This window comes from Thalassoglobus sp. JC818 (genome assembly GCF_040717535.1).
Taxonomy (GTDB): domain Bacteria; phylum Planctomycetota; class Planctomycetia; order Planctomycetales; family Planctomycetaceae; genus Thalassoglobus.
Window position 1 is genome coordinate 473,700 of sequence record NZ_JBFEFI010000003.1, and the last position, 57,671, is coordinate 531,370.

General features: G+C 52.7%; 44 protein-coding genes and 1 tRNA gene (2 of these 45 cut by a window edge). 26 read left to right on the forward strand and 19 right to left on the reverse strand.

Translation table 11 applies throughout. The features are described from left to right. A protein-coding gene (locus AB1L42_RS09725) for a hypothetical protein (protein ID WP_367053860.1) crosses the window boundary here: on the forward strand, positions 1–310 show its 3' portion. The gene continues 161 nt to the left of window position 1, outside the view; only the last 310 of its 471 coding nucleotides appear in the window; its start codon lies beyond the left edge, outside the window; it ends in the stop codon at positions 308–310. Positions 311–386: 76 nt separating this feature from the next. Here AB1L42_RS09725 and AB1L42_RS09730 read toward each other — a convergent pair whose 3' ends face one another. After that, the gene (locus tag AB1L42_RS09730; RefSeq protein WP_367053863.1) at positions 387–1,178 is read right to left on the reverse strand and encodes a phosphoadenylyl-sulfate reductase; all 792 of its coding nucleotides are present in this window, start codon (positions 1,176–1,178) and stop codon (positions 387–389) included. 353 nt (positions 1,179–1,531) lie between these two features. Here AB1L42_RS09730 and AB1L42_RS09735 point away from each other — a divergent pair, with 353 nt between their 5' ends. Both AB1L42_RS09735 and AB1L42_RS09740 read left to right on the forward strand, forming a co-directional pair. Next, positions 1,532–2,410, forward strand: coding sequence for a ThuA domain-containing protein (locus AB1L42_RS09735; RefSeq protein WP_367053866.1), 879 nt, complete (start codon positions 1,532–1,534; stop codon positions 2,408–2,410). Positions 2,411–2,626: 216 nt separating this feature from the next. Continuing rightward, positions 2,627–3,694, forward strand: coding sequence for an Mrp/NBP35 family ATP-binding protein (locus AB1L42_RS09740; RefSeq protein ID WP_367053869.1), 1,068 nt, complete (start codon positions 2,627–2,629; stop codon positions 3,692–3,694). A 143-nt stretch (positions 3,695–3,837) separates the two neighbouring features. Here AB1L42_RS09740 and AB1L42_RS09745 read toward each other — a convergent pair whose 3' ends face one another. After that, a complete protein-coding gene (locus AB1L42_RS09745) occupies positions 3,838–4,299 on the reverse strand; it encodes a ferritin-like domain-containing protein (protein ID WP_367053874.1) in 462 nt (153 codons plus the stop codon). A 103-nt stretch (positions 4,300–4,402) separates the two neighbouring features. Further along, positions 4,403–4,780: a hypothetical protein gene (locus AB1L42_RS09750; protein WP_367053877.1), complete on the reverse strand. Its 378-nt coding sequence runs from the start codon at positions 4,778–4,780 to the stop codon at positions 4,403–4,405. A gap of 215 nt (positions 4,781–4,995) precedes the next feature. Between AB1L42_RS09750 and AB1L42_RS09755 the strand changes: the two genes are divergently transcribed. Both AB1L42_RS09755 and AB1L42_RS09760 read left to right on the forward strand, forming a co-directional pair. Further along, positions 4,996–5,970 carry an ABC transporter permease gene (locus AB1L42_RS09755; RefSeq protein ID WP_367053880.1) on the forward strand — a complete coding sequence of 325 codons (975 nt, stop codon included), beginning with the start codon at positions 4,996–4,998 and terminating at the stop codon, positions 5,968–5,970. 174 nt (positions 5,971–6,144) lie between these two features. After that, complete coding sequence (locus AB1L42_RS09760; protein ID WP_367053883.1) at positions 6,145–8,076, forward strand: ABC transporter ATP-binding protein; 1,932 nt, start codon at positions 6,145–6,147, stop codon at positions 8,074–8,076. 50 nt (positions 8,077–8,126) lie between these two features. Here the strand turns inward: AB1L42_RS09760 and AB1L42_RS09765 are convergent, their stop codons facing one another. Together AB1L42_RS09765 and AB1L42_RS09770 are read right to left on the reverse strand one after the other, a co-directional pair. Then, the gene (locus AB1L42_RS09765; RefSeq protein WP_367053888.1) at positions 8,127–9,902 is read right to left on the reverse strand and encodes a hypothetical protein; all 1,776 of its coding nucleotides are present in this window, start codon (positions 9,900–9,902) and stop codon (positions 8,127–8,129) included. Positions 9,903–10,087: 185 nt separating this feature from the next. Then, a complete protein-coding gene (locus tag AB1L42_RS09770; protein ID WP_367053891.1) occupies positions 10,088–10,606 on the reverse strand; it encodes a CBS domain-containing protein in 519 nt (172 codons plus the stop codon). A 328-nt stretch (positions 10,607–10,934) separates the two neighbouring features. Between AB1L42_RS09770 and AB1L42_RS09775 the strand changes: the two genes are divergently transcribed. From AB1L42_RS09775 to AB1L42_RS09795, 5 genes are all read left to right on the forward strand, one after another. Further along, on the forward strand, positions 10,935–11,189 hold the full coding sequence (locus AB1L42_RS09775; protein ID WP_367053895.1) for a hypothetical protein: 255 nt from the start codon (positions 10,935–10,937) through the stop codon (positions 11,187–11,189). Between the two features lie 342 nt (positions 11,190–11,531). Continuing rightward, positions 11,532–12,803 carry an ATP-dependent Clp protease ATP-binding subunit ClpX gene (clpX, locus tag AB1L42_RS09780; protein ID WP_367053900.1) on the forward strand — a complete coding sequence of 424 codons (1,272 nt, stop codon included), beginning with the start codon at positions 11,532–11,534 and terminating at the stop codon, positions 12,801–12,803. Positions 12,804–13,132: 329 nt separating this feature from the next. Beyond that, the gene (locus AB1L42_RS09785) at positions 13,133–13,957 is read left to right on the forward strand and encodes an ABC transporter permease (protein WP_367053905.1); all 825 of its coding nucleotides are present in this window, start codon (positions 13,133–13,135) and stop codon (positions 13,955–13,957) included. Positions 13,958–13,978: 21 nt separating this feature from the next. After that, positions 13,979–14,773, forward strand: a complete 795-nt coding sequence (locus AB1L42_RS09790) for an ATP-binding cassette domain-containing protein (protein WP_367053910.1) — start codon at positions 13,979–13,981, stop codon at positions 14,771–14,773. Between the two features lie 169 nt (positions 14,774–14,942). Further along, on the forward strand, positions 14,943–16,130 hold the full coding sequence (locus tag AB1L42_RS09795) for an MlaD family protein (RefSeq protein WP_367053915.1): 1,188 nt from the start codon (positions 14,943–14,945) through the stop codon (positions 16,128–16,130). Between the two features lie 40 nt (positions 16,131–16,170). On the opposite strand, the gene AB1L42_RS09800 is transcribed toward AB1L42_RS09795, so the two are convergent. Next, the gene (locus AB1L42_RS09800) at positions 16,171–17,028 is read right to left on the reverse strand and encodes a class I SAM-dependent methyltransferase (protein WP_367053918.1); all 858 of its coding nucleotides are present in this window, start codon (positions 17,026–17,028) and stop codon (positions 16,171–16,173) included. A 186-nt stretch (positions 17,029–17,214) separates the two neighbouring features. On the opposite strand from AB1L42_RS09800, the gene purH reads away from it, so the two are divergent. Next, a complete protein-coding gene (gene purH, locus AB1L42_RS09805) occupies positions 17,215–18,783 on the forward strand; it encodes a bifunctional phosphoribosylaminoimidazolecarboxamide formyltransferase/IMP cyclohydrolase (RefSeq protein WP_367053921.1) in 1,569 nt (522 codons plus the stop codon). Between the two features lie 77 nt (positions 18,784–18,860). Here purH and yacG read toward each other — a convergent pair whose 3' ends face one another. Continuing rightward, entirely contained in the window at positions 18,861–19,076 is a 216-nt protein-coding gene (yacG, locus tag AB1L42_RS09810; RefSeq protein WP_367053924.1) for a DNA gyrase inhibitor YacG, read from the reverse strand. Positions 19,077–19,418: 342 nt separating this feature from the next. Between yacG and AB1L42_RS09815 the strand changes: the two genes are divergently transcribed. Both AB1L42_RS09815 and AB1L42_RS09820 read left to right on the forward strand, forming a co-directional pair. Beyond that, a complete protein-coding gene (locus AB1L42_RS09815) occupies positions 19,419–20,420 on the forward strand; it encodes a hypothetical protein (RefSeq protein WP_367053927.1) in 1,002 nt (333 codons plus the stop codon). Between the two features lie 9 nt (positions 20,421–20,429). After that, on the forward strand, positions 20,430–24,443 hold the full coding sequence (locus AB1L42_RS09820) for a PVC-type heme-binding CxxCH protein (RefSeq protein ID WP_367053930.1): 4,014 nt from the start codon (positions 20,430–20,432) through the stop codon (positions 24,441–24,443). Between the two features lie 200 nt (positions 24,444–24,643). Here the strand turns inward: AB1L42_RS09820 and rpsB are convergent, their stop codons facing one another. Both rpsB and glp read right to left on the reverse strand, forming a co-directional pair. Beyond that, positions 24,644–25,390 (reverse strand): 30S ribosomal protein S2, encoded by a 747-nt coding sequence (rpsB, locus tag AB1L42_RS09825; protein ID WP_367053933.1) that lies wholly within the window; start codon positions 25,388–25,390, stop codon positions 24,644–24,646. Between the two features lie 76 nt (positions 25,391–25,466). Continuing rightward, positions 25,467–26,762 carry a gephyrin-like molybdotransferase Glp gene (gene glp / locus AB1L42_RS09830; protein ID WP_367053937.1) on the reverse strand — a complete coding sequence of 432 codons (1,296 nt, stop codon included), beginning with the start codon at positions 26,760–26,762 and terminating at the stop codon, positions 25,467–25,469. 165 nt (positions 26,763–26,927) lie between these two features. On the opposite strand from glp, the gene AB1L42_RS09835 reads away from it, so the two are divergent. The 6 genes from AB1L42_RS09835 to AB1L42_RS09860 all read left to right on the forward strand — a co-directional run bounded on the left by AB1L42_RS09835 (position 26,928) and on the right by AB1L42_RS09860 (position 38,319). Further along, the gene (locus AB1L42_RS09835; RefSeq protein ID WP_367053940.1) at positions 26,928–27,302 is read left to right on the forward strand and encodes a hypothetical protein; all 375 of its coding nucleotides are present in this window, start codon (positions 26,928–26,930) and stop codon (positions 27,300–27,302) included. A 642-nt stretch (positions 27,303–27,944) separates the two neighbouring features. Then, a complete protein-coding gene (gene pilM, locus AB1L42_RS09840) occupies positions 27,945–30,110 on the forward strand; it encodes a type IV pilus assembly protein PilM (RefSeq protein WP_367053943.1) in 2,166 nt (721 codons plus the stop codon). A gap of 222 nt (positions 30,111–30,332) precedes the next feature. Further along, the gene (locus AB1L42_RS09845; RefSeq protein WP_367053947.1) at positions 30,333–32,123 is read left to right on the forward strand and encodes a hypothetical protein; all 1,791 of its coding nucleotides are present in this window, start codon (positions 30,333–30,335) and stop codon (positions 32,121–32,123) included. A gap of 295 nt (positions 32,124–32,418) precedes the next feature. Next, complete coding sequence (locus tag AB1L42_RS09850; RefSeq protein WP_367053950.1) at positions 32,419–34,809, forward strand: hypothetical protein; 2,391 nt, start codon at positions 32,419–32,421, stop codon at positions 34,807–34,809. Between the two features lie 385 nt (positions 34,810–35,194). Continuing rightward, positions 35,195–36,313 carry a hypothetical protein gene (locus AB1L42_RS09855; RefSeq protein WP_367053953.1) on the forward strand — a complete coding sequence of 373 codons (1,119 nt, stop codon included), beginning with the start codon at positions 35,195–35,197 and terminating at the stop codon, positions 36,311–36,313. Continuing rightward, positions 36,310–38,319, forward strand: coding sequence for a molybdopterin biosynthesis protein (locus tag AB1L42_RS09860; RefSeq protein ID WP_367053956.1), 2,010 nt, complete (start codon positions 36,310–36,312; stop codon positions 38,317–38,319). The genes AB1L42_RS09855 and AB1L42_RS09860 overlap by 4 nt, the downstream gene beginning before the upstream one ends. Positions 38,320–38,376: 57 nt before the next feature. Here AB1L42_RS09860 and AB1L42_RS09865 read toward each other — a convergent pair whose 3' ends face one another. Further along, a complete protein-coding gene (locus AB1L42_RS09865) occupies positions 38,377–39,702 on the reverse strand; it encodes a 3-deoxy-D-manno-octulosonic acid transferase (RefSeq protein ID WP_367053959.1) in 1,326 nt (441 codons plus the stop codon). Positions 39,703–39,957: 255 nt separating this feature from the next. On the opposite strand from AB1L42_RS09865, the gene AB1L42_RS09870 reads away from it, so the two are divergent. Further along, a complete protein-coding gene (locus AB1L42_RS09870) occupies positions 39,958–40,704 on the forward strand; it encodes a phospholipase (protein ID WP_367053962.1) in 747 nt (248 codons plus the stop codon). 41 nt (positions 40,705–40,745) lie between these two features. Here AB1L42_RS09870 and AB1L42_RS09875 read toward each other — a convergent pair whose 3' ends face one another. The 7 genes from AB1L42_RS09875 to AB1L42_RS09905 all read right to left on the reverse strand — a co-directional run bounded on the left by AB1L42_RS09875 (position 40,746) and on the right by AB1L42_RS09905 (position 50,012). Further along, positions 40,746–41,717, reverse strand: a complete 972-nt coding sequence (locus AB1L42_RS09875) for a glycosyltransferase (protein ID WP_367053965.1) — start codon at positions 41,715–41,717, stop codon at positions 40,746–40,748. Next, positions 41,714–42,397 carry a glycosyltransferase gene (locus tag AB1L42_RS09880; protein WP_367053968.1) on the reverse strand — a complete coding sequence of 228 codons (684 nt, stop codon included), beginning with the start codon at positions 42,395–42,397 and terminating at the stop codon, positions 41,714–41,716. Before AB1L42_RS09880 ends, AB1L42_RS09875 begins: the two co-directional genes overlap by 4 nt. Before the next feature lie 107 nt (positions 42,398–42,504). Continuing rightward, complete coding sequence (locus tag AB1L42_RS09885) at positions 42,505–43,824, reverse strand: beta-ketoacyl-[acyl-carrier-protein] synthase family protein (RefSeq protein WP_367053971.1); 1,320 nt, start codon at positions 43,822–43,824, stop codon at positions 42,505–42,507. 352 nt (positions 43,825–44,176) lie between these two features. Further along, entirely contained in the window at positions 44,177–45,268 is a 1,092-nt protein-coding gene (locus AB1L42_RS09890) for an ABC transporter permease (protein WP_367053974.1), read from the reverse strand. A gap of 143 nt (positions 45,269–45,411) precedes the next feature. Further along, positions 45,412–46,392: an ABC transporter permease gene (locus AB1L42_RS09895; RefSeq protein WP_367053977.1), complete on the reverse strand. Its 981-nt coding sequence runs from the start codon at positions 46,390–46,392 to the stop codon at positions 45,412–45,414. Between the two features lie 41 nt (positions 46,393–46,433). Further along, the gene (locus AB1L42_RS09900) at positions 46,434–48,467 is read right to left on the reverse strand and encodes an ABC transporter substrate-binding protein (protein WP_367053980.1); all 2,034 of its coding nucleotides are present in this window, start codon (positions 48,465–48,467) and stop codon (positions 46,434–46,436) included. A 249-nt stretch (positions 48,468–48,716) separates the two neighbouring features. Next, entirely contained in the window at positions 48,717–50,012 is a 1,296-nt protein-coding gene (locus AB1L42_RS09905; RefSeq protein ID WP_367054823.1) for a DUF1080 domain-containing protein, read from the reverse strand. Positions 50,013–50,344: 332 nt separating this feature from the next. Between AB1L42_RS09905 and AB1L42_RS09910 the strand changes: the two genes are divergently transcribed. Continuing rightward, entirely contained in the window at positions 50,345–51,256 is a 912-nt protein-coding gene (locus AB1L42_RS09910; RefSeq protein WP_367053983.1) for a hypothetical protein, read from the forward strand. 116 nt (positions 51,257–51,372) lie between these two features. Further along, positions 51,373–52,188 (forward strand): SMC-Scp complex subunit ScpB, encoded by an 816-nt coding sequence (gene scpB, locus AB1L42_RS09915; RefSeq protein WP_367053988.1) that lies wholly within the window; start codon positions 51,373–51,375, stop codon positions 52,186–52,188. Between the two features lie 74 nt (positions 52,189–52,262). On the opposite strand, the gene AB1L42_RS09920 is transcribed toward scpB, so the two are convergent. Then, complete coding sequence (locus AB1L42_RS09920; RefSeq protein WP_367053991.1) at positions 52,263–53,918, reverse strand: glycosyltransferase family 39 protein; 1,656 nt, start codon at positions 53,916–53,918, stop codon at positions 52,263–52,265. 436 nt (positions 53,919–54,354) lie between these two features. Between AB1L42_RS09920 and hisA the strand changes: the two genes are divergently transcribed. Next, positions 54,355–55,092, forward strand: coding sequence for a 1-(5-phosphoribosyl)-5-[(5-phosphoribosylamino)methylideneamino]imidazole-4-carboxamide isomerase (gene hisA, locus AB1L42_RS09925; protein ID WP_367053994.1), 738 nt, complete (start codon positions 54,355–54,357; stop codon positions 55,090–55,092). A gap of 257 nt (positions 55,093–55,349) precedes the next feature. Here the strand turns inward: hisA and AB1L42_RS09930 are convergent. Continuing rightward, positions 55,350–55,438: transfer RNA gene (locus AB1L42_RS09930), tRNA-Ser, on the reverse strand. A 309-nt stretch (positions 55,439–55,747) separates the two neighbouring features. Here AB1L42_RS09930 and AB1L42_RS09935 point away from each other — a divergent pair. The 3 genes from AB1L42_RS09935 to AB1L42_RS09945 form a co-directional block, all read left to right on the forward strand. Beyond that, complete coding sequence (locus AB1L42_RS09935) at positions 55,748–56,926, forward strand: LptF/LptG family permease (RefSeq protein ID WP_367053997.1); 1,179 nt, start codon at positions 55,748–55,750, stop codon at positions 56,924–56,926. A gap of 217 nt (positions 56,927–57,143) precedes the next feature. After that, the gene (gene trxA, locus AB1L42_RS09940) at positions 57,144–57,470 is read left to right on the forward strand and encodes a thioredoxin (RefSeq protein WP_367054000.1); all 327 of its coding nucleotides are present in this window, start codon (positions 57,144–57,146) and stop codon (positions 57,468–57,470) included. Positions 57,471–57,579: 109 nt separating this feature from the next. Further along, positions 57,580–57,671, forward strand: partial view of a hypothetical protein gene (locus tag AB1L42_RS09945; RefSeq protein ID WP_367054003.1) — the beginning only. It continues 2,566 nt past the right edge of the window; 92 of the gene's 2,658 nt are visible here — the first part of the coding sequence; its start codon is at positions 57,580–57,582; its stop codon lies off the right edge, out of view.

A 57,671-nucleotide genomic window follows, 5' to 3' on the forward strand; every position in this document is an offset into this window, starting at 1 on the left:
ACCGGTCGAAAAGATCTCCTACGGAGTGCCGTGGTACGTGTGCGGAACTGTCAAAGGTCCGGACGATCTGCTGGGAGCGATGATTGTCGTCGATGCCAAAGTTTTCGTTCAAAAGATCAAGAAAACAGCAATCTTCGCCACTGAAGTTGTGACGCTAACCGCGAATCCAGACGGAGGGTTTCAGTTCTCTGCGGAGATGAAACCGATTCCCACGGAGGTCCCGAGTCCGGTGGAGGTCACTGCGAAATACGACGTCGACCAGACAGAAGAAGACATTTCCAGTCAGACAATTTCCGTGATCGTCGAATAAGGCGGTTCAGCGTAACGTGTCGGGAAAGGGGACCGTTCTCTTTCCCGGCTTCTTGTTCTTGATCCGGAACAACAAATCAAATCATGAAGTCGGTCTTCTGGCCGAGGATGCGGTCGACGAGGTCTTGAGGCAGGTCGATGGCTTCGGATTCGCCGTCGCTCATGTCGGTCGGATTGATTCCGCAATACGCTGCGGCGGTGCCGAGATGTCGCCAGCGGCCAGCACGCTTGGGTTCGTGCGGCAGAACAGGGGTTGTGCAGCGGTTGCACCCGATGGTGGTGTAACCCTGATCGTGAAGCGGATTGATGATCACATCCTGCTCTTCAAGATAGGCGGCCATCTGCTCGTCGGTGAAATTGGCCATGGGGTTGATGCGAACAGTGTTCATCTCGACATCAACAGCCAACAGCGGACAGACTCCACGACGTCCTCCGTCGGCTCGACGCAAGCTTCCGATCAAAGCGTCGTAGTCCCCTTTGGTTTTCAAGAGGGGCTCGACTTTCCGCATGTGGCAGCACTCTTCCTGTCCCTCGACGGACATGTAAAGAACTCCCATTTTCTTGGTCTGTTCTTCCATGGTCAGTTCCGGGTGGAGTGTGCGGACAGTAAGTCCGTAGTCCCGGGAAATTCGATCGCGTGTGTCGAGTGTCTCTTGGAACATGACACCGGTGTCAACGAAGAGAACGGGAATGTCCAATTCGAGGCGAGAGATCATGTGACACATGACGCTACCGGATTTTTGCATCGCTGAGATGGCAGCGACGCGTTCTCCGAAAATTTCTTTCGCCCAGCGAAGCATCTCGTCCGGAGTCCGTTCTTCGAAGTTCTTACTGAGGCGATTGAGTTGCGTTTGTGTGAGACGAGCCATTTGCTTTCCATTTCTCGCAACGGGTCGACAGCCTGAATTGCTGAGGATGGGATCAGTTTTGAGAAGTCAGTTGTTGTGTTGTGTGGCGGACAGTCACTGCCCTGAGAACGTCGGAATCGTCAGTTGGGAGGACAGATTGACCGTGAGGCCGCGTTCAAAATCGCAGCCACTCATCATTGAAGACACGGTTTCGTCCGCCGGGGTTCTGAGTCAAGACGTGGAAGTGTAGCAGTGTAGGAGTCGAATCATCAAATCGAATTCGCGGCGGTCGTTCGAGTTTGCTTTGCGAGTTGCTACACTGATCAACGTTAGCTTGTGTGTTCCCGTTTCCTGAAAGATAAGAGTTGATTGCAATGACAAACAGGCTGTTGATCCTGCTCCTCGCTGTCACGTTTCCTGGAGTCCTGGCAGCTGCGGAGCCACTGAAAGGGCTGCTGATTACGGGGGGATGTTGCCATGACTATGAGAATCAGAAGAGGATCATCACCGAAGGAATCAGTCAGCGAGCCAACATCGTTTGGGACGTCGTTCACGAAGGAGGCACGACACGTGACCACAAAGTTTCCGTTTACTCCGATCCCGACTGGGCGAAGAAATATGATCTCATCGTTCACAATGAGTGTTTCGGCGGTGTGACGGACCCGGAGTTTGTCAGCTCGATTGCGAATGCTCACTTCGATGGAGTACCCGCGATCTTTATCCATTGTGCTCTTCACAGCTACCGAAATTCAGGAGCTGCCGATGCGTGGCGAGAACTGATTGGAGTGACTTCCAAGAGTCATGAAGGCAAACGGGCCTTGAACGTGGTTCGCGTGGACGATCACCCCGTCATGACCGGTTTTCCGGAGGAATGGAAAACTCCCAACGGCGAGCTCTACAAGATCGAGCAGGTCTGGACGAACTGCACTCCTCTCGCTCTAGCGTTTGGTGAGGATACGCAGAAAGATCATCCTGTGATCTGGGTCAACAAATTTGGTAAAGCGAACGTGTTCGGAACTTCGTTGGGACATCACAACGAAACCATGAACAACGACATTTGGCTCGATCTGGTGGCTCGTGGGGCATTGTTTGTCACTGGAAAGCTGACTGAAGACGGTCAACCTCAAGCTGGCTATGAAGGAACAGGCGTGAAACCGATTGAAATCGGAAATCTCGAGCCGGTCCAGGATCCACTGTTTTCATCGGAAGTGACCACTGTGTCGGCAAATACCCGCTCGAATTCGCCTGAGTGAGCGATTTTGTTCTTCATCCCTGAGAATCCGTCAATCCTCAGGGATGGCACTGTTGTCGACCTCTTGTTTCTCACTTAACTTGGACTGTCGATGTGGGGTGCTTCTGTGAAAGGTGCGCGCCCACATCCGTCAAAGCTGGCGAAGAAAACCAGTGCAAGCGGTGTCAGAGTGAAACAACTGACACTTTAAAGTTGAGAGCAATTTCGAGGGAAATCGATGGCGACTGTTGAAGAGATCAAAAATCTCGTCCAAGAAATCAAGGTCCCTGCGTTCGACAAGACGTTGTCGAACGCCAAGATGTTGAAGAACGTTTCCGCTGAAGGAAACCGGACTGTCGTTGACATCGAGTTCCCCACAACCGCTTTTCCCCGGCCCGAACAGTTGGAAGAGTCGATTCGAAAGGAAGTTCAAAGTCGCTTCCCCGAGATTGAAGCTGTCGACGTTCGTTCGAAATTTACCGTGAAGGGGAAAGACTCGGGAGCAAAGGTCGGGCTGACTGTTCGCAATGTGATTGCGGTTGGTAGCGGAAAAGGGGGCGTTGGAAAATCAACCGTGGCAGCTTCACTGGCTTATGGCCTGAAGCAGTCCGGAGCAACTGTCGGACTGATGGATGCCGATGTTTACGGTCCGAGTATTCCGCATTTGCTCGGGGCAACCGGACAGCCTGCGATGAAGCAAATCGAGGCACCTGACGGACGGACGATCGAACGAATTGTCCCGATCGAAGTCGACGGCATTAAACTGATGTCGATGGGTTTCATGGTCGGCGAAGATCAGGCGATTGTCTGGCGAGGGCCGATGCTGCACAAAGCTTTGTCCCAGTTCCTGCAGCAAACGGAATGGGGAGCGTTGGACTATTTGATTGTCGACATGCCTCCCGGGACCGGAGACGTTGCGCTGACACTCTCGCAAATGGTTTCTCTGGCGGGGGCTGTCGTGGTCTGTACTCCGCAGAAAGTCGCATTACTGGATGCCGGTAAGGCGATTTCCATGTTCAAGACCGTGAAAATCCCGGTTCTTGGGATGGTTGAGAACATGACCGGAGAAATCTTCGGGCAGGGTGGAGCCAAAGCCAAAGCTGAGGAGATGGGAGTTCCATTCCTCGGCGAAATCCCTTCGGACCCCATCATTCGAATTCGAGGCGATGAAGGGAAAATCTCGCAGCTTGTGCAGGAAGAGAATCCAGTTCAGGATGCGATCATGAATGTCAGTTCCAACACAGCGATGGAAGTGGTGCGACAGCTCTTGGCCAATCCATCGATGCCGACACTTGAGATTCTTTAGGCAAAGCTGGACTGTCAACTCGCCGGGCAACATTCATCTGAAAACGAAAAACGATCCGCGACCAAGTTGGTGCGGATCGTTTTTTCTTAACTAGTCTCAAGATTGAGTGAGTTCGGCTTGGAAAGACGAACGTGACTCTTCGATCAGTTGCCTTCGTATTCGGCCAGGTATCCCTGGAATTCGCGCCGGTGTTGCTCTTCGTCTCCGAGAGCTGCGATGCAGAGGTCTTGTGTCACGTAGTCGACACCGTCACACAGCTTGATCAGCTTATTGTATTGCTCGATCGCCCCGTTTTCGGCTTCGATAACGCCTTTGATGACTGCTACGACGTCGGTCAGTTTCTGAGGTGGCTGTAGTGATTTCTGCGAAGCCTGAAATTCCATGCTGCCTGGGACGACACCGCTCAGGGTTTTGATTCGCTGAGCCAGAGTTTGAGCGTGGGTCAGCTCTTCCTGCACGTCATTGGCCAACGACTTCTTGATTTCTTCAGCGCGAACCCCGTCCAGATTGATTGAGTTGGACAGGTAGTTCATGACGGTTTCGATCTCCATCCAATAGGAGACTTTCAATTCCTCAACGATTTGAGCAAGTTTTTCGTCAGCCACGTTTTCAACTCCGATATCAAGTGTTCTGGAAGTAGTTCGTAGGTTGATTCACACGTCTTTCGTATTGTGATTGTACGAAATTGTAGACGTCGCGACGTTTTCGTCAGCCGGAAATCTCGACAGATTCAACATCGTCGATACTCACCGGGCCGACCGTTTTGCCGTCGTCGTTGATCAGAAAGAGAAGCCCCGCCTGAGAAGTTCGGGCGTCCGGGTAACCGGTGATCTGTGTCCCGTTTTTCCGGACGATCGTGACTTGGTGGGTCTCGTTGAGTTTGCCGACGTTCGGGTCGCACAGCTCAGGAAAGCGGTTCCAGGCCCATGCCCAGAGAGTCATTTCTGGATCAGGTTGGCCCGCCAAATCGATCCATTCCTGTTCGGCGAGGAGTAGATCTTTCCGTTCCGCTGTCCGGCACCAGGGAATAAGAGTCTCGTGAATCCATTTTCTGCGGGATTCGACAAGGTCGTGAAAGTTTTTCATGACAGCAAGCTCTAAGGTCCGCAACGATTATCGAACTGAATGCGGTTTGAACCGATCGAAGTAGTGAAAACTCGGCGACCCTCATTTGAACGCGGTTCCTTCCGTCGGTACAGTGAACAACTCATTCTTTCCTGTTGGATCGGGGAATTTCCGGTCCGCAGCCATTTCATTGCACTTTGTATTGATTTTCTCCCGATCTTCAGGACTCCACAAACATGTTCGCCTTTCCTCAACTCCTCGCGCAGGCCGGTGAAGGAGCAGTGACGCTGCCCTATCTTCCGGTGACAGTGGGATGGTGCATCTTTTTGATTCTGTTGCTCGTGTTCAACTACACGACGCGGGCCGGAACAATTGCTCGGGCCACAACCAAAGAAGCGATTCGACAGCCAATTTTCCTGCTGGTGACTGGGCTGGGCGTTCTGGTGATGATCGCCAACTACTACGTGCCGTTCTTCTCGATGGGGGACGACACCAAGATGTACATCGATTGCGGTCTGGCGATGACGCTGATTTGCGCGCTTCTCATGTCCGTCTGGACAGCGAGTATCAGCGTCGCTGAGGAAATTGAAGGCAAAACAGCGATGACGCTGCTTTCCAAGCCGATCAATCGCCGCCAGTTCGTCTTCGGGAAATACGTGGGGATCACACAGTCGTCGCTGTTGCTGATCTTCATTCTCGGGATCGTTTTCTTCTCGCTGACTTACTTCAAATTCGGGTACGACCAGAAAGAGTCTGGTGAGACTCAGGCTGCATTGTTCTACTTCCGCGATGTCGGGCTTCCGTTCCAGATTCCGTATCTCGTGAGAGAACGATTCAATATGGCACGATCGATCCTGCCGGGATTGACCCTGATCTCGATGGAAGTCGCCGTGATGACTGCGGTGAGTGTTGCCATTTCGACACGCATGCCGATGCTCGTGAACATCTCAACATGCTTCTCCATTTTTGTGATCGGCCATCTGACTCCCGTGTTGGTTTTGTCGGATGCGAACGTGTTCGTGCGTTTTGTGGCGAGAGTTCTGGCCACGTTCCTCCCGACACTGGAACACTTCAATATGCAGGCGGCCATTTCGACAGGGAAAATAATTCCAACTGATTACGTGGCCATGGCGGGCCTATACTGTATGGCGTACGTCGGCGCGATGATCATGGTCGCGTTTTTGATGTTCGAGGATCGAGATTTGGCGTAGGGAGGCCGGAGTTGCAATTTCACAGTGACAACTGAAGCGGCTGATTACTCGAAGGGACGAAATCGCTGATCGGACGAGATGAAATCGGCGTCGATATCGTTGACGCTTCACTCTCTATGAATCCCGATCAGCTTGAGGTTTCGTCGTCGGAGTCAGTCGAATTCGAGGCAAAACGTGCAATCCAACCAAGAACTGGCTTTGGCTCGATTGATTCCTCGTCGATCGTGGACTGACTCAAATGGGCTTGGATTGATCTTATGGACTGCACTCTACTGCCTCGGAGTTGTAGTCGCTTTGATTGTGCTCACGCTGTGGTGTGACGTTCTGATCGTCAACACTCAAGTTTCTCCTCAGCATGTCGTGGAGTCGGTCCAGGCAGGCGGGGAAGTTGTGATCGAGGACCAGGGGCTGCTTCGTCAAGTTGAGCGGTTCGGTCATCTGACCGCCTGGAGTTGGCTCGACAATCTCTGCGAGCAGTTTTCATCGCTGCGAACAAATCGTTCGGCACTCGTGCTACTGACGGTTCTGCTCGTCGTGCTCTGCGTCTTTCTGATGTTTGCCCGGGGGAGAGCTCGAGCACATTCGATGGAGGCTGCCCGGCAGGTTGCTACCTGGCTGCGGACATCCATTCACCGCCAGACACTTCGTCTCGGGCCGAGCGATTTGACCGGTCAGCGGTATCAGGCAGCCTTTCGATTATTTACGAGCGATGTCGACGACATCCGGGATTCGTTGACCACTTATCGTCGGCGTGTCGTCCGGGGATGGATGTTGATTCCGACCCTTATGCTCGTCATGTTCTCGATCGACTGGCGGCTGGCGCTGCAATGTCTCTTGCCAACAGCCTTCTGTTGGATCGTGTATCGTTTCGAAAGAAAACGTGGGGCTGCTCAACGGCAACTTGCGGAAGCTCATGCAGAAACCGAATCACGGTTTCTTGCTGACGGTCTGAAACAAACACGACTTGTCCGTGGCTATCATATGGAGACCTTCGAGCAGTCTCTGTTCGAAAGTCATCTCGGACGTCTCTCGACGGAGTCTCGCACCGGCGATCGTCTGGAGTCAGGTGCTCTCAGACTCGCACGTTTTGTGGTGGTGGCGTCGATCGGAATTGTCTTTCTACTGATCTCGATGAGAGTTCTCTCGGTTTCCAATCCACTTCCGCTGTCTTCGGGAATTGTCCTCGCAGTCGCCTTGGCGATGTTGTACCGCGAAGCAAGTGCAGTCGAAGAAGCGGTCTCGGAGCGACAGCAGTTGCATGTGAAAGCGGATCAAATCTACCGCTATCTGGATGAAATCCCCGAAGTGGGGCAGGCAGTTGGAGCCAAGTTCATTCAGCCGGTGGCGAAATCCATCATCTACGAAGCGGTTCACTATTCTCATCAGGGGCATGAGATTCTGCGCGGCGTCGACCTGAGAATTGAGTCAGGGACGCAAGTTGCCATCGTATCCATGGACCCGCTTGTTCCGCGAGCGGCTGCGTACTTACTTCCGCGATTCATCGAACCGTCGAAAGGGCGAGTGCTATTCGACGGAGAAGATATCGCCTGGGGGACTCTGGAGAGTCTTCGGGCAGAGACCCTTTACGTCGGCGGAGATGACCCGGTTTTAACGGGGACCGTTCTCGAGAATCTGATCTGTGGCGACAATCGTTACACGATGCAGGATGCCATTGAAGCAGCGAAGACAGTCCACGCGAACAAGTTTCTCTCCGGCCTTCCTCTCGGTTACGAAACTGTGCTGGGAGAACACGGTGAGACGGTTGCCACGGGTGAGAAGTTTCAGATCGGACTTGCTCGTGCCGTCCTGCGTGACCCGGCCGTTTTGATCATTCAGGAGCCGGATGAGATTCTGGGCGAAGACCTCAGAGCTGCCATTGATGATGCCTACCAACGGCTCTCTAAAGGGAGAACTCTGATCTTCCTGCCGACTCGGTTGTCGACGATTCGACGTGCCGACAAAGTCGTTCTACTTCATGAGGGACGAGTCGAAGCATTCGGAAGTCACAACGATCTGCGAAAAGCTTCCGAGCTGTACCGGCACTGGGACTACATCAACTTCAACGCTTATAGTCGGGAATCACGACGACTGCATTCTGGCGGGTGACTTCGCGTCAAAGCGAATGATCATCCAGTGGAATGAGTCTGTTACAAGCGTTATTTGCTTGGTGCGGAGAGACAGTCGAGTGCTGTTGATGCTGAAACGCGGACTTCCGGGAGATCGTACTGAGCCATGTGCATCAGGTCAGGCAGGGCGAACATGGCGTATTCCTGCAGTGCTCCCAGACTCAAAGCAGCGGCTGAACGAACAATGGCTTCCTCGTCGTAGAGTGCCACTCGCAGTGCGATCGCGGCATCTTCTCGATACACACCCGTCATACCAGCAAAGGTGACGGCCGCGAAGTAGCGTTCCTCAACAGCCACACTCGTGAGGGCCTGTTCGAGAACCACGTAAGATTGTGGGTCATGAGGAACAATACTCAGCAGTGCTTCGGCAGCATGAAGTCGTGAAAGTCCGGTACCCTCATCACGAATCTTTGAAAGCCTTTCAACGGCGTCCATCGCTTCCGGACCCATTTTCCCAAGCAGGTACGCGGAGAGTTGAACGACTTGCGGATCGCCTTCGGTCAGCAAGTCTCGAAGCTGATGAACCGTATCCCATGCGTCGCCTTCAAGATCTCGAATTGTCCCGGCAGCATGCGTTCGCACGAGAGGATTCGGATCCTTGAGAAGCTTTCGAACTTCGAGGGATGCGGGCTGTGCTTCAGGGCCTTGCAGGCTGAGCTGGACGAGCCCTGAAATTCTTTCGCCGGCGACTTCGCTAGAAAGCAAAGCAACAACCGGAATCAGTTCCCCGGGAATTGGTTTCGCTGCCACTTGCTCGGTTGGACTGTCTTCTGAGCGTGTCGGAGACCACTTCGGTTGAATGACTGTTGGGTTGAGGTCTGACTCAACGGTCAGCCTTGTCGCAGCGCTGGCTGGTTCATCGACAGTCGGAATTGGTGTCGATGCGACAGCGGCTGTAATTTCTGGAACGGTTTCGGTCGCGGGTGATTCCTCTTCCAGAGTTGAGGCAAGCGTGACTTTTCCAGGGCTTGGTTGCTCGAGTTGCTCAGGCTCTTCAGTTGGTTTCTGAGGAGCTGCCCCTTCCTCGAAGATCGCATCCCACCAGGGAGTTGCAGATGATGCCGATGCATCTGACGAATTGTCTGTTGTTGCAGCAATAGAGTCTTGAGTTGGAGCCCAATCGAATTCTCCAGTCGATTCTGGAGCCTCGTTGGGTGTTATTTCGATTGGTGCTGTTTCAGGAAGCTGCGCAGTTAATGGTTCTGAACTTTCCTCGTTGACAGCGACGTTCACGAAATCCGGGAACGACTCTTGTGGTTGAGGAGTGATCGACGGTTCCGCTGCCACTTGCGGAGTGTCTGGTGATGCACTTGGCTTGTGCTCGAGGTGTTCTTCGAGCAGTGCGAGAAACTCTTGTTGCTGCTCACGTGTCAGTTGAGACTCTTCGAGATCTGCTTCGGCGACTTGGGAATCGGAACTGCCAGCCCAGCCCTGGTTTTCAGCCGGCACAACGACTTTGCTCGCATCGGACTTTGCGATAGCAGGTTCGGTCTTTTTGAGGTCGAGCGGTTGAGGGTAGTTCTCTGCTTTCGCGAGACTCTCATTCAGGAGAGTGATTTTATTGCGGGCGATGGCATTCGTCGGGTCTTCCTCAAGAATCTGTTCGTACAGCTTCTGAGCGACGTCCGTCTTGCCCTTTTGCTCGTACTTTTCGGCAATTTCAAACAGGCGATCGAATCGATCTTCAGCCACTTGAGCTGCCGGCGCAGGAGTCTTGGAAGCCATCCAACTCGGTTTCGATGCGCATCCTGTCGCGGCCAGAAGCACTGGTGCAACCAACAGTAGAGTGTGTGAGATTCGACGCATCCGTAGTCCCCTCAGTGAATCTCCTCGAGTGACGTTCGAGTCGAAACGGCTGATTCCTGCGATTCAATACGGGTTCCCGCGCACCGTCCTTGGTGCACTCCCTATCGGAATTATCGGCGGAATCGCTTCAAGACTGCATCGAATGATTGATTTTGTGCTCCCGTTTCGTTCTTCGTCAGAATTGCTCAAGTTGATTCGTACTCAGCGAGCGTCGAGAAGGGACGTGAGTCGTCACGTTCGGGTTTCATGTGAGGAGTCGGAATCGAGTTTTGCGGGAGCCGTCGGGAGGCTTCTGGTTCGACAGTCTCTTCCGGGCAATCCAGAACCGCTTCGACGAGAGTTCGAAGCACTGCGTGTCGGGTCACCATCCCGATCAGAAGCCCGCTTTCGACAACGGGAACGCGCTGATGAATATGTTCGCGAAGAGTGCATGCCAGTTTCAGAATGTTGTCACCAGGTCGGGCGGTTAGCCTGACCGGAACCATGAGCTCACTGATCGGACGTTCGATGTCGCGTTCGATGATTCGATTCTTCAGGAAGATATAGTCCGGGACGACGCCCATCAGCGCTCCCTCAGAACTGGTGACGTAAACTTCGGGAAGCTGACAGAGAAGAAGAATTTTCTCCGCTCGAAGAGAAGAGGTTTCTGGCAACAGGCTCAGCGGAACCGACTGCATGATCTCTGAGACCGTTTGGGATTCCATAAACTGCTCCACTGCCAAAGTGTCGATGCGGCCCAGCACACAGATCAAAACCCGGAGATGCGAAGTGGACACAGTCGTCAAAAAGCCGCATTCGAGGTCAGTCAGGCGTCTCTTTGTTCTTCGGCACAATCTGCCGGAATCATGATTTGAAAAAACGATCAGGTGCAAACAGATGTGATTTTGACAGAGGTCTGTTGCGGAGTTTACAGAAACGCCGATCGTGCGCTCCCGCGATAGAGCTGAGCGAGGTTTGAGAACTTGCTCATCGATCTTGCCAAGATCGGGAGTTCGGCGGATAATGCCGTTTGGTGACAGAAAGAGTGAACAAGTGGATCTGACAAGCCAAGAAAAGCTGGAAACTCTTCTTCAATCGTCCCGGATTGGGATGATTGGCCTCGTAGTTGCAATTCTGATTCTCGCCGGCCTGATTCACTGGTTGCGGTCGTGGTATCGGGATCGTGATGATCCTGCCGGTGGTCCAAATGAAATCCTCAATCAAATGGAGGAATTGCACTTGGAAGGTGACCTGTCAGAAGAAGAATTCCGATCCATCAAAGGTCAGTTGAAAAGACCACGAGATTAATTCATTGCGAATTGACTCAAAGGACGTCTTGAGACACTCAACCTCACTCTCCCAATCGGGCAGACTGAAGTCGGGAATTTATCTCGAGAAATCGTGTTGAAGCGGCAGCCCATGCGGTGGCCGATTTAACGAACTACCCCTCCCAAGGGTATTTGCCAGGATGGCCATCCAGAATCACAACACCTCTCCGTTGTATCCTGGCAAAAGCGTCTGATTCACTGATCATTTCCGTATCGGTTCACGAAGATCCAAATCAATCCCCAACTCGAAACCAGTCATGGAGGTTGTTTCGAGACCTGCCGATGCTCGAGTCATCGATCGACAGTTGAGAAGGAATGTTGAATGACCTCCAAAGAGTTTACAACCGGCCGAAGCAGTTCGGGCAAGAAGAATGCAAACTGCTCGTTTTGTGGCAAAAGCTATCGGGATGTCGGACCTCTGGTAGAAGGGCCTGGAGATGTCTATATCTGCGGGGAGTGCATTGATTTGTGTCAGTCGATCCTCGATCAGGATCGTCGTCGCCGAGGCGACAGCAAAAAGCTCTTCCAGAAAGTCCCGACGCCTCGCGAAATCGTTTCGCATATGGACCAGTATGTGATCGGTCAGGAACGAGCGAAGCGAACGATGGCTGTCGCTGTCCACAATCACTACAAGCGACTCATGCTTGCCAGTGAAGGTGAGTCCGATGTGGAGATCGAAAAGTCGAACATCCTGTTCATCGGTCCAACCGGTTCCGGTAAGACGCTTCTCGCTCGAACCATCGCACGATTCCTGCAGGTTCCGTTCGCAATTGGAGATGCGACCACGCTGACCGAAGCAGGGTACGTCGGTGAAGATGTTGAAAACCTGTTGCTGAAGCTGCTGCACTCTTCTGATTTCGATATCGAGTCAGCCCAGCGAGGGATTATCTTCATCGACGAGATCGACAAGATTGGGAAGACCAGCCAGAACGTTTCGATCACACGAGACGTCTCCGGTGAAGGTGTCCAACAGTCGTTGTTGAAAATGCTCGAAGGAACTGTTGCGAATGTTCCTCCTCAAGGAGGCCGCAAGCATCCTGAACAGCAATACATTCAAGTCGACACGACGAACGTCCTCTTCATCTGTGGAGGAACTTTTGTCGGCCTTGAAGAGATCGTTGCGAAGCGATTGGGCAAGAAGATGATCGGGTTCGGTCACGATCCTCGTGACATCGAAGATCAGCGACGTGAACTGCTCGCGAAAGTGAACGTCGAGGATGTTCTCGAATTCGGTCTGATTCCTGAACTTCTCGGACGATTGCCAGTTCTCAGCACCTTGCGAACGCTAACTGAAGATGAGTTGATCTCTGTTCTGACCGAACCGAAGAACTCATTGGTGAATCAGTACACCAAGCTGTTTGAGATGGAAGGAGCAACCCTCGAATTCCAGACGAACGCTCTTCGCGAAATCGCCAAAGTCGCTCGAGCCAAAGAGACTGGAGCACGCGGACTGCGAAGCGTGATCGAAGAAGTAATGTTCGAAATCATGTTCGAACTGCCTGATCAGGAACGCGGTCGACATTACGAAATCACTCCGGAGATCGTCCGAGGAGAGAAATCATTGTTCCCTCGCGACGAATCAGCCGCAGCCTGACTTTTTCAAATTCATCCGGTGATCAACCGGACCTAATATGAAACGACCGAACAGGTGATCTTCCTATGGGAAGATCACCTGTTTTTTTATTGTTAGCCATCAGTGAACTGAAATCGGGTGATGTCGATGTGACAGGCAGATGAAGCGTTTGTGAATGTCGAAAAATCAGTCTCGCTGTCATTCGGACAAATGAGATAGACTCCCCGCGAATTCAATAAATCACCGCATCTCAGGAGGGAAACGGTCTCCATTTCGTGGAGTGAACCGTTCGAAACTGGTGCGGAGTAAGTTTTTACGCTTTGATGATGTGGCAGAAGGATCTGCCTGGAATGATGAAATCGCAAGCGGCGGAGTCTCAACAGCTGACGTTTGTCCACCACCTTGGGCAGGCGGTCGTGGGTCTTGTGGCCCTCGCTGGGGACTTAACACTGTTTGGGCTGCGGATGGCATCCTGGATTATTCCAGGTTGGCCGCGTGGAAACGTCTTGTGGCCGATCATGTATCAGATCGGCGTGCTGAGTCTTCCGGTGATTCTGATTACCGGTGGCTTCATCGGGATGGTGCTTTCCGTTCAAGCGTACGAGCAGTTCGCGTTGATGCATATGGAAAGCCAATTGGGCACGGTTGTTAATGTCACGCTGCTGAAAGAGCTGGGACCCGTTCTGGCTGCGGTGATGTTGGCCGGGCGTGTAGGCAGTGCGATGGCTGCGCAACTGGGCACGATGCGAGTCACAGAACAGATTGATGCACTGACCGCTCTCGGAGCGAATCCGGTGGCTTACCTTGTCGTTCCACGTTTTCTGGCCTGCTTTCTTCTGATTCCTTTGCTGACCCTGTTTGCGGATGGCATAGGAGTCTTGTCCGGTTGGTGGTTCAGTACTCAGGTTCTGGATGTAGAGAGCTTTTACTACTGGCATCACTCTCGTCGATTCGTCACTTCTTACGACCTGCTCAGCGGGATTTTGAAGAGTGTCTTTTTCGGGACAGCCATTTCGCTCATCGCTTGCCATCGCGGTTTTCACAGTCGCGCCGGGGCTGAAGGTGTGGGGCAGGCAGCGACCGAAGCCTTTGTTTATTCATTCGTCGTGATTCTCGGGATCGACTTTCTCCTGGGTTACCTGTTGATGGAACTTTATCCAATCCTCTGGAAGTAAATACCAACTCGATTTTCTGTTATGTCGTCACTCATTGAATTTCAGAATGTCTCACGCCAATTCGGCACGCAACACGTGCTGCGAGATATCACTTTGTCTGTCGAGACAGGGAAAACGCTCGTCCTCATTGGAGAATCGGGGTGCGGCAAGAGTGTGACGATGAAGCTGATGATGAATCTGCTTCCCCCCAGTAGCGGGACCGTTCTCTGGGACGGTCGACCTGTGAAAGACCGGACTGAAAAAGAGATCGTCCGGGAGCGTTTGCGATTCGGCTACCTTTTTCAGGGAGCTGCCTTGTTCGACAGTTTGACGGTCTTCGAAAACGTTGCGTTCGGCCTTCGACAGAATCGCCGACTGCATCCGAAACAAATCTCCCAAACCGTTCGCGAACGGCTCCGCGATGTCGGACTTGATCCGGCAATCGTTGTTGATAAGAAACCGGCTGAGCTCTCCGGCGGGATGAGGAAACGCGTCGGCCTGGCCCGAGCACTCGCGATGGACCCGGAAGTCATGCTCTACGACGAGCCCACGACCGGGCTCGACCCGATCATGAGTGACGTCATTAATGAACTTATTTTGCGGACTCGCGAACGATGCAATGTCACGAGCATCGTTGTGACTCATGATATGAACACCGTCCAAAAAGTCGCTGACCGAGTGGTGATGTTCTATCCGCTGGCCCGTCTCAATCCGGAAGATCCGCAGATCATTTTCGACGGGACAGCTGAGGAAGCCTTTGAGTGCCACGATTCACGCGTCTCACAATTTGTCCGTGGTGAAGCTGGTGAACGGCTTCAGGAACTTGCCATTGGGTAAGACATCATGAATTGCAGTGAGCAGCAATTCGACTGAGCGAACACAGTAGCAAACATTTTGAATTGACGATCGGCGAGATCTTCAGATCCAGAACAACGGACTCGACTCTCGCCTCACGAAACTGAATCAGACCTGTCTGAACCAATCATCTCCAACTGATCGTAGTCACATGTCCGAACGACAATTGCAATTTCGAGTCGGCCTGTTCGTCTTAACGTCGATGGTCATCGGTGCCGTGCTGATTCTTCAGTTTGGTGACATCAAAGATTATTGGAAGAAGACCTATTCGCTGGCGATCCATTTTGATGATGCCCCCGGACTTTATCCCGGCAGCCCGGTGAAGCAGAACGGGCTCGGAATCGGAGTCGTTCGCAGCGTTGTTCTCGACGAGGTTCACGGCGGGGTGTTAGTTGTCGTCGACATCGTCGAAGAGCACGTCATTCGTGTCGATGCGGAAGCTTCTCTGGTGCAGTCCTTGCTCGGCGACGCCAAGATTGAGTTTTCCTCGGGACGCGCAGGTGAGACGATTCCGCCGAACTCCAGAATCGATGGAATTGCTCCGGCAGATCCGATGCAGATCGTGCAGCGAATGGAATCGACAGTGACACAATCTTTGGTCTCTTTCACTGACACGAGTCAGGAGTGGCAGAAGGTCGCGGTCAATCTCAACAACTTGATGGAAACCCGCGAGGGTGACCTCGATAGTGTGATTGAGCGAACAGCACTCGCTCTGGACTCATTCACGAAAACGATGAATTCAGCTACGAAGACTTTCGATGAAGTTGGAACAACATTGACGCAGGCGGGTTCCACTCTTGAAACGGCAACAGCAGCCATTTCCAACGCGAATAGCTTTATCGCTGACCCACAGCTTCAAGCCGATCTACGGAGAACAGCAGCAGCTCTCCCAGTCATCGCTGAAGAGACCCGGCTTACGATTTCAACCGCGAGAGATTCGATCGTTCGACTGAGTAAGAACATGGACGAAATTCACTCTGCCACTGCTCCACTTGCTGAACAAAGTGATTTGATCGTGAACAAACTCTCCGGAAGTTTGATTCAACTCGAATCGCTTTTGACAGAGATGAATCAGTTCGCACAACTGATGAATGACGAAAACGGTTCTGTGAAACGTCTTGCTGCCGATCCGGAGCTGTATCAAAACCTCAATCGTTCCGCAGCTTCGTTGAGCGTATTGCTTGAGAACCTGAATCCCATTCTGAACGACATGCGCGTCTTCAGCGACAAAGTCGCGCGTCATCCTGAGATTCTCGGAATCCGCGGTGCGGTGAAAGGAAGCTCTGGCTTAAAAGACTCCGCCGAGATCGAACAAACCGGTGGGTTCTTTCGAAAGTAGGAGAACTCTTCCGAACGCTCCGGAGTTCAACGCGAAACTATCAGCCGAGATTGTCGCTGACACGCTGCAAAAGAAACTCGTTGCAGCCCAGTCGCTTCGTCGCTTTCACGGAAACGACCTTGAAACCTCTCTGCTCGTAAAATTCCGAGATTGCTTCCACCGAAGCAACTTCAAACGGATAGCCGCCCAGCCAGTCTCGCCAGTCATGGACGATCGACATCCCGCGGTTTCTCCGGTACTCGCGAAACGCATTCTTGCGTCGGATGATGCTGACTAGGATCGTGCGGATGAAGAAGTATGGGAAAAAGACTCCCTCTATCGCATACCGTCCGAGAGTTCCGGAGCAGTAAATCTGCTTCACTTTTCTCCACATATCGGACTGCCAACCTTGGTCATTGTAGATCGCGATCGCGAGGAGTCCGTCCACTCGTGTGCGTGAGATGACGTTTTCCAACGCTCGCCACATCTCCCCGGTGTGATGCAAAACTCCCCACGAATAGACGAAATCGAATTGTCCGAGATTGGACAAGTAATCGGAGTCCAGAACCGATCCCGCCTCGACGATCCATTGGTCATCATTGGGGAAATAGCGATCCTTCAGCGATTGCGTGCAGGTGACCGAGTTCGGGTCGAAATCGAAGGAATGCACCGTCGCTCCGAGCCTGCGGGCGCAGAGCGAAAAGAGTCCGCTGCCTGATCCCACATCGAGAAATGTGCGGTTTTCGAGTGTCTGGACCTGCAGCAAATCCCGCAACGACTGTTCCGCGATTTCGATGCGATTTTCATCGAGGCTGCTGAGAAATTCCGCCCAGTTCTTGCCGAATGCAAACCGGCGGCCCTGATCGATCTCCTCCTGAGCAGCAGCGTGCGTCGGGGATGATTCTTTCGCGACATTCATTAAGCAGTGACGTTCCTGAAGTGATTCTGCGGGAAATGAGAAGCGATTTTAGGGAATTCGATGCCGACTTTCTTGTTGCATGATATCAACACAAACTGAACTCTTGGAGAGTGTTTGCAAGTCGAGCGAAGCTTGGCTACGGTGTCGAATTCTAGGTAAAGCACACTCTCGTTGAGGAATCGATCCATGAGCGACTATCCCCGTCGGGCGCTCGTTTCAGTCAGTGACAAAACCGGTCTTGGCCCATTCGCCAAAGGCTTGGCGGATCTCGGCTTCGAGATTCTATCGACCGGTGGAACGGCTCGCTTTCTCAAGGAACAGGGTCTTCAAGTGATCGATGTTTCGGAATACACCGAGTTTCCGGAAATCATGGGAGGACGGGTCAAAACACTTCATCCACGTGTGCACGGAGCGATTCTCGGACGCCCGGATCTTCCCGATGACGCAGCAGCTATTCAAGCACACGGCATTGTCCCGTTCGAACTAGTCGTTGTGAATCTGTATCCGTTTGAGCAGACCATCGCCAAGCCTGACGTTTCGATTCCGGAAGCCATCGAGCAGATTGACATCGGCGGCCCAAGCATGGTCCGATCTTCCGCAAAGAATCATGCATACGTCGGGATTGTCACCGATCCAGAACAATACGAGCCAGTTCTGAACGCACTGCAGGACGGCAGCCTTCCGCCCGAATTGCGGCGAAAACTGGCAGCTTCCGCCTTCGAATCGACGGCTCGTTACGACCGGGCGATTTCAGACTACTTCGCATCTCTTGAAGATGACTCATCGGAGTTTCCGGAATCGCTCTCGCTGCAATTCGAGAAGAAGAGCGATCTTCGATATGGAGAAAATCCTCATCAGTCGGCAGCGGTTTACCTCGAATCGAAACCACCAGCTGCTTCGATCGCTTCGTCCGTGCAGCTTCACGGAAAAGAGTTGTCCTACAACAACTACTTGGACCTCGATGCCGCCCTCTCGATTGCACTCGAATTCGAGCAACCTGCTTCGGTCGTGATCAAACACACGAATCCATGTGGATGTGCAGTGGGAGAAAACCTCGCCTCTGCGTTCGACAAAGCCTACGCTGGCGATCCCGTCAGTGCGTTCGGTTCGATCATCGGATTCAACCGCGAACTCGACTTGGCAACCGCAGAAATGTTGGCAGAGCCGGGAAGATTTATCGAAGCTATCATCGCTCCGGGATATTCGCCAGAAGCATTAGAAGTGCTTCGCACCAAGCCGAAGTGGAAAAACAATGTTCGTATTCTGGCGTGCGAAGGATTCCAGGAACCGTCGCCTGTCAGCCACGACTACCGACGGCTGACTGGCGGACTTCTGGTTCAACAACGTGATGACCGTCCCGACCCACCGGAAGACGAGCGAGTTGTGACCGACCGAGCCCCCACCGAACAGGAATTGGTGGACCTCCGCTTCTCCTGGAAAGTCTGTAAGCACGTAAAGTCGAACGCGATTGTTCTCGCGAATCAAGGCATGATTGTCGGAGTCGGTGCAGGGCAGATGAGTCGGCTCGATTCATCGATGATTGCTGCTCACAAGGCTGGCGAACGCAGCCAGGGAGCGGTTGTCGCTTCGGATGCATTCTTCCCGTTCCGTGACGGAGTTGATGAAGCTGCCAAAGCTGGGGTGACGGCAGTCATTCAACCGGGGGGCTCACGCAATGATGAGCAAGTCATCGAAGCCTGCAATGAACACGGCATGGCGATGATCTTCACCGGTCACCGACACTTCAAGCACTAAGTCACCTTCGCGATTTCTCAGAGCTGACTCAACCTTGTGGGCTGCGAGTTGTGGTGCAGTCCACGCATGCAGACGCTTCAGTCGAGACGATCCTGCGGGGCATCTTCGTTCATCAAGTGGTCCTCAATCTGTTCGGGAGAGAGGTCTTCGACCACCATGTACTCGCCGGTCATCCAGCGGTTCAGATCGACGTATTTACATCGTTGACTGCAAAACGGAAACAGTGCAGAGTCTCCATCGATTTCAACGGGAAGGTCGTTCTTGCAGATGGGGCAGGTCAGGCGGGAAATCATTGGCTCAAATCTTGTGTCGCTGAAAGTTTGCCAGGCTCGTTGTGGTTCATCACATCTTCTATGTGACGAACTCTTTGGCAATGCGTCAACCACTTCATTCTGGATTTCTTTGAAATCAATCGACGAACGAATTCTGCTTTCACATTGAGTTTCGAGGTCAAACCTCTGATACTCATGTCAGCCGAATTGGCGTCCCTCCAAAGATGAAGTGATCCGACAATTGTGTGCTGCTCACAATTTCGATCGACTTGCCGTGTGTTTCCTACCCCACAGCCAGTGATTATCGAAACGTCTTCTTCGAATGCGTTCAATCGCTGCGATCTTCTTGAATCAGGAGAAACCATGAATCGAGATAGATTGATGGAGCCCCATCATTCTCGTCGGGCATTCTTAAAAGACTTGTCGATCACATCTTGTGCATTCGGACTTTCGAGCCTGAGTTCTATCTGGGCTGATGAACAATCAAGCACGAGTGTTGATGGCGACGAACTCAATTCGACCGTGGATTGTCATCTCCACATCAATCACTTCGATCGCACGATTGAACAAACCATTCAGCACATGGATGCAACGGGAACAGCCAAAGCCTTCGTGCTTCCTCTGGAGACTGGAGAAGGGGGCGTCCTGCTTCGATCGGAAACAGTCCTGCATGCCTATCATTTGTACCCCGAACGGATCATCCCTTTTTGCCAGACGGACATTCGCAGCCCGGACTGCATTGAGCGATTGAGTGCCTACCGACAACTCGGCTGCAAAGGAATTGGCGAGCAGAAAGAACACGTTCCTCTCAACGACAAACGGCTCGAAGCAGTCATTGAATTTTGTGATGAGCACAACTGGCCGATCACAATTCACTTTCAGGACGGCGCAGGAGGTTTTAACCAGGGGATGGCAGATCACCTGGAATACTACCTAAAGAAATATCAAACCGTTCGAATCATCGGCCATGCTCAAACCTGGTGGGCAAACATCAGCGCAGATGTTCCTGATCCGGATAAGACTCTTTATCCCAAGGGACCAGTCGTTCCTGGTGGATTGCTCGATCAGCTTTTGGGTGAATATCCCAATCTCTATGCGGATATGTCAGCTGGCAGCGGATTTAATGCTTTAAGTCGCGATCAAGACTTTACAGCCGGGTTTATAGAACGCAACTCGAAGCAACTTCTTTTCGGAAGTGACTGCCCGTGTTACGACGGGAAGGGGCAAGCGTTCAAAGGGATGTGCTACAGCACACAGTTGCAGGGCTTCCTGAAGAGTCTTGTGTCAGACGATAGCGTTTTAAGTGATCTCTTTTCACAGAACGCCTTGCGAGCGCTCGAAGGCCGACCATCACGTGATCAGTAAGGAAGTTTGATGAAGTTGCTTGTTTGGCAGGTGTTCGTCGTTGGCGTTCTGCTCAATAACGTCTTTACGCTTCAATTTGCAAATGCTCAGGAAAAAGTGCTGCTTCGCAATCCACTCACGATGGAATCCAGAGACGCAGTTAGAGTCATTGGCTCGACGGAAGAGTGGAAGGCCAGGCGGGAGGAAATTCTCATCAATATGCAGAAGGTGATGGGAGAACTCCCGGACCGGCAGCAGTTGGGCGAACTCGAAGTTCAGTACGAAGAAATCCTGAAAGGAGATGGTTTTCGACGCCAAACCGTGCAGCTGAAAGTCGAGCCCAACGATTTTCTCAAAGCTGACCTCTACATTCCAGATGCTGCCTTAACTGAAGAGTCAGGTCAGGCTGACAAAGATGTACACGGGCAGTTCCCGGCTGTTTTGGCACTTCATCCAACCGGGCCGCTTGGCAAAAGGATTGTCGCTGGGGAGGGGCCGCGGCCGAACCGGCAATACGCTGTTGAATTAGCCCAGCGAGGTTATGTTGTTCTCGCTCCGGATTATCCTTCGTTCGGGGATTCTAACTACGATTTCAATTCGGATGATTATATCTCGGGTACGATGAAGGGGGTCGTCAACCATCAGCGGTGTGTTGATTTTCTAGTTGATCAAGTTCCGCAAGTCGACGAGAACCGTATTGGTGTGATCGGGCACTCATTAGGCGGACACAACGCAATCTTTGTGGCAGCTTTCGATGAGCGGATTCAAGCGGTCGTGACAAGCTGTGGCTGGACTCCTTTCCCGTACTATAAAGGTGGAGACTTAACAGGCTGGACAAGTGATCGGTATATGCCCCTGATACAGACCAAGTATCATGGCGATTCATCGCTTGTTCCGTTTGATCTACAAGAGTCGATCGCTGCGATTGCTCCTCGGGCCTTCTTTTCGAGCAGTCCATTGGCGGACGACAACTTCGCTGTGGAAGGTGTGAAAGCTTCGGTTCCGTTGATACTCGGTGTGTATTCCATGTTCGATGCGACGGATCAAGTTGTGATTCGTTATCCCGAGTGCGATCACGATTTCCCGACGGAAACTCGTCAGGAAGCTTACGAGTTTTTGGATCGAGAACTGAGTCACACTCCTCTTCGCGGCATCGACTATGCGGCAGAGCTTCCGCGTATTCCCGGAAAGAATCCGGAAGAAGCTTTGGATAGCTTGGAAGTGATCGATGGGTTTCGAATTGAGCAAGTCGCGACCGAACCATTAGTGACCGATCCTGTCGCGATGTCGTTTGACGGAGACGGCCGGTTGTTCGTCGTTGAAATGCGAGACTACTCAGAGCAGGAGCATGAACAACTCGGTCGAGTGGTCGTGCTGACCGACACCGATGAAGATGGCATCTTCGATGAGAGTTCGGTCTTCGCAGAGCAACTCTCCTGGCCAACTGCGATTATTTGCTCGAACGGTGGAGTCTTCGTGGGAGCAGCACCGGATATTCTGTTTCTCAAAGATCATGACAATGATGGTCAAGCTGATGAGCGTCGAGTTGTCTTCACTGGATTCGGCCGCTCGAATGTTCAGGGGCTTGTGAATTCGTTCCGATGGGGGCTCGATAACCGCATCCACGGAGCGACGAGTTCGTCCGGTGGAATTGTGAAACGAGCTGGTGATGCTGATGATGCCGGAATTCAGCTCCGAGGGCGTGACTTTTCCTTCGACCCATTGAAGCTTGACCTGCGAGCTGAAAGTGGAGGGGCGCAACACGGAATGAGTTTCGACAGTTACGGTCGAAAGTATGTTTGCTCCAACAGCGATCACGCCCAAATGGTGATGTATCAGGACCGGGACATCTCACGAAATCCGGCATATACAACGGTCGGGCCGCGTGTTCGCGTCGCTGATGACGGAGGGCAAGCTCCGGTGTATCGCATCAGTCCTGTCGAGCCTTGGAGAATCGTTCGAACGCGTCTGCGCGTTTCCGGACAAGTCTCCGGACCAGTTGAAGGAGGCGGTCGGCCCGCAGGTTACTTCACCGGAGCGACGGGGATTACTGTTTATCGCGGCGATGCTTGGGGGAAAGACGAACTTGGGACTCTGATCATTGGAGATGTGGGCAGCAACATTGTTCATCGGAAAAAAGTGACCGCCAACGGTCTTTCAATTCAGGCGCAGCGAATCGATCGTGAGCAGGAACTTGTCCGCTCTTCAGATGTTTGGTTCCGGCCGGTGCAGTTTGCAAACGCCCCGGATGGAACGCTCTACATCTTGGATATGTATCGCGAAACGATTGAGCATCCGAAGAGCCTTCCGCCCGAGATTAAGCAACACCTTGACCTAACAAGTGGCCGCGATCGCGGGCGGCTTTATCGAGTTCTTGAAGTTGATGAGAGTTCGGCCCGAGCCGAAGAATCCAAGCGAGCGATTCGTTTGGGGCGTCTTAGTTCTCAGGAGTTGGTTGCTTATCTGGGGCATGCGAACGCCTGGCATCGCGAGACGGCCAGTCGGTTGCTGTTTGAGCGAAATGGTGACGGCGCGATTGCACTCGTTGAAGAGCAGGCGAGTTCAGGTGAAAATGCTTTGGGGCGCATCCATGCGATGTCGTTGCTGGAGAGTCTTGGGGAACTCTCTCCGGAACTGATTTCTCATCTGCTCGAAGATTCTGACCCCAGAGTTCGCGAAGTGACACTTCGCAGAACTCGGTGGAATTCAGAAATTCGTCAACTCGGTGAGCAGCTTACGAAGATGGCCAACGATGAAGATGCCTGGGTTCGCTACGAGTTGGCATTCACCGCTGGACAGCTTGATCAAGATGAGAAGCTTGCGATTCTGCATCAACGCTGTGTTCGAGATGGCAGCGATTCGTGGATGCGTCTTGCTATGGCGAGTTCTCTGAGCCATGGAGCCAAAGAGCTCTTTTCAGAGTTGATCGAGGACAAGCAGTTTCTTGACTGTTCGCATGCACCGGACTGTCTTGGAATGGTGATGGAGATTGTGAGTCGCACGGAATCTCGCGAGTCGATTGAAGAGTGTATCGAGCAGTTCGTTGAGAATGTTGAAGATGGGGGAAGAGTTCAGGAGAAGGTGCTCGAAGTCGTCTTGAAAGCGAACCCATCGCTTCGAGAGAGAGCGAGTGGAGGGGCGATTGACCGGTTGGCGACTCGAGTAGTTTCAATATCGCGGGACGTTGCGTTTGATTCCAATTCGTCGCTTGAAGAACGGATTCAGGCTGTCAGTAATTTGAAGTTGAGTCAAAATTCTGAAGACGCTTCTCGCTTGCTGGAACTGTTAAGCACTTCCGTCCCGATTCGATTGAAGATCGCGATTCTTGAAACGTGTTCCCTGATCGACTCTCAGCAAACCGCCAAAACAATCGTTGGGCACTGGATGGCGTGGAGTCCTGGTTTTCGGCAGCAGGCTGAAGAGGTGCTGTTCCGTGATGCGAGTGGAGTGGGGATTCTCTTCGACGCGATTGACGCTGGCGATGTGTCTCCAGCGACACTCACGAAAGTTCGCTTAGAGTCAGTGATGCGATCCGGTCAATCTGAAGTCGCTGAGCGCGCGAAGGCGATTCTTGAACGAAGTCCTTCATCAAGTCGAGCTCAGGTTATCAGTGATTACTCAGAAGCTCTTGATGCCAGCGGCAATCCAGCTCTCGGGAAAGGGGTGTTTGTTAAGCACTGTGCAACCTGTCATCGCCTCGACGGAGTTGGATTCGAGGTGGGGCCACATCTGGGAGCGATGAAAAACCGTGGAGCTGAAGCCATTCTGCTCAACGTTCTCGATCCGAATCGCGAAGTGAATCCGCAGTTCGTGAATTACCTTGCGATTACCGAACAAGGGCGAACGCATACTGGACTCATCGCTGATGAATCGGCAACAAGCCTCACCTTACGGCGAGCCGAAGGAATCGAAGACCAGATTGCGGTCGACGAAATTGACGAACTCACCAGCACGGGAATGTCGCTGATGCCAGAGGGGCTCGAAAAGGTGATCTCGGTCTCTGAGATGAAAAACCTGATCTCCTATCTGCTCTCAATTCAGTAAGAAGGTCGAAGCAGCCAGCTGAAAAGAGCATGCTCGTGCGAATTGATCTCTGCCGAGTCAGAAGATGTCCGAGTCGGGGTTCCGCGAAGAAGAATGAACCAAAAGAAAACGACCTCGAAAGCTGAGTGAGCTTTCGAGGTCGTTGTTCGTTTGTCTACAGGAGTCACTCGCTTCGAAAGGTGATGACTCGATTCTGCGGATTAGCCTTGAATTGAAGGAACTGCTTTTGGCTCGTCGCCTGAGGCAGGGTCCTGTTTCTGAGGCTGTGAACCGCGTGCTTGCTTGATCGAATTTCCGAGGTAGCTCAGGATGATTCGAATTGATCGGATGCTGTCGTCGTTTCCAGGAATTGGAAGGTCGACAGTATCAGGATCTGAATCGGTATCGATCAGGGCGACGGTTTTGATTCCGAGAATCTTGCACTCGTGAATGCAGTTGTGTTCCTTCGAAGGATCGACAATCACGACTGCTTCCGGCAGGCGGTTCATATCGCGAATCCCGCCGAGGTTGCGTTGAATCTTGTCGAGTTCACGGCGAAGTCGCGACTGCTGCTTTTTCGAGAAGGTTGCCAGCTCACCGCTCTTGTCGAGAGCTTCGAGCTCTTCGAGACGTTTCAGGCGGCTGCGAACAGTACGGAAGTTGGTGAGTGTTCCACCCAACCAGCGTTCTGTGCAGTAAGGCATTCCGCAATCTTCAGCAACTTTGCTGACGATGTCGACGGCTTGTCGCTTTGTTCCGACAAACAGAATCAAGCTGCCCTGAGCAGCGACTTTGTACAGGTATTTCTGCGCCCGAACGAGTCCGCGGATCGTCTCTTTGAGATCGATGATGTGGATGTTGTTCCGCTTCCCATAGATGTATGGGCGCATTTTTGGGTTCCACTTGCTTGTCTTATGACCGAAGTGAACACCAGCTTCCAAAATTTCTTTTACAACAATTTCCGCCACGTGAAAATTCTCCAGTGATTGAGGCGTACTGCGACCGCAGTGGAATCGCGAATCCTAACCTCTTCTACAATTGAAGTCAAACAATGTCAGGTTGCCGATTTGAAACTCTTTGCGGACTGCGTCGGTCGTCGTAAATGTATATTGGGACTTCGGTTCCGGCTGAAAATCCTTCGGATTCTTCCGGGATGATGAAAAAACCATCTGCGCGGGTTGTTGAAGAAAGGATCGAGGCACCACTGATCGCCAACGGTTGAATTTGATCTCCTTTCAGTTGGGCACGGCAGTAATCTGTTCTCCCGAGTGGTGAGGAGACCTTTTTGGAGAGCTTTCCGATCGTGGATGGAAACGGCCAGTCTCGGACGTCGTTGAGCATCTTCCGAATGAAGCGGCCCGCAAAGAAATCGTAAGCACACATGCAAGAGACAGGGTTGCCCGGGAGCAGGAAAATCGTCGTCGACTCGATTTTTCCAATTCCGGTCGGGCTGGAAGGTCTCATTCGAATCCCGTGGATCGGCAGGTCTCCGAGTTCGGCGACGAGTTGCGGGGCATAGTCTTCGGCACCCACGCTCGATCCTCCGCTGATCAAGATAATGTCCGCGCCAGCCTGTTGAAGTGCGGCTCGAATTGAGTCGGGATTGTCGGCGACAAAGTGAACAGATTCGATTTGTCCACCATCGCGGGTGACAGCTCCTCGCAGCAGAAACGAGTTGGCTTCGTAAATCTGGTAATCCGGAAGATCACTTCCCGGCTGAACAAGTTCGTTTCCAGTGACGACAATTCTAACTCGCGGCGGCAGCAGGACAGAGACTTCCGGGATGCCGATTGAAGCGAGGACTGCGACGTCTTGCGGCCGCAGGAATTGTCCTTGCTGAACAACAGCGTCGCCCGCTTTGAGGTCTTCCCCGGTGCGACCGATGTTTTTCATCGGACCCACCGTTGTTGCGACCCGAATCCTATCCTCCGAGACGTCGACGTATTCGATCGGGACAACTGCATCTGCTCCGTCGGGAATGGGAGCCCCGGTCATGATCTGCACGCACTCACCCGAGTTGACTCGAGTCGAGCACGGATTTCCGGGGAAAGAGTTGCCGACGATTCGCATCGTGGTCGGCTGAAAAGTGGTCGCACCGGTCGTGTCGTCAGCGATCACGGCAAACCCGTCCATCGCGGAGCGATCAAAGGGGGGCACGTTGATTGACGAGGTAATTGTCGCGGCTGCCCGACGTGCGTAGGCTAATTCTAGGGGGACCGTTTCTGAAGTTCGCGGCATCGCAACGCTGCGCGAGTCAATCCAGTCCCATGCTTCGGCGACCGAGTTTCTGTCTCGAAATCCCGACATTCTGACGTCACGAAATGGAGGCGGCTGCTGCATGAGTGCTTGCCAGGTCGGGTTTTCTTCAGGAGGTCAGAGTGGTGACGTGTTTCCGGTGTATTGACAATGAATTCGCGGATGGGACGATTGGTCTTTGCGGAGGAACGAATCCCAATCCGGTTTCGGTCGCCAATTTCGATTTCAAACTAACATTGCAGGAAACAAATGTCTGACGATTCGACGTCAAAGAAGCTGATCTTCGATCGATTGATCAATCAGATTGACGCCATCATTTCACATTGCGAAGAGAATCAAAAGCCACTGGAAGTCGATCCAGCCCGGTCTCAATTGTTTGATTTGTTCGTCGAAGCTGAGAAAGCAGGACTTGTCGAAGACGATTCTGAACTCGATCTTTCTGAGCACGGTCTGTGCGCGGAGTTGTCGGCGCGATGGGGGTTGCAGCAGGCTGCTCAGCTTTCTGTGGCGAGTCAGACAAAGCTCGACCAGTCTCAGCTAACGAAAATGCGCAGCTTGTGGTCTGTGATGAGAATGTGGATGGAATGGACCTATGCCTGGTCACGTTGGCCCGAGTTTCATTGACAGCTGAAGATTTTCAGAGCGATGCGAGTTCAATGTGTCAGGATGACGCGTCTGTGTGCATTTTGAGTGTCAAAAAGTTTGTAGTCCGTGGGCCGGTCGAGAAATTTGAATGAGTTTTTTGAAACTTTTCTGGATCGCGGGCGTCGAATTTCTGTGAGGAGTCGACTTTTTCGAGCAGTGCAGCCGAGAATTGACTGAAAGGTCGCTCTCCGCTGCGCATCTCGAGGGGAAATTCTTCACGTGTTCGCGGGATGCGATGAGCATGCACTTTTTGCGGATTTCGTTGTTTCACCTTTGCGGATGATGAACGTTTCGCATAAATTATGATCAATTCATCACTTCGGTTCGTTTCAGAACGTCAATTCAATTTGACATGACATCAGCAATGTGGCATTTCGGATCGAGACGGAACTCTATTCGGTTGAGTTCGGTTTCCTGAGTCGAGTGTTGTGTTGATCGCATGTTTTTGCTCCGCGGGAGTAGTCGGTCATTGGGTGTGAGAGATAGAATTTCCTTCACACATGTCGGATGTGAATCTCGACTTGAGGTTCGCGAAGATTGCGTCGGATCACCGTTAAGTGTGATCAGTACTATTCTGAACTGATCAGGCTATCGGAGTTAGTTATCTTGGAGAGTAATTGAATGGCAGAACCAAAAGCAGCGTGGGGAATTGATATTGGCCAGGCTGGGCTGAAGGCCTTAAAGGTTCGCTATATCGAGAGTGCCAATCAGGTTGTCGCTGAGGCATTCGATTACATTCCCTTCCCGAAGATTCTTTCTCAGCCGGATGCAATTCCTGAAGAAATCGTTCCAGAAGCGATGCAGACGTTTCTGTCTCGTAACGATTTGACCGGCGATCACGTCGGCATCAGTGTTCCCGGACAATCCGCACTGGCGAGATTCATTCAGCTGCCGCCTGTCGAAGCTGGCAAGCTCCACGAGATCGTCAAGTACGAAGCTCGGCAGCAGATCCCCTTCGCCTTGGAAGATGTGATTTGGGATTACCAGCCGCTCGGTGCTGGAGCAGAAGAGGGTGGCTTCCTTCTCGACGCAGAGGTCGGTTTGTTTGCGATGAAGCGCGATCAGGTCTATCAGCACATGCGTCCGTTTACGAACAACAAAGTCGAGCTCGATCTCATTCAGATCGCTCCACTCGCGCTGTACAATTTTGTCAGTGTCGACGAAATGGGGATTCGTTCAGACACTGAAGGTGATGCTGGTGAAGAGCATTACATCGTGCTGGACATGGGCTGTGACAACACCACCTTGATGGTGACCAACGGTTACAACGTGTGGATTCGAAATGTCCCGATCGGCGGAAATCATTTCACGCGAGCGTTGACCAAAGAAATGAAGCTCAGCTTCGCGAAAGCAGAGCACCTGAAATGTAACGCGACGAAGTCACCTGATCCGCGAGCTGTGTTTCAGGCGCTGCGACCAGTTTTCAACGATTACGTTTCCGAAATTCAGCGTTCGATTGGCTACTTCTCGAGCGTGAATCGAACAGCGAAAATCGAGAAAGTCATCGGGCTGGGGAATGGCTTCAAGCTGGCCGGTCTTCAGAAGTTCCTGCAGCAGAACCTGCAGTACGAAGTTGAGCGTCCGGAAACATTCAACGCACTCGCCGGCGATGCTGTGTTGAACTCTCCGATGTTCGCCGAAAATATCCTGAGCTTTGCCGTTCCATACGGTCTCTGCCTGCAGTCGCTGGGTGTCTCACGAATCCAGACGACACTATTGCCGCCTGAGATTACTCAGGCTCGCATGATTCGAAAGAAGAAGCCATGGGCAGTCGCGACCGCAGCGACAATGCTGCTGGGCTTCTCACTGGCTACCGTCGGGAATGCCGTCTCGTATCAGACTGTTCATACCGACGAGTTTGCTGACGCTGAAAAGAAGGCCAACGATTTCAACTCGAAGGTCAACAGCCTGAAATCAAGCTACGACTCGGAAGTTGGTCGTTATACCGCCACAGGCGAGCGACTCACCGGATTGATCGACGGTCGTCGTGATGTTCAATGGTTGGAACTCTACGACGCAGTGATCGATTGCCTTCCACGTGATGAAGGTGAAGAGCCGGACGCAATCGAACTGAGAAATCAGATTTCGCTCATTGAGTTCAGTACCGACCGTGTGGCGGATGTCGCAACCTGGTACGCCGGACTGACGGGACCGCAGAAGTCGATGATCCCGGCTGACCAGCGTGAAACCGGTCCTAGTGGCGAAGGATATATCGTCACTCTCAAAGGGATGCACTGGCATCACGACGAGAACGATCCGGTTCGCGGACGATCTGTCAACTACATCCGACATACTCTGCTCAAGAATCTTCATCAGCCAACCATTCAGAGACCTGGTTTCCCTGAACGGGATGTCACTCGGATGGGAATTTCGCACGCGACAGTCATGGACTTCAGTCCGACCAAGAAAATCATTATCGAAGATACTGGAGCCCCACCAACTGAGAACTCACGAGTTCTCGCTGGGGGAAACAATCGCGGGGCAGCAGGTAGCTCTCGCGGCTACGGGGCGACAGGGAGTTATGGACCAAGTGGATACGGAGGTGGTGGTTACGGAACGACATCTCCAATGCCAACAACTGGCCCTGGAGGAACTCCTCGTGAAGGTGTGAAAGAACTCGAACAAACCAACTTCGAGATTCAATTCGCCTGGGTGCCGATTCCACCTGAAGAACGGACAACAGAAGTTGTCGAAGTGGAAGAGGTCATTGAAGACATCCCCGTCGAAGATTTGAGTAGTGATCCGGCTGATCCGGCCGCCACGGAAGAAACAACTGCGACGGAGTAATTGCTCCGCCGTAGAACTGCGGGGCTGTGAATTCGGCGAGCACGATCTTCGTCGAGTTTGAAAGGTTGCCAAAGAAAGCCAGTGAGTCGAATGTGAACAACGATTCCGATCGTTGTTGTGACCCACAGAGGCTCCTGAAAATTGATACAAATTAGACAGTTGTCTGAGACGTGAAACACGTTGGTTTGCGAATCTCAGTTGTCGCCTCAATAAGGTGTTGTCATGGATAAACTCCAACCTCTCATCCGAAATCGATTCTGGATTCTGGGTGCGCTGACGTTGCCATTGGCGATGTACGGGTTCTTCTCTGCGAACGGCGCATTGAAGGCAGCGACCGAGCAGCGGGAATCGACCTTGAAAGGATTGACGATTCCGACCGGAACGAACGACCCGAACGAGGACTACAAAGAGAAGCTCGCGAAGATCAACGCGGAGTACGAGCAGAATGTCGAAAACTCGATCGTCGAGATCTGGAACAAGCAGAAGGAACGGATGACTTGGCCGGCAGTTGTCGCGAACGATGTCCCTCCGATCTTCATGGATCCCGAAGGGTTCGATCTCGATGTGACTGACACTTACAAGCGGCACTACCCACAGCTGATGTTGAAGCTGCAAGAACGCGTCGAACCTGTGATGCCAATTGATCGAAACGCAGCGGGTGGAACAGCGATTGGAGTTCCGTATTCCGGTCGTGGTGGAGCCATGCCCAAAGAAGCGGACGTTCCATGGCAGCAAAAAGTCATCCTCGCAGCCCAGCTTCCAATTGCTCAGTTTGACCGTCTGGCAGCGACATCAGAACAGGTCTGGAATGCTCAAATCGACATCTGGTTGCTCGAACTGCTCTTCGATGCTGTTCGTAAAATGAATGAAGACAAAGACTCGGTGACCGAAGCCGTTCTGCGTCGAATCGACATCCTGAAGTTGTTCGGCGGATCGGGAGAACCGCGTCCAACTGGAGCACCTGCCGGTGCCGGTGGATATGGCGGGTACGACAGCGGCTACGGTGGTGGATATGACAGCGGCTACCCAGGCCCTGGTGGCGGTGGCGGAGGATACGGCGGTGGATACGGATCTGATCGCGGTGGCTCAGGAGCATCGATGTCTGTGAACGTGGCGTTTGATCCCGCTCAAGAATTTGGATCTCCTGCGGACGCGTCCGCTTCCGCGGGATCTGCCAGCATGGGATACGATAGTGGATACGGCGGCGGCTATGACTCTGGTGGTTATGGTGGCGGTTACGGAGGAATGGCAGCCGGTGGCAAACAGCTGAGATACATTGCCGATTCCGAAGACAAGCGAGTTCTCGAACGCGGGTTCTACATGAGCGTCATCATCATGCAGAGCAAGATTCCTGACTTCATCGTCGAACTGGCGAACTCGGAGTGGCCAATTCGTGTGACGCGTTTCCATGTCGGAAAAAATCCTTATTTCTCCGAAGCAGGTGCTGGTTCGTCAATGTACGGAAGCCCCATGGGAATGATGGGCGGATACGGCGGAGAAGGTGACTACGATGGCGGTCAGAGTTACGGCGGTGGCTATGCTGGAAGTTACGGTGGAAGCTACGGCGGTGGATTCGGAAGCCTCGGAGCCGGTGGACAAGCTGCCGGAATTCCGGGAGTCGGAAATCTGAGTTCAAATCTGCCTACCTACGCAACCGCAGCAATGAACCATCCAGATCTCGTTCAGCTTGATCTGTGCGGCGTCATCACGATGTTCAAACAGCCTCAAGAAATCATCGATGCTCTAACAGCTGGTGAAGACGGAGCAATCGTTGACGATACGACAATCTCAACCGACGGGGCAGAAACTGAAGTCATGGAATCGGAGACTGTGACTCCCGAGGCGACTGAAAGTGACTCGTTGGAAATCCCAGCGACAGAGAGTGTCGACCCAGTTGAAATTCCTGCAACGGAATCAGCCGTCGAAGAAGAAACGGTCGAGGCTGAAACAGTTCCGGCTGACGGTACAACTGAGACATCAGACGATGGAACTCCGGCTCCGGAAGAGCCTTAACATCGTTTGGTAAAGTGACCAGTTCCGGGGAACGATTTGAAGTTCACCGCGTCAAAAACATCGAGTCTCTCGAACGGTCATGTGAAGTACTGATTGAAGAGAGAATGCGGAGGCAAACTCAGAAGTTCGAACAGCGTCGAGTGACAAGTTCATCTCACAATCGTTGGATTTCTGATTCGCCTTCCGGTGAGCGTCGACAAGACAACGCACATTGAAGTTCGAAGCACATTGATGTGCGACAGAGTAAGAGAAGCCAGTTTCGAATGCTCTACAACCAAATAGGTTGAGGTAAATTATGGCGAAGTTTGACATCAAGAAGTCTGCGATCAATCACGTCGAGAAAGTCGTTTTCGGGATTGTGGTGGTTGTCGTTTTGATGGGATTGATCGGAACCCAGTGGAGTCCATATCAGGGAACTCCGGGGGAAATCCTTCAACGTGTCAACACTGGCGAAGTGAATCTTGCCGGTAATCGATGGCCGGAAGAGGAGCGAGAGAAGTTTCAGGATACTGAAACGGATCCGGTTGTTGATGGGACACTCTACGCCAGCGTCGATCCCCGACCTTGGGAGCTGAGCGAACGAATGTTCAAACTGGCTGAAGGGCAGGATGAACCTGTTCGCGAACCAGAACTCGATGCTCCAGAGTCACTCATCGCAACATCGAGCCGAGTCTTTCTCAGAATGGCTGATGAGCCAGAGAGTCTCTCGGAAGAAGAAGAACTTGCTTCACTGTCCACTGAAGAAGAGCCTGAAGACAGCATCTTCGGTGACGAACTTGCCGAACGACCTGCCGGAGCTGGTGGGTTAGGAGGCGGATATCCAGGTGGATACGACAGTGGTCAGGCTCAAGGCTATGGAGATCTTGCCATCGAACTGGGCTACAACGGCGGGTACGACGGCGATTACGACTCAAGTTACGGATCATCCTATCCGGGCGGATACGGCGGAGGAGGTTACGGCGGTCCTGGTGGTCCCGGTATGAGTGGCCCGAGTCTGCCAAAACAAAACGGACAGGGCTATCACTTTGTCGCAGTCCGAGCAGTCTTTCCTCTTTGGGATCAGATCAAGAAGTTCGCAGAAGCGACCAACACGTCAACACGAATGGCGGCCGCTCTGTTCCAGATTGTTGACTTCGAACTCGAACGTCAAATGCTTCAGCCCGATGGAAAAACCTGGGGGCCTTGGGAACCGGTCGACATCAATGTTGCTTTCGATGTCTTGGATAACGTTGCTGGTTTCGAACCCGATGTCGTCAACAGTGTGATTACCAACAGCGTGATCACGATGCCGCTTCCAATGCGTATCTCTGGAGCTTGGATTAATACAGCCACACACGAACGAATTAAGAACTTCGTGTTGAGCAAAGACGAGATGGAAATCGAACTGAAAATGAACGAGGCGTTGCTCAAAAAGCTCGCTGATTCAAAGAAGCAAATCGTGGAAACACGTGTCAAACGAGGAGGCTTCAATGACTTCCAGTTTGATTCCGGAGAGATGCAAAGCCAGTTGATGGGATATGGCAACCCATACGGTGGTGGAGGTTATGGGGGCGGATACGGCGGAAGTGGATATGGTGGCGGCTACGACGGCGGCGGCTATGACGGAGGTGGATATCCAGGCGGATACGGCGGAAGCAGCTTCGGAGGAAGCGGTCGACGCGGAAGAGGCCGCAACAAGTCAACCGAAACCAATCCGACAATGCAGACCCTCGTCGATGAGATCGCTGAAGGTGCTGAAGACGAAACGGCTACCAAGAAGAAGATTGAAGAGTGGATCAATGGTCGACTGTCCGCAGTTGGTCAGCTGTTGTTGTTCCGTTATTTCGATTTCAGCGTTGAGCCTGGACGGTCGTATCAGTACCGAGTCCGGTTTGTCCTTGAGAACCCGAACTTCGGAAAGCGAATTGCAGACGCAGGTGGACTGCAACACGTCGTCGAAGGGGAAACCCGTACGACTGACTGGAGTAACGTGACGGACCCAGTGCGAGTGGATGACGAGTTGATGTTCTTCCTCACAGAAGTCAGCAGCCCACGCAGTACTCGCGTTCTGCCAACTGCAAAAGTTGACGTTTACCAGTGGGATACCGAGTACGGAACCATGGTGAACCAGAAGATCGAAGTGCATCCGGGGCAGGATCTCGCAGGCACAGCCGATGCAGAAGTGATCGACCTTGGTGAGCAGACGATGGAGCAAGAGAAGTACACGTTCACAGCGGATACTTACTTGGTGGATGCTATCGAAGATTTGCGGATCGATTCCGACTTCCACTCTGGAGAATTGGTCGAAGCTTCTCTGCAGCTGAAACTGCCTCGTGGATATAGCGATCGGTTCCGTAACGACGGTCAGATCCTCGTCAAGAATCGCGACGGGATGCTTGAACGTCACGACGAGTCAGAGCAGGCCAGCAAGCGTGAGTACATGCAGAAGTACATGGAAGAACAGAAGAAGGTTTACTCTTACCTTGATCGTTCTGCGTTAGCTTCAAGTCCTTACGCCGGTGGTTATGGTGGCTACGGAGGAGAAGGCGACTACGACGGAGGATACGGTTCCGGCATGGGAATGTACGGAGAAATCGGAGCGACTGGCCGTCGTGATCGAAGCGTATTGAGAAAGCGTCGATCCGGAAGTTCCGGCAGCCGTTCACGCGGTACGGGCGGTACGTCCGGCTATCCAGGTGGACGATAAGGTTCGCGTCTTGTCGGTTTGAGCGAACTCGGAATAGAGTTCATCGAAAAGCAAGACGTATCGCAACTACTGATCAGTTTAAGGCCCGAGGGGAGTTCATCCTCTCGGGCCTTTTTCGTGAAGAGGAACACGCGACCGGGATTGTTCTCGAGTCGACCACGGTCTTCGTTGTCAAGTGTTATGCCCTGCTTGCTGGCTCGACTCAGAACGATTAGAAACTGTTCAGGTATGGCTGACGAATTCGTATTGGGTGTGACCAGAAGAATCGCATGTTTTCGTCTCGTCACATCGACTGATCACTCGATTGCGAGGGCGAAAGTCGCTCACAATCAAAAACGACCAGACTGCAGAGTTGATGATCTGTTCTTGAACGAAGGCAACTCGAATGAGAGGCAATAGCACAGTGAACATTCCAACGAGTCTTTTGCTACTCGTGATCTTTTCTGGAGTTTCCAGCCTCGATGCTGGCCAGGTGTTGACGATAGCAGGTACGGGAAAGACCGGGCATTCCGGAGATGGCGGTCCCGCAGCTCAGGCACAAGTCGGCAATCCCTTTGGCGTTGAGATCGGACCTGACGGAGCGTTGTATGTTTGCGAAGTTGATACGCACGTCGTGCGTCGGATCGACCCTTCCAGCGGAAAAATCACGACTGTCGCTGGCACAGGCAAGAAGGGTTACTCGGGAGATGGAGGATTGGCGACCGAGGCAGAGCTCAATGAACCGTATGAAATCCGTTTTGATTCCAAAGGGGATATGTATTTTGTTGAGATGCAAAACGCTGTTGTCCGAAAAGTCGATCAGCGCACCGCAGTGATTTCGACAGTTGCTGGAACCGGGAAGACGGGATTCTCAGGCGATGGCGGGCAAGCCGTTCAAGCTGAGATGAATCGTCCGCACTCGATCACTTTTGATGATCAGGACAAACTCTATATCTGCGATATCGGAAATCATCGCATTCGGATTGTCGATCTGGAAACCGGCGTCATCGAAACGTTCTCAGGCAACGGGATGAAGCAACCCACTCCGGACGGAAAGCACGTTTCCAATCTTCCTCTCAATGGACCACGTGCTCTTGATTTCGATGGAAAACAGAGCCTCTATCTGGCTTTGAGAGAAGGAAACGCCCTCTATCGGATCGATCTGAAGTCGATGAAGATTCATCACCTCGCAGGGACCGGACAGAAAGGGTATTCGGATTCTTCTTCAGCCAAGGAAGCGAAGTTGTCGGGCCCAAAAGGAGTGGCTGTCAGCCCGGAAGGAGATCTCTTTTTCGCCGACACCGAAAGTCACACGATTCGTGTTTATCGACAAGCGACGGGTCGCGTCGAAACTGTCGTGGGTGATGGAATGAAAGGTGATGGACCGGATGGAGTTCCAAGCCATTGCCGACTCGCCCGCCCGCACGGGATCTGTCTTGCAGAAGATGGAAGCATCTACATCGGCGACAGCGAGAATCATCGAGTCAGGAAGTGGATGAAAACAGAACTGGAATCAGCCCCGTGAATTCATCGCCGGACTCAACCGATTCAGACAACGCTCCTCAGTATCTGAAAGATTCGCGACAGAAGCAGTTTCTATCGGTCTTCAGCCGGGATGAAGCGAAGGAGCGGTTTACCAGCTATCTCAATTTAAAACCGCTCGGGAGTGAGTCTGTCAGTCTCGGTGAATCTCGCGGACGCATTCTCGCGAGCGATATCATTTCTCCGATCGATGTTCCAGGATTCGATCGATCTAACGTCGACGGGTTTGCCCTTCAATCGATTGATACAGCCAGTGCTCAGGAGGAGGACCCAGCGAGCCTTGTGATCAATGGAGAGTCCCTGCTACCGGGAAAGTCTCCGACCATCGTGGTCCGTCCGCAGACTGCGACACCGATTTCGACAGGCGGAATTGTTCCGCGAGGTGCAGACGCTGTTGTCATGATCGAAGACACGGATGTCGTGGATTCAGAATCTCCGCCGCGAATAGCTGTGACGCGTTCGGTGCCGCCGGGGAATATGATTTCGTTCGCTGGCAGCGACATCGCAAAAGGAGAAACGGTTCTCTGGGCAGGAACACCGATCACTTCGCGAGAAATCGGGGTGATGGCCTCGCTGGGACTGGAACAGGTTGCAGTTCGTCGTCGACCTCAGGTTGCCATCATCTCGACTGGTGATGAAGTTGTTGAGCCGGGGCAGCCGCTCCTATTGGGATCGGTTTACGATTCGAACGCTGCAATTCTCTCGGCTGCTGTTCAGGAGTGCGGAGGCGAACCAATTCTGCTCGGCCGTGTTCGTGACGATCAAGAGTTGCTGCGCGAGATTGTGAAACAGGGGCTTCAATACGATCTGGTTTTACTCTCAGGGGGAACATCAAAAGGGGCTGGCGATCTTTCGTATCAAGTTGTTCGAGAATTGCAGAACCCCGGAATCGTGGCTCATGGAGTCGCTTTGAAACCGGGGAAACCAATCTGTCTGGCTGTGACCAACGGAAAGCCAGTCGTGATTCTTCCCGGTTTTCCAACTTCAGCAATTTTCACATTTCATGAGTTCGTCGCGCCGGTCATTCGGCAGTTCGCAGGCATTCCAGAAACCGCTGCCCGCAAAGTTCGGGCTCAACTGCCTGCACGAGTTCATTCAGACAAAGGTCGAACAGAGTACGTCCTTGTCCGGCTCTTCGGTGATGCCGAGAGACGGTTAGCCTTTCCGATGGGCAAAGGGTCGGGTTCGGTCACGACGTTTTCCATGGCAGATGGGTTCGTCGTTATTCCTCAACACGTCGAGATTGTCGATGCCGGAGAATTTGTCGAAGTCAGTTTGATCGATGAAGAGATTCAGGCCAATGAACTCGTCATCATTGGCAGTCACTGTGCCGGGTTGGATCGTGTTGTCAGCTCGCTGCGGCAAACAGGTTGTGCAGTTTCTGTGATGCACGTGGGAAGCGAGGCCGGGTTGATGGCCGTCGAACGCGGAGAATGTGATCTCGCGGGAATTCATCTCTACGATCCACAAACCGGTCAATACAACACGCCGTATCTCAATGAGAACCTCGAGTTGATCGAAGGCTATCGGCGGATGCAGTCATTCGTATTTCGAAAAGATGATGACCGTTTCTCAGGAGCGAACAAAGACAACTTTCTTCGCAAGGTTTCCAAGCAGTCGGACTTGTCGATGGTCAATCGAAACTCCGGAAGCGGGACGAGAATTCTTATCGATCGGCTGATGTCAGAAGCAGGGATTCATCGACCTCCCGGCTATTCGATGCAAGTGAAATCGCACAACGCAGTCTCGGCCGCTGTGCTTCAAGGTCGGGCTGACTGGGGAGTTGCCATCCAATCGGTCGCAGAATCGTACGGACTGGAAACGATTCCCATTCGAAACGAGCACTTCGATTTCGTCGTCCGCCGCGAGAATCGACAAACTATTCCGATTCAACGGTTCGTCGCCGAACTTCAGAAGCCCGAACTACGCGCCAGCTTGCAGCAGATGGGGTACGAGTTTGTTACTGACAGCGAATGCAAGAATGAGTGAGTCTCAATTCACTCGATGACCAGGCGTTTGATTGTCGCTACGGATGAAGCGTTTCGCTCAAGCTGCGTTCGACTGCTCAATGGAATCTGCTTGACTGCAGTCGAGTAAATTCAGCAACAGCTGACACGTTGTTTCGGTCGCTCCCTGCTGTTCGGAGATGAGTTCTTTCGCTCGCTCTCCCATCGCGTGTGCATCGTTCGAGTTGGTAAGCGACTGTACGATAAACTCTTCAAGTTCTGAGGAAGTTGCCACTCGTTGTGCGGCATTCGCTTTGAGAAGCAGCTCGACGACTTGCCGAAAGTTTCGCGTGTTCGGACCGAAGCAGACAGGAATACCGTGAGCTGCCGGCTCGATCATGTTTTGTCCGCCGCGGTTGCCGAAGCTTCCACCGACAAACGCGACATCTGCCAATGCCCAGCAAGCTTTCAGTTCGCCGACAGTGTCGAGAAGACCAATAGCTGTTCGATGATTGTCAGAGGTTTGTTGCCGTGGTGATGATCGGCGGATGACGTGGAAGCCGCGTCGCTCGATCATCTCCGCGATTTCAGGACCGCGTTCCGGATGCCGAGGGACAATAATCAATCGGCTCTTCGGAAGCTTATCGAGCAGTCGCAGGTAAATGTCGAGGACCATTTCCTCTTCCGAGGCTTGCGTGCTTCCTGCGACCCAGACGAGTTCCGATTCCTTCAACTGAAAGAAGTCCCGCAGTTGCAGTGCGTTTGGATTGGATGGATCGATTTCGACACCATCGAATTTGATGGAACCAGTGACGTGAACGAGATCGCTTCGGCTCCCGAGTTCGACGAATCGAGTTCGCGTTTCTTCCGACTGCACTGCAACCAAAGAGAGATCCTGCAGCGACTGTTTGATCAGGCTTCGGATTTTCCGATACCCGCTAAAGCTTTGATCGCTCATGCGACCGTTGATCACAGCGACGGGAATCTTTGAGCGTGATGCTTCAGCGAGAAAGTTTGGCCAGAGTTCCAGTTCGACAAGGACGATCAGGCTGGGGCGAACACGCTTCAGTGCTTTGCGGGCGGTCCATGTGAAATCGAGTGGAAAGTAAGAAACGCGACAACCGGTGAGCTTTTCGTTCGCCACCTGAAAACCGGTTTCTGTGGTGGTTGTGACCAAGAATTCCAGCGTCGGGTTGAGCGATCTTAAGCCATCGACAATCTGCTTGAGCTGGATCACTTCGCCCACACTGACGGCATGAATCCAGATTAATGGGTGTGCGTCAGAGGTTCTGACCGGGAGTTCACCCCACAACTTTTGACGCCAGCCTTCACGGTATTTTCCGTAGCGGAATCGTCGATACAGAAGCCACGGCAGAGCGCAGAGAATCCCCGCAATGTAGACCACATTGAAGAGGATTCCTTTCACAACCGTGCTCTCAGCAGAAGAATTTTCGATCCTGCATCGCTCCAAGATGGAGTGATGCGTTCGTCCGTTGAGAACAGCATATTGGTTTAATGAAGAATCAGAAAGATCGTTTTTTGCTGGAGATGGAACGGATTCATCGCTTTCGAAGTTTGACCGACACGCTACAGTTGAACCTGTCAGCAAGAGGCGACGTTCTCGACCGGACTCCACGTTTCCGGAACTCGATCAATGATATAGCAGAGGTTTTGAAGCAAGATGTCCGAACTGTCCAAACGCCGAATTGGTGAACTCAATTGTCACATCTTCCCAGGAGATCGGACCGAGTTGCTTGTCGTGCTTTGTCATGGATTCGGAGCGCCCGGTGACGATCTCGCGCAGCTTGGTCACTATCTGAAGGGGATGCTTGGAGAAGATGGTGAGCGAGTCACGTTCGCCTTCCCGCACGCCCCAATTTCGTTGGGAGAGGGTGGTTTTGGTGACTCCCGGGCGTGGTGGCATCTTGACATGGAGCGGCTGAATCGAGCGATTTCATCTGGTGACTTCCGAGATCTGAGGCAGGAATCTCCGGCCGAACTTCCACAAGCGCGGTCGCTTCTCACTCAGACCGTGACCGAGCTCTGCACCGAATTGAATGTCCCCATCAGCCAAACTGTCGTCGGCGGTTTTTCTCAAGGTTCGATGCTGGCCACGGATTATGCGTTGCACTCGGAAGCCAAGCCCGCCGGGCTGATTGTCTGGTCAGGGACCATTCTGAATGAAGATGTCTGGCGGCCGCTGGCCCCGTCTCTCGCGAACCTGCCAATCTTCCAAAGTCATGGAACCACCGATCCGATTCTGCCCTTTGAAGCTGCTAAGTGGCTGTACAATCTCTTTGAGGAATCGGGAGCCGATGCCGATTTCCTCGAGTTCAATGGCCCTCACACGATTCCTCCAGAAGCAATCCAGAACGCGGCTGTCCTCATTAAAGATGTGCTCGACAAACTTTCAGCTCGTAGTTCGTGACTCGCGGAGTGCTACGAGTTCGTTTAAAGGTTTGGTCTCGGTCATGCATCGAAGCTGTCGCCCAGACTCAGTTGATTGAGGATTCGCAGGAATCGACTGCGAAAGATTGACAGAGAGCACTTTTCGTGGCTCGAATCCTGAGCTCGTTGACTCAACTGCGACAAGTGATTTCGATCCTGAATCTGGTGAATCGCAGCGACGAAATCATCCGGGTTGGTGCACAGAAACCCGTTTTTCCCGGATTCGATTTGCTCGCAGAATCCTCCCTTCCGATCCACAATCGGGACTGTCCCGCATCTCATCGACTCCGCGACAGTCCGCCCGAACGATTCTGAGATCGTAGGATGATGGTAGAGAAGTGCGTGCCAAGACCAGTATCTTGACCGTGCGGAGACGTCAGCAGTGATGAAGCGTGCGTTGCCCCGACAGGCATGTTGCAGCGATTCTCGTAGAGTCCCCGGAGCGCCAATAAACTCCCATTCCACGTTTTTGAAGCTTTCCGCGAGTCGCTCATAGAGAGGGATCAAGCTTTGTGGCCACTTTCGATCGTCGGGTGTGCAAATGCGACCGATGCGCAGGCTGGTTGCCGCGTTACGCGATGGATTGTCGGTGCGTTGAATCGGAATTGGAGTCGGTTGCCAGAGGACTTGAGTCGACTGAGGTGTCCGTTGATGCAGCCATTTCGAACATGCCAGATGAACGTCCGCCGCAGTCCGGGAGCCCATCGAGTGATGATATTGAATGCTGGGTGTCGATCGGATCTGCGCAACCCGATTTGGTGTCGAGTTGTGGAGGATCACTAGATCGACATTCAAATGGCGAATCATTCCGTCAGTGATTGACTTCGCGCTATGAAACTGGCAGTGCTGAAAGGCTTCAACGGTTCGCGAGTTCGGAGGCGAGAGAAAGATGACCGTGTGATCGACGTCGGGGAAGGCGAGAGTGATGGACCATGCGCACGCCGCCGTTCCCCCGCAGATTTCTCCGACGTTGCAGACTTGAGCGATTCTCATGAGCTGCTTTTGCTCGGTGAACAATTCCACTTCCTTTCGAAGTGGTTTCGATCATCGTTCCATTGTTGGGAGCGAGTTGGGAGGTCTTTCGTCGTCTGCTGACCCAGATGTTGAAGCGGAAGATTTTCAACCGTGCGAATCGCACCGTGGCCAAATTGAGCCAGGCAACGGCACTGAAGGTCGGTATCAGAAAAGTACAATTGAAGTTTCTCGTCAAAGCCGTTCAATTGAGCGAAGAACTCACGTCGAATCGCGAAGCACCACCCCGACAATAGCGAATCAATTTTCCATGCTTCACGAATTGAATCTGAAAGTTCAACGGCCGGACGTCGCTCGACACCAGTCATCACACAGGAATTGTCGGCGAGGGGATCAATCAGAGAGTCACACCAAAGGCCGGTGGTGATGACATCGTTGTTCAAGAATACGAGCATCTGGCCTCGTGCGAAGCGGGCTGCGAAGTTCCAGGACGAAGTCACACCGCTGCGGACCGGGCGACTGAGAATTGTGCAGCGTTCAATTTGAGCAGATTGCAGGGGAGCTACATCAGGCGATCCGCTTCCATCGTCCACGATCAGAATCTCAGCGAGATGCGGATGATGCTCTGTGAGAGATCGGACGCAGTTCAAGGTCAGGTCGCTGCGACCGAACTGCGCAATAATGATCGTCGTTTTGTCCACGTGGTTCTCCAGTCTTTCAATAGTCGAAAGACTGGTTGCGCAATGGTCGTCTCATCAATGCAGCGAGTATCACATGGAAGCGTCTGACAGTGGAACTCGAATCAGGACTATGAAGCGGACGAATTCGCTTCCAGAATCACAGCACTCGCCTGTCCCAATGAGGTGAAGTTCACATTGGCGAACAGCTTGTTTTGAGTGGGTTGATGTTCTCCCGAAACGACCTGAATTCCCAGCGAATCATCTGGTTCAGAGCAGTTCAGCGTTTGCGGAATCACTCCCTGATTCAATGCCAGCAGCGAAGCAGCGACTTCCAGGAATCCGGAAGCTGCTCCAGAGTTTCCGAAGTACCCCTTTAACGATGTTACGGGCATCTCGTGATCACCGAACATCTCTCGATAGCTCGCTGCTTCCGTCTGATCATCACGGACAGTGCCGAGACCGTGAGCATTAACGTGCCCAAGATCTGACGGTTGAACCTGCCCACGACGCATCGCTGAGTTGAGTGAGTTTGTGACCGCTTGACGGGTATCTGCGGTTCCATCGGGACGAGCGACACAGGACGACGCTCCAGCTAGGAACCGGCCGTAGATGGTTGCCCCTCGTGCGAGAGCGTGTTCTTCCTCTTCGAGAATCAGACAGCCAGCGCTCTCGGCGACAACTTGTCCATTCCGGTTGCGATCGAATGGTTTACAGCTTGCCGAGATATTGGCTTCGTCGTAGCCAAGTTCATCCAGCAGGCGGGCGTGCAGGGTTTTCACAGGATGCAGGCGTGTGCCTGTACCGCCCACGATCATGACTTCAGCGGCACCACGCTCGAGAATGTTCAACGCTTCCGTCATCGCCACACCGGCGGAAGCTTCGTCGATCGTTACAGAATTGTTTGGTCCTTGTGAGTCAGTGAAAATCCCGATGTGGCAAGCTGGCATGTTGGGGAGATACTTCAGCATCCACAACGGTTCCATCGCCCCCAGTCCGGTCCCACCCCATTCGCGGTAGTCAAACTCTCCGTCTTCAGAAACGCATTTTTTGCAAGCGTCGGCGAGACTATCTGGAGGGTAGTACATCAGGTTGGCGCCGTATTCGACGCCGATGCGCGAATGGTCGATTGAGTCCATATCGATCCCGGAATCGCGGAGGGCCATCAATGCCGCAGCTGCGCCCATCTGGACCTCTCGACACATCACTTTGATGCTCTTTTTCTGGTCCTTTTCCGTGAAGTACTCTTTCTTCAGAGACTTCTCGTTGAATTCCGGAATTTCTCCTCCGACACCATGAAAAGCGACATGGCGGTCTTCGGACTCGACCATCCCGATGCCCGACTGGGAGGCATTGAGCGCCGTCCAGAAGTTTTCACGTCCGATTCCAATTGGCGACACGACGCCAATACCGGTGACGACGACTCGTCGCTGCTTGGTCTGTGAACTCATTGCTGGAATTGTCTTAGATCTGTCTGCCAGGGAATTGTCAATGAATCCACAAACGCCGGACCTGGCGAACCAGCGTCTATCAATGTTATCGGTAATTCTGAGACTCGAAGCGGAGAGCCTGTCGCTCTTGCCGGCGTTCTCTCTTGATCTGTTGGGATCACCGTTTCAGACGGTCAACTCAGGAAGGGATTTCTGTGATTGACCGCAATAATCATCGTACTCTGACGATGTGATTTCCTTCAAAAGATTGCCATATCGGGAGCATCCCGGAAAGTTCTCCGGCTCCTCCCAAACAATTGTGCGAAATCAGAATAACTCGAATCGTAACGAGATGGTAATCAGCGACAACCTGTTATTCCATGCTTCCGCTGTCTCGCAGCCTCGGATCGGTCGCTTCCTGCAGCCCTTCGCCGATCAGATTGTAAGCCAAAACGGTGAGAAAAATGGCGAAACCGGGGAAGAGAATGAGCCACCAGTCTTCCAGATTCTGTCGGCCTGAGTTCAGCAATTTTCCCCAACTTGGGGAATTCGCCGGGCCGAAACCGAGGAAACTGAGGGCAGACTCGATGAGAATCGCAGCTGCAATTCCGAAAGTGATCGGCACGAGAACGGGGGCGAGGGCATTCGGAAGCAGGTATTTGAACATGATTCGGATGTGCCCGACTCCCAGGACACGGGCTGCCGAGACGAAGTCCATCGTTTTCAGCTTCAAGAACTCCGCCCGAGTCAGGCGGGCGATCCCCGTCCAGCCGGTCGCTCCGATAACTGCCATCATGTGCCAGATGGTCCGCTCGTTGATGACCGCGACGAGCGCCAGAATCAGAACCAGCGTCGGAATACACATCACGACTTCGATGAGTCGGCTGATCAGAGAATCGGTCCATCCTCCAAAATAGCCAGCGAGTCCGCCGAGAGTGATCCCGATAACTGAGGCAATTCCCATCGACACGAAACCGACAAGTAGAGCTGTCCGCGTTCCGTGAACCATCTGCGAAAAGACATCCGTCGCTTTCGAATCCGTCCCGAACCAGTTAATCGAATTCGGAGCGGAGCTTTGAGGTGTGCGTGGATATCCGGGCCACTCATCCGGATCGAGGGGACGATTCGGGTCGCTGAAGTGCAGCGGCCAGATCGCCCAGCTGTCAGGATCGTTTTCCTTCAAGTTGTCGTGATAGTTCCCGAAGAAGTTTTCGCTGAGGAAAGTTGCTTCGAATCGAGGCGAGTAGTAGCCGAGCATCGGGAAGTAGATTTCCCCTTTGTACTTGCACACGATCGGTTTGCTTCCGGAAATCGCCGGTGCAAAGAGGGCCACAATCGAGAGAAACAGCACGAAGCCCAGACTGAGCATCGCAAGTTTGCGCTGACGAAACTGCCGCCAGGCTTCTTTCCAGAAGCTTGGAGATTTCGGGATCGATTTCAGTTCCGTGATCTGTGGTTCCGTCATGAAAATTCCGAAGCACTGCGGGACAGGCAAAGCATCAGTGACTAGAGCAAGTTGCTCTTTCCGGTGCACTCACTTGCGCGGTCTCACTTAGAAAAAGCTGAGCTTGCTCGTGCGAGTGAGTGCAAACCAAGTTTGAGAATGTTCTAGTTATTGTCGAGTCGTACTCTTGGGTCGACGACTGCGTAAAACACATCCGCCAACAACTGGGAAATGAGAGTCATCACCGAATAAACGAGCGTGATTCCCATTACAACGGGGTAATCCCGTTCACTGATCGATTGGAGAAGTTCCAGACCCATTCCCGGCCAGGAAAAAATCCCTTCAATAATCACTGATCCACTCACGAGGGTTGGCAGCGTCAGTCCGACCAGCGTGACGAACGGGATGAGCGTGTTTCGAAAGGCGTGTTCCCACATCACGCGTCGTGGAGACAAGCCTTTGGCTTTTGCCGTCCGAATGTAATCCTGCCGAAGCACTTCCTGCAGGTTGGCTCGGACGAATCGAGAATCGTAGGCGAGGCTTCCGTAAGTCAGACAGATGACTGGAAGGAATGCATGCCACAGATAGTCGAAGATTTGATTGGCCGACGACAACGAGTTGTGATTGTTGCTTTGAATTCCCTCGAGCGGAAACCATTCCCAGTAAACCGCTAACCAGAGTTGAAGGAAGAGCGCTGCGACGAAACTCGGCAGCGAATAAAGCATGTAAAGAATCGTGCTGAGAATTCGTTCGTTCGTCGATCCGGCATTGGCTCCCGCGTAAATTCCGAGTGGAATGGACAGGAGAAAGGCCAGAAACAGCGACGGAACCGACAACAGCAATGTTGGTCCGAGCCGATCGTAGATGACACGCGTGACGCCAATTTTCTGTTTGTAAGAACGCCCCAGGTCGCCTTGAACAGCATTCCCCAACCAGTGTACGTAAGCGAGTGGCCACGGTTTGTCGAGACCGTAGGCTGCTTCGAGTTGAGCAATCCGTTCTTCGGAGAACTGAACTTCAGGATCCTGCAAGTCCATCGTGATCGGTGTACCGGGCATGTTCCGGATTAACCCGAAGATGATGAACGTGATAAGCATCAGTGTCACGACACCAATGGCGATTCGTCGAACGAGAAACGAAATCATGAATTCGACCGGCTAAGAGCGTACAGGCGGGCAGGAAATCATTATTGAGCGGTCGCCCAGATGGCGTCGAATCCGGGGGCATAGTGGTAGGGACCACGAGGACTGAATTTGTACCCGCGAAGTCTCTTATTGAAGGCGTAGAAAGCTCCGCGATAGAAGAGCCAGCAATAAGGCTGTTCTTCCCAAAGAATCTCATCAATCTCGCGGTAGTACTTGGCACGGACGTCGCGATCGAGTTCGACTTTCGCTTTGTCGAAGAGTTCATCCACACGCTTGTTGGAATAATGGCCGTAATTTCGTCCTTCGTCTGTCTTGAAGATGTTCTCGGTCGTCCAGGGATCAGTCCCGGTTCCCCATCCTCCAAACAGTGCCTGAAATTCGTGCTTAGAAGTTTTGTCTTGCACGACCGTAAACTCTGTCGGCATGACGTTGCACTTCACACCAATGCGGCTCAGTGTGTTTGAAAGCGAGTTGCAGACATCAACTCGCCACGGCTGGTTGGGAGTCAGCAACGTGAACTGGAAGGGAATTTTCTTCCCGTTGACAACCTTGTCGCGGATTCCATCCTGATCGGTGTCTTTCCAGCCCGCTTCTTCCAGAAGTGCAACCGCTTTCTTGAGGTCCTGTTTGTACGGAGTGCGTTCTTCTTCCGGGCCCATCCAGGAATCAGGATGAAACTCACTCGAGCAGGCAGGCCAAAGTCCATAAAGCAACGTGTTCAAGATGTAGTCATAGTCGACTGCATAGGCCATCGCTTTTCGGACGCGCAGGTCCGAGAAATATGGGGTCTTCATGTTCCAGCCGAAGAAGTAGTAGACCCACTGAGTTCCGCGAGCTTTCGTGTTGAGTCGATAGAAGTCGGGTTCGGTCGTCTGGTTGACCCATTGAGCTGGCTGGAGTTCCAGGTCGTCAATGTCTCCACGATTTAACGCGAGCAGTTGCGTGTTCGGATCGGTGATGACTTTGAATCGGACGGTTTTGAAGTGCGGCTTGCGGCGAACCTGCTCTCCATTGTGCATGTACCAGTCGTCTCGTCGTTCAAGAACGATTTCTGATTTTGAACGACTCTTGACTGTGTAAGGGCCGCCGCTGATCGGCTTTTGTTCCAACTTAATGTGGGCGTCGGAATCGGCCATCGTTTTGTCGTCTTTGATCGTCTCTTCATAGATGTGTTTGGGGATAATTGGAAAGTTGCAGTTCCAAACATTGGTCGCCAAAGAGTTCTTATGAAAGATGACGAAAGTGTGCTCGTCGTAAGCTTTGATTCCAAGGATGTCGTCCATCCCGGTCCGAACAGCGGGGATGGGAATCTCTTCGTCAAGGATTGTGTGGTACGAAAACTCGACATCATAAGCGGTGACTGGAGTTCCATCTGACCAGGTGATGTCATCGCGAATGACGACTTTGTCGAAGCGCATGTCCTCGCTGGTTTGCCATGAATCGACATATTCGGCGACAGCGAATGGGTCCATATTCCAGTCAAAGCTGAAGAAACCGAGACTGATCATACCTACAACATCAATCTCCACGGTTGAGCTTTGCATCAACGGATTCAGCGACTTTACTTCTGAAGGCAGATGGCGCACGATCTCAGTTGTAAAATCGGCGTCTTCATCCGTCGCATAGAGTTGGCCGAGGGCACTAATAATCTTCTCGTTGTTCTCGTCGGAGTCGTTTTTCAGCTTCAAAGCTTCTTCGACGCTGACTTCCGGAGGGTTTTCCTTCAGATATTCCCGGTAGAGCTCGAGAGAGTCGATCACCGGGCTGTCGACCCAGGTGACTTGCGTGTTGAGATCGTCGAGTGTGGCGGGCGGATCGAAAACCTGCTCCGGTTCCGCAGCAGCGATGGCTTCCGAAGAGATTGAGCCATCTGCGAATTCGGAACGAAGCTCAGCCAGCAGCTCCGATTTGAGCTCCTCTTTCATTTCGCCGAGGAGAGTCCTCAGCTGTTCCTCTTGTTTTTCCTGATTCTCAAGAACTTCCCGATAGTTCGGGGCCTTGGGGCATCCAGAGGTCAACATCACCGAGAAACACAGGAAAACCCGAAGCGAGTTCGAGGCCAGACGACTGCGCATGTGGCTTGCATCCTTTCCGACGACTTTTGCAATCCGTTGTTCGCTGATCAATTCCGTACTGACGGCGAGCGAGCTGTCACAGTATCGAACTGAGACGAATCATGAAACGGTTGTAAAGAATTCTGTCACACGCTGTCCACACGAACAAGCGTGAACACGACTCATAAACAGAAATGAAAACTCCTCAAACGTTTCGCGAAACACTTGAGGAGTCGAATCATCAAAGGCAGCAGTTACGGTGCTGCGGAATTATGGGAGTTCTTTGATCTGGATTTCACGAAACTCGACAGCATCTCCATGACCAGCGAATCCAAAGTGACCCGCTTCGAGATCTTTTCCCGGATGAGCCGAGTCAGCCATGTACTCGGTAATCTCGCTGAGATCGGTGTCGAGGATTTTGTTGCCGTTGAGTTCAACGACAATGCGTGAACCGTCGACGGTGACTTCCTGGTAGTTCCACTCACCAGCTTCTCGCAGATACCCTCTCGCAGCTGCGGCCATGCCGTAAGCGGAACCGTGATACTGCCGAGGATCAAGCTTTGCGTATTTCGGATGCTCGGAATCAAGAACCTGCAGTTCTGTCATTCCGGCGTAGGCTGGGTTTCCGCTTCCGGGGTAACGAATCGCCAAGCCATTGTTTCCGCCTTCAGGAATTTTGATCTGCAGGCTGACTTTGAAGTTCTTGTATTCTTTCTCGGTGAACAGATTCCCGCCGGTCTTCGGTTGGCAACGAATCGCTCCGTTGAAGACTTCGTAGTTGTCCGTCGCACCAGCCCAGCCGGTCAGGTCTTTTCCGTTGAAGATCGGTTCGAAGCCCTCTTCACGCTCCTCAATGAGAATGGCGGTCGCTTCTTCCGGAGTGAATTCTTTGATGGCAATGTTTCGCCACTGAATTTCTCCTCCGTGTGTCTGCAGCTGAATTTGTCCGGTCGGTCGCAAAGGTGTGATGCGTTCCTTGTCCCAGTAGTTTTCCATCAAGGCGTTCTTGACGACTTGTTCGCCGTTCAGCCAGACGCTTGTGCGAGCACCGATCTGACGAATTTTGAAGGTGTTCCATTCGCCGAATGGCTTATCCATCAGCTTGGACGGATCTTTTCCGGGAGTGCCGGCGGAGTTGTTCCAGAGACCTCCAGAGCCAAGATTTGCTCCGAGATTGAATTTTTTCTCTTCAGTCGAGTCCCAGATTTGGACCTGTGGAGAATTCTTGAGATAGATCCCGCTGTCGGCTGCGGGGACAGTTTTGTATTCGATGAGCAGTTCGTAGTCGCGGAACGAATCATCAGTGGTCAGATAAGCTCCATGTCCATCGTTGACGATCGCACCGTCAACAACTCGCCAGTGTTCTGCGACCGACTGATTCCATTCGTCGAGTTTGGCTTCCCGCTCAGCTTTGGGCATCGCCTCCAACTGATCAGGATTGAAGTGTGGCATCCCGTGCCAACCGGTGAAATCTTTTCCGTTGAATAGAGGTCGATATCCATCTTCGGCAGACACTGAACACGTCGTCGCCGATAGAACGGCACTGGTGATGGCGAAAAAGGCGATGTTTCGCAAAGCGGGACTCCTCAGTCTTGGTGAAAGACAAACGGGCGGGCGAGTCGATGAACGATTTTCACCGTACTTCGAGCCTGCAGCGTAGTCAAACCTGGGGCAACTTGCGACGCAATCGAACGCTTCAAGCTGTGTGAATTCGAGTCGGATCTGTCCAGATTGGTGTTGTGGCGATTCGACAAAGTGGCATATCTTGCCGATCTCAACGTTGAATTCGTCGTCACGTGAGATTGTGATCGACTGGAGCCGGACCCGTTGCTCCTGACGAATTCAGTGTGTGGACAGGTTCAAAGAGTTGAACCTTTTCACCACCTTAAAAAAACGGGATGCCTTTGCCGGATGACATGGACGGATGGCAAGGCATGTGCAATGCATGGAGGTCTCGCACGATGGGCAAGATCGGTAGTTCAATTCTTACTTTTCTGCTGTCAGTTCCACTCACGGCAGGCACGCTGGTCGCCATTTTTGGTGTCCCGCAATCCGCACAACTGAGTGCTGCGCCCGATGAAGAGGTCGTTCTCAGAGACCCGTTTCATGAAGGGGATCAATGGGCCAGCGACAGTCAACTCGGACAACCTGCACAGTTCCGTCAGCCTTCTGCCAGCCGCCCTCAATTGCACTTTGGAGAATCCCAAACGGGTGAATCCAATGCCCCTGCTTTCGGAAGCCCGCAAGGAGCTCAAGCGAGCAATTCCCTGGGAAATCATGCTCCGGAATGGGGACAACCTCAGAACGCTCCCGCTCGTGATGCTTATTCCGCTCAGGCTGATCATTCATCGCAGATGAGAAATCCATTTGCTCAGCAAGAGACAGCTGGTCACGCTCAGAACGCTTTCCAACAGCAAGGCCATTCTGCTCCGAATCCTGCAACGACGTTTCCAGTTTCATACGGAGATTCGTCGCCTCTGGCTTCCAATGAAAACACTCATCTCGGCGAATCACGACACATCCCACGCGAAACCGGTATCCAACTCCTGTCCTGGCAGGACGCAGCCAATCGACTCGCTGATCTGGGAATCGAGAACTATCACCTGGAATCGGGAGCCAACCCCGGAACATTTCTCTTTGTTTGCCTGTATCGCCCCGCTGCGACTCCTTCTGTGACTCATCGTTTCGAAGCGGAAGGAAATGATCCTCTCGTCGCTGTGAATCAGGTCATCACAAAAGTGAATGAATGGATCGCAGGCAACTACGCAACCCAGGCCTACTCGAATGCCGCTCCGCGATTCACTCGATAGCCGCATTCAGTCAGAGGCAGAAGTTAAGACCTTCCGAACGGCTTTTCCCTCGTGAAAGAGGATGAATGAATTCGCGTTCGAGTTGGCAGACTCTTCGTTGTGGAAGTGTGCGTGAGATGACTCCTTTTCAGACTAACGCACTCCAACCGAGAAGACCGGAGAATTTCCTTTTCACAGACGCCGTTTCCGGTTGGAAATGGCGTCAGAAGTTCAAAAGGAAATCTGCTGACTCGGTCGCAATTGATCCGGAATCGACAGGGCATCGATCTCCGAAGATGGCACGCGTGGAAGCAGCTCTCTTCGTCGCAGACTCTGCTCTATCTGCACGCAAAGTCAGTCAGGTCGCGATGCTTGCCGACTACAAAGAAGCACTTTCGCTGATCGACATGTTGAATCAGTTGTACGATGTGTCTGGTTCAGCGTTTCGAATCGAACGTGTTGCTTCCGGCTACAAGCTGTTGACGCGCCCGCAGCTTTCTGTGTGGCTGGATCGTGTTCACAGTCGACAGGCTCATCTCAAGCTCTCTCCGCCAGCTATGGAGACACTAACGATCATCGCTTATCGACAACCCTGCACGCGAGCAGATGTCGAAGCCATTCGCGGCGTTCAGGCGTCCGAAATGATCAAGCAGCTTCTCGACAAGAATCTGGTGAGAGTCGTGGGCGAAGATGATTCGCTGGGCCGTCCTTATCTTTATGGGACAACGCGAATCTTTCTGGAGAGTTTCGGCCTCTCGAATGTCAACGAACTTCCGATGGCGGAGCTGTTGAAACCGAAGGAACCGGAAGAGATCAGCGAGTCAGAAACTGACGAAACTGTTGAAGAAACCGACGACGCTACGTTGCAGCTTGAACCCAACGACGCAAGCTCACCGGAATCTGCAGAAATCGCAGAGCCTGAAGACGAAGAAGGCGATCAAGCCGCCGCGTGAGGGAACGCTCTTACCCAGTACCACGAAACAGGCTTGAGCTCGATTTCGGCCTCTCGAAATCGACGCTTGTTGGCTTAGCGGACCGCAATTCTTGGCGTTTCTGTTGCATCATTCGCTTCTAGAGCGACTGTCTCGTCACTCTCAACGAGAGGAGAGATGACTGCCCAATGGACCGTGATCGGAGCCTGATCAGCAGCTGTTTGCCACTGCAGCATGAGTGGCTGCGTTCCGTAGTGAATCTGTCCGTTCAGATCTGCACCGAGCTTCATCGAAAGAGCGTCGACGGTGTACTGTTCAGAAGTGTCATCGCTCCACAGGAGAATGCCTCCGGTCTTCACAAGATCACGATGTGACAACCCGGAACTTCGCTTCGGATCAAGTTCACTAAAGGCCAGCGGGCGATGAAACGTTCCGTTGTACCAGCTTGCGTTCTGGGCAAGATTGGCTGTCCCGCCGATGATCTTGAGCGGCCGCTTGAAGTCCTGATCCGCCCAAATTTTCCGAACCTGCTGAGCGAGATCTTTTCCCGGAAAGTGAACACTTGAAGGGGCTGTGGAAGTGATCATCTTCGGCATCATCGTGTTGATGGTCACGAGCAGGGCAGCGAAGGCACCGACAGCCGCTCCGCAACTGAGCAAAACGCGTCTCCACGAAGCTTTTGACTCTCGCAAATCACACCACAACAAAATTGAAAGACCAGCGAACGTCCACAAAGTCAGTCCGGTGGCTCCGAGGTCGACCCCCACCAATCCAGCCAGGACGAGCATTGAGGCAGCCGGGAGAAGAGTCACGACCAAAAGGTATTGCTTTGCGAAGTCCTGATTTTCTTTGTCGTAGCTGGATTCGTCGCCGAATTGCACAGCCTGAATCATCGGGAGGAGGAGCAAAGCGATCGGAACGACGGCCAGAAGCTGTCGAATGATGAATCGCAGCGCGAATACCACGTGGGCACTCAGAGAGTCCCAGCTGTGCAAGGCTGTCGAAAACGTCTGAAAGTCATTCGACCAGGACCAGAACAGGTGCGGAGCAACGATCAGACCGGCGGTCAAAATCGCGAGAAATGGCCACGAAGTGTCCCAGCATCGCCGGGCTTTGTAGTTCATCAAGGAGAATGCACACATCGCCCAGAAGAGCAGGACCGTGCTGTAGTGGCACAACATTCCCAACCCAAGGAGAACACCAAGAATGACCCAGTCGCGGCGATTTTCCAGCTGAAAAGCCTTGTAAGCCGCAACGATGGACAGCGCCCAAATTGCTCCTGCGAGGTGAGCACTCGTCAGGGCGGAAGAGCCGATCGTGAAAAAGAAACAGCCTTCCAGAACAAGTGCTCCGCAAATGGCTGTCCATGGATGAAGAAACTCTCGGCCGAGTTTCCACGCTGCCCACAGGCATGTGGCGATACACAATTGAGCAATCAAATATGCAGGCCATGCAGCTGGGGCAAAGACTGCAGAAACAATCGACATCACCCAGATCGAAAGCGGTGGCTGATCGAAGTATCCCCAGGCTGGGGACTGCCCCAATGTCAGGATTTCAAGAGTTTCCGTGGGAAGATTTGGCTGCGTGATCGTGGACAGAATCGTCCAGAAAACGACATGGATGCCGAGGAGCGTGTAGAAGAAGCGGATCGTTGGATCGCGACTCTCTTCGTTTTCTTGATGGGTCTTCTGGTGAAACGCGTCGACAATTCGAGTGACGTGTTTGAATTTCTGCGTGTAGGCTTGGCTCATGATATCCGTTTCCCGAGCTGTGGCCTCGGTCGGCTCAAAGCTGCAAAAGGTCCATCTTTTTGCGAAATCGAATCGGAGGCGAGGACATTTCACACATTCCTTTGGGATCGCCAGAAGAGTTCAGCTCAACACTGTGATGTGTCGGACCGCGCACGTTCGTGAAGACCAGGTCGAAAACGCCCGCGAAGATTAACGATCTTTCAAAAAAAACGTCAAGATCGGTCCCATCTCCGGACGCAGCATCAAGCGAGAAGAACATTTCAGATCGTCGAAGAAGCCGTCGTTTGATGTCTTCGCAGCTTTCCACAGCCCGAGATTTGATTCTCAAACGCGTATGGGCTGACAATACGCACGTAAGAACCTATTCTCGCGAGTCGCCGAAGAAAGCACTTAAAAACTACAAGCATTCCGCTCATGCGTGCGGACCGGAGAAGTCATGGAAATTCTGCCAGCCATTGATCTGAGAAACGGAAAGTGCGTCCGTTTGCGTCAAGGCGACTACAATCAGGAGACGATTTTCGGCGATGATCCCGTCGCGATGGCTCAACGTTGGGAGTCTGAAGGAGGCCAGCGGTTGCATCTGGTCGATCTCGATGGGGCGAAAGCAGGAAGACCGGTCAATCTCGATGTGATTTCTCGAATCGTTGAAGCGGTGAACATTCCTTGTCAGCTCGGTGGCGGAATTCGCAGCGAAGAGACCGTCGCTGAGATGTTGAACGACGTCGGAATCGATCGAGTCATTATCGGAACGCAAGCACTCAAACAGCCCGAATGGTTTCAGGAAGTGTGTGAGAAGTTCCCGCATAAATGTTGCCTCGGACTCGATGCCCGAGACTCGATGGTGGCGACGGAAGGTTGGCTCGATGTCTCGGAAACGTCCGCTTTGGAATTGGCGAATCGTTTCATTGGAGTTCCGCTGGCAGCCGTCATTTACACGAACATCGCCAACGACGGGATGATGCAGGGTATCGACGACGGAACGATGTCAGACTTCGTCGAGCTGGCAAAACGTGGATTCCCAGTGATTGCATCGGGTGGCGTCACGACCATGGAAGACATTGTCCGGCTCAACGAACTCTCGAAACAGCATCCGAATCTTGTCGGAGCGATTACCGGTCGGGCGATTTACGAGGGAAAAATCGATCTGGCAGAAGCTGTACGGATCACTGCTTAAATCGTATCCGCGATGGGGGAGCCTCTCAGTGCTCCCTTCTGGCTTCTCTTAGTCTTTGCCGAAGCAGGATTCGCGCATACGCTTTCGCTGATGGATACGGCAATGAAAATGCGCGAGAGTCTTACGCAGAGCAGCAAAAAGATCAGTGAGAACTCTGCTGGAGCGGGGCGATCGAGGAAAGCTCAGCGGGTATCTGTCTTTGGAGCTGAGATCGCCAAGAGTGCGAATTCACAAGCACTTGTGAAAGAAGAAAGAAGCGGAGAGAGCGGGATTCGAACCCGCGGTCCCCTTTGACAGGGACACATCATTAGCAATGATGCGCATTCGGCCACTCTGCCATCTCTCCGTTCAATCGGGGCAACAAAATCATTGCCGCCCACTGGCGCATGCGGAAGATAGATGTTCATTGATCGAGTTGCAAGATTGAGAGCCGGATTCTGTGCTCCCAATTTTCCAACAGCTTCTCTGGGCTGATTCCATCTTGACCAGATCCGCAAAATTTCTCTATGTAGGCCCAACGAAAGGGGTTTGATCTGTCTCAAGGATCACCGGCACCTGATTCGCCTGAGGTTCTCGCTGCGTTTCAAACCTTTTCTTGCAGTTGTTCCGTCTGCCAGACCCCGCCTGGATACGAATCGTCAGACCCATGCTCCCGATGTCCCGACTTCTCCAGCGATATATTCTGGGTCAAGTAATCAAGGTTTTCCTTTCGATTCTTGCCGGGATGACATTGCTGCTGGTCTTCGTCGGAGTTTTTCAACAGGCGGCCGAACTTGGACTCACTCCGCAGCATGCGGTTCGCGTTCTTCCATATATCGTCCCCAGTTTGCTCCCTTTCACGATTCCGGCAGCGATGCTGCTGACCGTGAGTGTGGTTTACGGGCGCTTGTCGGGTGATCAGGAAGTGATCGCGGCCAAAGCGGCGGGAATTCATCCAGTTTCACTAATGTGGCCAGCGTTCGCGTTGGGACTCGCTTTAAGCGTCGGATCACTTGTGCTGACCGACCGACTCATCCCGTGGTCGATTTCCCGCATCGAACAGCATGTTGTGTCTGTGATGGAAGAGTTGTTCATGGAGCGGCTCAAGTCACAGCTTCAATACAGCGATCGAAAACTCGGGCTGCATATCAATGTGGCAGACGTTGAGGGCCACACGCTCATCCATCCTGTGATCCAGTTTTCTAAAGGGAAGGGTGGCGTCACGACGCAGGCGGAACTGGCCCGAATTCGATTGAGTGTCGAGCGTCAGGAGATTCTCGTTCAACTCAAGAATGGCTTCATTGAGTTCCCCGATGACAGCCGCGTCTATTTTCAGGGAGAACGATCCGAGCGATTCCGCTGGGAAACCGATATGGGAGATCGCAAAGCACGACACATCCCGATCACAGAAATATATGGAGAGCTCGACAAGATCGAACGCTTCCGGGAGAGTCAAAAGCAGCTTCAAGCGACGGAAGTTTTCCTCTCGCTGGCGGGTGCCGACTTTCGAAGGCTTGTCACCGATGCGGTCAAACGCTCCAAAACCCTGGCGACCGATCAGTCACGGTTTTTTAAGCTTCGGACGGAAGTTCACAGTCGCTGTTCCTTGGCGCTGAGCTGTTTCTTCTTCACTCTGTTAGGAGTGCCGGTTGCGGTGATGCTCGGGAAGTCTCAATTCGCGACGAGCTTCCTGTTTTGCTTCCTTCCCATCGTGTGCGGATACTACCCGCTGACGCTGGGATTGATGTCGCAAGCCAAAAACGGGACGATCGCTCCAGACTGGTCGATGTGGGTCGCCAATGTGCTCGTGATGATCCTCGGCGGATTCGCGATTCGAAAGGTGATTCGGTATTGATTGCGGAACTGAATCCGGGTACATCCACTTCTGCAACTGTCCAGCCGATTCAATCAAACCCGCTACTGGGCAGCAAGTTGTTTATCCAAAAAGGTTTGTGTCAATGTGCGGCCTCAAAAGGTCGTTGACACTGCATACACCAGATCTATAATCGCCCCGAAACCAACATGCAGCGACATAAAGGCTGTATCAGCGGGCAATCCCATAGGAGAGAGTCATGGCAGAAAACTTGGCCGAATTCAGCGACGATACATTCCAGTCAGACGTATTGGAAAGCAGTCAACCCGTCCTCGTCGACTTTTGGGCGCCATGGTGTGGCCCTTGTAAAATGCTGACTCCAACGATTGAGGCACTCGCCGATCAATACGCTGGCAAAGTCAAAATCGGCAAGCTGAACACCGACGAAAATCGTCAGGCAGCGATCAACTATCAGATCAACAGCATCCCGACTTTGATCGTTTTCAAAGACGGCGAGCCAGTCGATCGCATGCTCGGATTGCAGCAGCAGGAACGTATTGCTGAAGTCCTCGACCGACATCTATAAGTCTTGGTGGAGAGCCGATTGAGTCCGACGAACAGCCCGTTCACGGCGTTCGATCTCAGTCGGCTATTTTCACTGGGTTGTCAAACTCGCTTCGGGGAAAGGATGCCCCATGTCGGACCGACCCGCTGATTACCCGGTTCCATTCGATTCAGAGGATGATCAACGTCTGCAACAGGCGAGTGAAATTTTCACCATGTTGCA

Bases quoted from the DNA above. Each gene is read 5' to 3' on its own strand.
- AB1L42_RS09900 (WP_367053980.1), bottom strand. From the start codon at position 48,467: ATGCGCAGTCGTCTGGCCTCGAACTCGCTTCGGGTTTTCCTGTGTTTC.
- AB1L42_RS09845 (WP_367053947.1), top strand. From the start codon at position 30,333: ATGGATAAACTCCAACCTCTCATCCGAAATCGATTCTGGATTCTGGGT.
- AB1L42_RS09875 (WP_367053965.1), bottom strand. From the start codon at position 41,717: ATGAGAATCGCTCAAGTCTGCAACGTCGGAGAAATCTGCGGGGGAACG.
- AB1L42_RS09755 (WP_367053880.1), top strand. From the start codon at position 4,996: ATGTTCGCCTTTCCTCAACTCCTCGCGCAGGCCGGTGAAGGAGCAGTG.
- AB1L42_RS09790 (WP_367053910.1), top strand. From the start codon at position 13,979: ATGTCGTCACTCATTGAATTTCAGAATGTCTCACGCCAATTCGGCACG.
- clpX (WP_367053900.1), top strand. From the start codon at position 11,532: ATGACCTCCAAAGAGTTTACAACCGGCCGAAGCAGTTCGGGCAAGAAG.
- hisA (WP_367053994.1), top strand. From the start codon at position 54,355: ATGGAAATTCTGCCAGCCATTGATCTGAGAAACGGAAAGTGCGTCCGT.
- AB1L42_RS09735 (WP_367053866.1), top strand. From the start codon at position 1,532: ATGACAAACAGGCTGTTGATCCTGCTCCTCGCTGTCACGTTTCCTGGA.
- AB1L42_RS09920 (WP_367053991.1), bottom strand. From the start codon at position 53,918: ATGAGCCAAGCCTACACGCAGAAATTCAAACACGTCACTCGAATTGTC.
- AB1L42_RS09910 (WP_367053983.1), top strand. From the start codon at position 50,345: ATGCCTTTGCCGGATGACATGGACGGATGGCAAGGCATGTGCAATGCA.
- AB1L42_RS09795 (WP_367053915.1), top strand. From the start codon at position 14,943: ATGTCCGAACGACAATTGCAATTTCGAGTCGGCCTGTTCGTCTTAACG.
- AB1L42_RS09740 (WP_367053869.1), top strand. From the start codon at position 2,627: ATGGCGACTGTTGAAGAGATCAAAAATCTCGTCCAAGAAATCAAGGTC.
- AB1L42_RS09870 (WP_367053962.1), top strand. From the start codon at position 39,958: ATGTCCGAACTGTCCAAACGCCGAATTGGTGAACTCAATTGTCACATC.
- AB1L42_RS09750 (WP_367053877.1), bottom strand. From the start codon at position 4,780: ATGAAAAACTTTCACGACCTTGTCGAATCCCGCAGAAAATGGATTCAC.
- AB1L42_RS09850 (WP_367053950.1), top strand. From the start codon at position 32,419: ATGGCGAAGTTTGACATCAAGAAGTCTGCGATCAATCACGTCGAGAAA.
- glp (WP_367053937.1), bottom strand. From the start codon at position 26,762: ATGCAGCAGCCGCCTCCATTTCGTGACGTCAGAATGTCGGGATTTCGA.
- trxA (WP_367054000.1), top strand. From the start codon at position 57,144: ATGGCAGAAAACTTGGCCGAATTCAGCGACGATACATTCCAGTCAGAC.
- AB1L42_RS09770 (WP_367053891.1), bottom strand. From the start codon at position 10,606: ATGGAATCCCAAACGGTCTCAGAGATCATGCAGTCGGTTCCGCTGAGC.
- AB1L42_RS09800 (WP_367053918.1), bottom strand. From the start codon at position 17,028: ATGAATGTCGCGAAAGAATCATCCCCGACGCACGCTGCTGCTCAGGAG.
- AB1L42_RS09855 (WP_367053953.1), top strand. From the start codon at position 35,195: ATGAGAGGCAATAGCACAGTGAACATTCCAACGAGTCTTTTGCTACTC.
- AB1L42_RS09935 (WP_367053997.1), top strand. From the start codon at position 55,748: ATGTCCCGACTTCTCCAGCGATATATTCTGGGTCAAGTAATCAAGGTT.
- AB1L42_RS09815 (WP_367053927.1), top strand. From the start codon at position 19,419: ATGAATCGAGATAGATTGATGGAGCCCCATCATTCTCGTCGGGCATTC.
- scpB (WP_367053988.1), top strand. From the start codon at position 51,373: ATGACTCCTTTTCAGACTAACGCACTCCAACCGAGAAGACCGGAGAAT.
- AB1L42_RS09765 (WP_367053888.1), bottom strand. From the start codon at position 9,902: ATGCGTCGAATCTCACACACTCTACTGTTGGTTGCACCAGTGCTTCTG.
- purH (WP_367053921.1), top strand. From the start codon at position 17,215: ATGAGCGACTATCCCCGTCGGGCGCTCGTTTCAGTCAGTGACAAAACC.
- AB1L42_RS09730 (WP_367053863.1), bottom strand. From the start codon at position 1,178: ATGGCTCGTCTCACACAAACGCAACTCAATCGCCTCAGTAAGAACTTC.
- AB1L42_RS09785 (WP_367053905.1), top strand. From the start codon at position 13,133: ATGATGAAATCGCAAGCGGCGGAGTCTCAACAGCTGACGTTTGTCCAC.
- AB1L42_RS09835 (WP_367053940.1), top strand. From the start codon at position 26,928: ATGTCTGACGATTCGACGTCAAAGAAGCTGATCTTCGATCGATTGATC.
- yacG (WP_367053924.1), bottom strand. From the start codon at position 19,076: ATGATTTCCCGCCTGACCTGCCCCATCTGCAAGAACGACCTTCCCGTT.
- AB1L42_RS09820 (WP_367053930.1), top strand. From the start codon at position 20,430: ATGAAGTTGCTTGTTTGGCAGGTGTTCGTCGTTGGCGTTCTGCTCAAT.
- AB1L42_RS09890 (WP_367053974.1), bottom strand. From the start codon at position 45,268: ATGACGGAACCACAGATCACGGAACTGAAATCGATCCCGAAATCTCCA.
- AB1L42_RS09885 (WP_367053971.1), bottom strand. From the start codon at position 43,824: ATGAGTTCACAGACCAAGCAGCGACGAGTCGTCGTCACCGGTATTGGC.
- AB1L42_RS09895 (WP_367053977.1), bottom strand. From the start codon at position 46,392: ATGATTTCGTTTCTCGTTCGACGAATCGCCATTGGTGTCGTGACACTG.
- pilM (WP_367053943.1), top strand. From the start codon at position 27,945: ATGGCAGAACCAAAAGCAGCGTGGGGAATTGATATTGGCCAGGCTGGG.